This is a genomic window from Streptococcus sp. SCPM-O-B-15294 (M123) (genome assembly GCF_058200455.1).
Map to the genome: position 1 here is coordinate 113,194 of NZ_JBYQGU010000003.1, position 55,000 is coordinate 168,193.

The following is a 55,000-nucleotide window of genomic DNA, read 5'->3' on the forward strand; positions in this document are numbered from 1 at the left end:
TTTCACCATCTGAGAATTGACGTGAAGAAAGCTTTCCGAGTGGGATGCCAGCAACTTCCGAAATTTTTTGTGCAATTTCTTGGTTGGAGTTGAGTGCGAAGAGCTTCATATTGTTTTTTTCTGACATGTGTTTGATCCTCATTTAGATATTTTTGTCTAGTCTTATTTTAGCAAAAAAATTCAGTAATTTCAGCTATTTAGCAAACTTTGAGCCAATCTTGCTACTTTACTTTTGGCTGGCTTGTATTCAATTTGTTTTTCCTTGAGAAATTCGTGAAAATAAGTTTCATCTGAAGCGGCATCCACCTCCATTTCTAACTCATAGTCCTCGATAGAGTTATAGCGACTACGGTCAAAAGCTAATAATCCTTTAGGGATTCTTTTCTCCCGTCTCTCTGTTTCTAGACTTCCCCAGACATCTAAGGAAGTTAGAGGAATGTCTAAATCAGTGAGAAAGCTGGCAATCTCACCTTTAGGGAATTTCTTCTTGGAGAGAAAGGTTTCTACTTGTTCAAAAGTAAGGGCTTGATTGTATTCAAAATGTCCCTCATCTTGCGGTACTTTAAGGGTTAGCTCAGCCCGATCAGCTAAGGTACGAATTCGCAAGGCCATCCGATGATTCCGGATAGCATGGTCGGGCGTATCAATATAGTGATTGGTTTGTCGGATAGGTGGTTGGTCTTTGAAAAAGTCTTCTAGAGAATGGTACTCTTCCTTGGTTAGTAAGGTTTTAAATTCAATTTCTAAATGATTCATAGCTACGTCCTTTTCTTTCGTTTGCAAGCTCTTTATGATATAATAATAGATGTGTTTATTTTATACAAAAAACTTTGAGATGACAAGGTGATTCAATGGCGATTGATTGGGAAAATTTTTTAGATCCCTATATCCAAGCAGTTGGGGAGTTGAAGATTAAACTTCGTGGGATAAGAAAGCAGTATCGCAAACAACAAAAGCATTCCCCAATCGAGTTTGTGACCGGTCGTGTGAAGCCGATTGAGAGTATTCTCGAAAAGATGGAACGCAGAAGTATATCTGAAGAGAACCTGGCTAAAGATATGCAAGATATTGCTGGTCTGAGGATCATGGTTCAATTTGTAGATGACGTAGACGAAGTCCTAGAAGTCTTGCGGAAGCGTCAGGATATGCGCGTGGTTCAAGAACGAGACTATATTCGTCACAAGAAATCAAGTGGGTATCGAAGCTATCATGTAGTGGTAGAGTATCCAGTAGATACCATTAATGGCTATGAAACGATTTTGGCAGAGATTCAGATTCGTACTTTGTCTATGAATTTCTGGGCCACCATTGAACACTCATTAAATTACAAATATAAAGGAGATTTTCCAGACGAGATTAAGAAGCGTCTTGAAGTCACCGCGAATTTGGCTTATCAACTCGATGAGGAAATGGGTGCCATTCGTGATGCCATTCAGGAGGCGCAAGCTCTTTTTGATCCAATGCATCGTAAATTAAACGATGGCGTCGGAAATAGTGATGATACAGATGAGGACTACAGGTAAAAAGGTTTCGATTATTCGGAATCGAAAACGCCAGAGCGAAGAGGTTTTTCAACAACTTCGTTATAAATTAAAAAAGAATAATTTTATCTTAACTGAGAAGCATCCGGATATCGTGATCTCTATCGGTGGGGATGGTATGTTGCTCTCGGCTTTTCATAAGTACGAGAGTCAATTGGATCGGGTTCGTTTTGTTGGAGTGCATACGGGGCATCTTGGATTTTATACGGACTATTTAGATGATGAGATTGACAAGTTGGTAGAAAATCTCAAGTTCGATACAGGTGCCAAGGTATCTTACCCAATCCTTAATGTCAAAGTGACTTTTGATAATGGGGATACGAAGATTATGCGAGCCCTTAACGAAGCGACAATCAAACGTAGCGATCGAACTATGGTGGCTGATTTAACCATCAATGGCGTTCATTTTGAGCGATTCAGAGGGGATGGTATTACGGTTTCGACCCCTACAGGTAGCACAGCTTATAATAAATCTTTAGGAGGAGCTGTGCTTCACCCGACGATCGAAGCGCTTCAGATTGCTGAAATCGCTAGTCTGAATAATCGTGTCTATCGAACTTTGGGGTCATCGATTATTGTTCCCAAAAAAGATAAGATTGAAATCACTCCTAGCCGGCCAGGTTTTCACATTCTCTCTGTTGATAATTCAACCTATTCCTATCGAAATATCGCCCATATCGAGTACCAGATTGATAACCACAAGATCAATTTCGTAGCGAGCCCAAGCCATACCAGTTTCTGGAATCGGGTCAAGGATGCCTTTATCGGAGATATTGACGAATGAGGTTCGAATTTATTGCAGATGAACATGTCAAGGTTAAAACCTTTCTGAAGAAACATCAGGTTTCAAAAGGCTTATTGGCCAAGATCAAGTTTTCTGGAGGTCAGATTTTAGTCAATGGCGTCGAACAAAATGCCATTTATCTTCTGGATATCGGAGACAAGGTAACGATTGATATTCCCTCTGAGGAAGGTTATGAAGCCTTGGAAGCCATTGATCGTGATTTGGAAATCTTGTACGAAGACGATCATTTCTTGGTTATCAACAAACCAGCAGGAGTGGCATCCATTCCTAGCTCCCTTCATTCCAATACCATTGCGAACTTTGTCAAGGGTTACTATGTTCGCAATCAGTATGAAAATCAGCTCGTTCATATTGTCACCCGTTTAGACAAGGATACCAGTGGGATCATGCTTTTTGCCAAACATGGCTATGCCCATGCTCGCTTAGATAAACAACTTCAGGCTAAGACCATTCAAAAACGTTACTTTGCATTGGTAAAGGGTAAGGGGGAGTTGGAAAGTAAAGGGGATATCATTGCTCCCATTGCGCGTGATGAAGACTCCATTATTACCCGAAAAGTAGCAAAAGGTGGCAAGTATGCTCATACTAGCTACCAAGTTGTCCAGTCTTTTGGTGATATTCATCTAGTGGATATCCAGTTGCATACAGGCCGTACCCATCAGATTCGCGTTCATTTTTCTCATATTGGTTTTCCACTTTTGGGAGATGATCTCTATGGAGGTTCGTTAGAAGATGGAATTCTTCGACAAGCCTTGCATTGCCATTCCTTGGCTTTCTATCATCCTTTTTTGGAAGAGGAGCTCCGAATTGAAAGCTCTCTGCCAGATGATTTTAGCCAAGTCTTAAAACAGTTATCAAATATTTAATTTTTTTCAAAGGAGAAACTCATGGAAGTTTTTGAAAGTCTCAAAGCCAACCTTGTTGGTAAGAATGCTCGTATTGTGTTACCAGAAGGGGAAGAGCCTCGTATTCTGCAAGCAGTAAAACGGATTGTAAAAGAAACAGACGTAACCCCTGTCTTGCTTGGTAATCCAGATAAAATTCGTATTTACCTTGAAATTGAAGGAATTTTAGAAGGATACGAAGTTATCGATCCCCATTCTTACGCAGGCTTTGATGAGATGGTAGCTTCCTTGGTAGAACGTCGGAAGGGTAAAATGACAGAAGAAGAAGCGCGTCAAATTTTGCAAGACGATGTCAACTACTTTGGTGTTATGTTGGTACATCTGGGAATCGTTGATGGTATGGTATCAGGTGCCATTCACTCAACAGCTTCAACTGTTCGTCCAGCCCTTCAAATTATCAAAACTCGTCCAAATGTCAAACGCACTTCAGGTGCCTTCCTCATGGTTCGTGGTTCTGAACGTTACTTGTTTGGAGACTGTGCGATTAACATCAATCCAGATGCTGAAGGTTTGGCAGAAATTGCCATCAACTCTGCTATCACAGCCAAGATGTTTGGCATCGATCCGAAAATCGCCATGTTGAGCTATTCAACCAAAGGTTCTGGTTTCGGTGAAAGTGTTGATAAAGTTGTGGAAGCAACAAAAATCGCTCATGAACTTCGTCCAGACCTTGAAATTGATGGGGAATTGCAATTTGACGCTGCCTTTGTACCAGAAACAGCAGCATTGAAAGCTCCAGGAAGCAAGGTGGCAGGACAAGCTAATGTCTTTATCTTCCCAGGTATTGAGGCGGGTAACATTGGGTACAAGATGGCAGAACGTCTTGGTGGCTTTGCTGCAGTAGGACCAGTTTTGCAAGGGTTGAACAAACCAGTTAACGACCTTTCTCGCGGATGTAATGCAGATGACGTTTACAAATTGACCTTGATCACAGCAGCTCAAGCTGTGGAACAATAAGAATGATTGAAAGGTTTAGGGATTTCCTAGGCCTTTTTATGGTAGAGTCAGAATCTCTAAAGTAGAAGTCATTCTATGGTATACTAGGAATATGATGGATTTAAAAGATTACGGGATTATCATGTGGGAGGAGGAAAAAATTGCCTCTTTCCGAAAAAAGTTATTAGCCTGGTATGATGCCAATAAACGGGATCTCCCCTGGAGACGGACGCAGGATCCTTATAAAATATGGATCTCAGAGATTATGCTCCAGCAGACACGTGTCGATACGGTTATTCCTTATTATGAACGTTTTTTAGATTGGTTTCCGACCATTGCGGATTTAGCTCAGGCTCCAGAAGAAAAGCTCTTAAAAGCTTGGGAGGGCTTGGGCTATTACTCGAGGGTCCGCAACATGCAGAAAGCTGCTCAGCAAATCATGGAGGACCATGGGGGTGTTTTCCCATCAAGCTATGAGGCTATCTCAAAACTCAAGGGAATTGGACCTTATACAGCTGGTGCCATTGCCAGTATTGCTTTTGGCTTGCCAGAGCCAGCAGTGGATGGCAATGTCATGCGGGTTTTAGCTCGTTTGTTTGAGGTTGACTACGATATCGGAGTTCCGACTAATCGTAAGATTTTTCAAGCCATGATGGAAGTCTTGATCGATCCAGAGCGTCCGGGTGATTTCAATCAGGCTTTGATGGATTTGGGCTCAGATATCGAGTCCCCAGTCAACCCACGGCCGGAAGAGAGTCCTGTCAAGGAGTTTAGTGCGTCCTACCAACATGGGACCATGGATCGTTATCCCATCAAGGCTCCTAAGAAGAAACCAGTACCAGTCTATCTTACAGCCTTTATTATCAAGGATAGCCAAGGGCGCTACTTGCTGGAGAAAAATGAGCGAGAAGGACTCTTGTCAGGCTTCTGGCATTTTCCCTTGATTGAAGTGGATAGTCTATCTGAGAACCTGGGCCAATTATCTCTGCTGGACGAGAAAGAACAAGCAGAGAGCAATCTAGAGATTCTCTCCTTTGAACAGGACTATGACTTAGTCATTGATTGGCAAGAGAGAACTTATCCCATGGTCCAGCATATCTTTTCGCACCGCAAGTGGCAGGTTCAAATCCGGTACGGATTGGTAAAAGAAGGAGAACAAGCAACCAGTGAATCAATTATTTGGTTAAAACCGGAAGAATTTTCGGCCTATCCTTTTGCCAAACCCCAGCAGAAGATTTGGACGACTTTTACAGAAAATGAAAAATAGCTAGAGAATAATCTCTAGCTATTTTTTTTATAGATGAGCGAATGCTTTGATTTCTTCTTCTGACATGGATGAGTCGCAGCGAACTGTAACTTCACCGGCTTCGACATGTAAAAATCCTGGAACAGTAGGAATGCCATAGGTAGAGCGGAAGGCTTGCAAAGCATCAAGTTGACTTGGTTCTTCACTATTAATGAAGTAGATATGAGCTTCAGTTTCGGCTACTACAGTTGCTAATTTAGCAGCGAACTTTCGGCAATATGGGCAAGTCTTGCGTCCAATAAAGAAGGTTGCTGTTTCTTTTTGGTCGATGGCTTCTTGCGCACGCGCAACAGTGGTTACTTCAAGATCTTTAATATCTTCTAAAAATTGTTCCATGAGATTACCTCGCTTTCTTATAAATCTAGTATGCCATAAAGGGCGAAAAAATGCTGTATTTTGATACGAAAAAAAGATGAGATTGGTTGATCTCATCTTTTGTGGTTTCTTATTTTACAAAGGCATTGATTTCAGCTTCGATGTTAGCAATTTTAGCTTGAGAATCTTCGTTGCTTTCACCAACAACGGCAATGTAGAACTTAATTTTTGGTTCTGTACCTGAAGGGCGAACGGCAATCCAAGAACCATCAGCAAGTGTGTATTTCAATACATCACTTGGAGGAGTTGTCAAGGTTGTTACAGTGCCATCAGCAGCAGTAGATGTTTGTGCTTTGAAGTCTTCAGTGATTGAAACTTCTGTTGCGTTAAATTCTTTTGGCCCGTTTTCACGGAATTTCGCCATAATCGCTTTGATTTGCTCAGCACCGTCAACACCAGAAAGTGTAACAGAGATTGTCTTTTCAGCATAGTAGCCGTACTCTTTGTAGATTTCTTCGATACCGTCAGCAAGTGTCAAACCACGAGAGCGGTAGTAAGCAGCAAGCTCAGCAACGACAAGGACAGCTTGAATCGCATCTTTATCACGTACGAATGGTTTAATCAAGTAACCGAAGCTTTCTTCAAATCCCATCATGTAAGTGTGATTGTGTTTTTCTTCGAATTCTTGAATCTTTTCAGCGATGAATTTGAAACCAGTCAAGACGTTAAACATAGTTGCGCCGTAGCTTTCAGCAATCTTCGTTACCAAGTCAGTTGATACGATAGATTTGCAAAGGGCTGCATTTTCTGGAAGAGTGCCAGCATTTTTGTGAGCTTCCAAGATGTACTTAGCCATGATAGCACCGATTTGGTTCCCTGAAAGGTTAAGGTAGCTACCGTCTTTTTGAAGAACTTCAACACCAACACGGTCAGCGTCAGGGTCAGTTGCGACAAGAACATCAGCGCCTACTTGGCGACCAAGTTCTTCAGCAAGTGCAAAGGCTGCTTGGCTTTCTGGGTTTGGTGATTTTACAGTTGAGAAGTCTGGGTCTGGCGTTGCTTGAGCTTCCACGACTTGTACAGAGTCAAATCCTGCTTGAGCAAGAGCACGACGAGCCAACATTTCACCAGTACCATGAAGAGGAGTGTAGACAATCTTCATGTCTTTACCAAATTCTTCAATTAAAGCAGGGTTGATGTTAACATCTTTGACTTCTTTGAGGTATTCAGCATCAATAGCTTCACCGATGACTTCAATCAAACCAGATGCTTTTTCAGCTTCAACATCCGCAACTTCTACAGCGAATGGATTGTCGATGGCACGGATGTAGGTTGTCAAAGCGTCCGCGTCGTGTGGAGGCATTTGACCACCATCTTCACCGTAAACCTTGTATCCGTTAAACGGAGCAGGGTTGTGGCTAGCAGTAATCATGATCCCTGCGAAACAGTTTAGGTGACGAACAGCAAATGAAAGTTCTGGAGTTGGACGGAGACTTTCAAAGACATAGGATTTAATACCGTGTTTTGCAAGAACGGCTGCAGATTCAAAGGCGAATTCTGGAGAGAAGTGACGGCTATCGTAGGCGATGGCTACACCACGTTCTTTTTCATTTCCACCTTTAGATTCGATCAAACGAGCCAAACCTTCAGTTGCTTGGCGGACTACGTAGATGTTAATACGGTTAGTCCCAGCACCAATCAATCCGCGCATACCAGCAGTACCGAATTCAAGGTTTGTGTAGAAGGCATCTTCCTTCGTTTTTTCATCCATGCTTTCCAAATCACGACGAAGGTAATCTGGTAGGTCAGCGAAATCAGCCCATTTTTGGAAGTTTTCTTGATAAGTCATAGTGCAACTCCTTATTTCTATAAATTAATCGCTTACATTATAGCATTTTTTTTCTGAAAAAACTAGATTCAATAGCAATTGTTTTCAAATTTATATGCTGAGTGTCCACAAAAAAATCACACCTTCATTTGAAAAGTGTGATAAACGAAAATGACTTATAATGAATTCTTAACTTTTGAGAGAGGTGGGATGATCGCTAGTGTCAGAATGACTGTCGCTAGGACCTCAATCAATGAGTTGGTGGTTAAAACAGCACCGAGGAAGGCTTGGATACCACCTGGATAATTTTTTGAAAAGAATATGAAAATACCTGAAAGCACAAAGAAAGTGTTGGTGAAAGATCCAACCGCTGCAGCGATTGCCAGTCCGGATTTATTATGAATCAACTTGTACACAAAGTAAGGGGTGATCCCGATGAGGATACGGGGAACCAGTACGATAATCAGAGAGTAAATGTTTCCTTTTTCAACAAAGGGACTGAATAAATAACTACTTGGTAGCTGAACGATAGTGTTGATGGTGAGACTAAAGAGTCCCATCAAGAGTCCCAAGGTCCCACCAATACGTGGTCCATAAAGAATGGAGGCAATGACCACTGGAATATGGACGAAGGTCGGTGGAATTAGAAAGGGGAAGAATTGAAAGATCATGGTTGATGTAAAATGAATGGTCACCATGATAGCGAAGAAGATAGAAATTTGTGCAATGGATGAAGAAGATTTTCTCATGAGAGCGACTCCTGTATAGTAGTTAGAATGGTTTCGATGGAAGCTAAAGCGCCAGATCCCTGATCGCCACAAGCTAGTAAAGCTTCACGCGGTGGGATGATTTGGTAGCCGTAGCTTTTTAGGGTTTCAAGATTGTTTTGTGTAGCGGGGTGGTCCAACATCTTGGTATTCATAGCGGGTGCTAGGAATTTCTTCACCTCAGACGGGAGGGCCAAAGCAGTGCTTGTTACGATATTATCTGCAAAGCCGTGGGCTAATTTTGCAATGGTATTGGCACTAGCAGGAGCGACTAGAAAAAGATCAGCCTCTTTACCTAAGTCAATATGTTGGATTTGTTTTGGATCGTCTTCTGTCATGACCTCTACCAGGACAGCTTGTTTGGAGAGGACCTGAAGTGTTAGAGGGGTAATAAAAGCTGTAGCTGCAGGAGTCATCAGAACCTTTACCTGGTGACCGAGCTTGGTCAATTGACTGGTGAGGTCTGCTGCCTTGTAGGCAGAAATGCTCCCAGTTACAGCCAGTAGTATATTCGCCATAGGTTTTATCCTTTGTTTATAATGTGATGGTAGATTTTTTGAGCAATATCCAATTTCGTTTCTGCTATTTGAGTAGCATCTTTCGTAACTAAATAAGCCCGATGCTTTCCGTCTTGAATTTCGTTCAAATCATTGGCAACAATCATTTCTGCCTGATTCTTTTCGAGACTAGCACGAGCAACGGCTAGCAGTTGATCCTGTGCTACATCAACCAGCAGTTTAAAGCCGATTAAGCGAATGTCTGGATTCCAAGTTTTTACTAAGGAAATCAACTTAGGATTTTTCTTCAAAAAGAGAACTTGGTAATCTTCCTCTGAAGAAATTTTCGATTCCTGGTTGGTTTGATGAAGAAAATGCTCTAAATTGCTAGCTTCTTTGACAGCCTGGAAACCTGACATATAGACAGGGCTGTAGTCAGAGACAGCCATCGCGTGGATGAGCACCTGGTGAGTTGGAGTTTCTTTTTCAAGGACGGTTTGAAGTTCAGCGACATCTTTGATAAATATCCTTCTTAAATGAGGGTGTTCTTTAGGCTGAACCGCAGTTGGGGTTGTCACCAGAGTCACAGAAAAACCTGCCTCTAAAAAACGTTCGGAAATGATTTTTCCAAGTTGACCAGTGGAATGGTTGGTAATCGAACGAACCTGATCGATTTTTTCACTCGTACCACCGGAAGTAATCAAAATATTCATAGGCTTATTTTACAAGAATTTTATATTTTAGTAAAGCCAGGAACACGGCTCATACGATTGTTGGTCAAGGGGATTCAAAGGCGGTAGACTAGACAACGAAGGGACTCATAGTTATTTCATATAGAAGGGTATAAGAAATTGGAATAAAGGCTGAAAAAGCAGAATTACTAAGCAAAAACCGAACGAACGGGAAAAGTTTGAGATTTAAAATATATATCCTTGTGAAATTTCTGTATAATAGGATTATTAAATAGTGAGGAGATTCAGATGAAGACAGATATCGAGATTGCACAAAGTATTGAATTGAAACCAATCACAGATGTGGTAGAGAAATTGGGTATTCACTTCGATGACCTAGAACTCTATGGAAAGTATAAGGCGAAATTAACCTTTGACAAGATCCAAGCCGTTCAGAAAGAAGAACCAGGGAAACTCATCTTGGTAACAGCGATTAACCCGACTCCAGCAGGGGAAGGAAAGTCTACTATCACCATTGGTTTGGCAGATGCATTAAATAAAATTGGAAAACAAACCATGATTGCCATTCGCGAACCTTCTTTAGGTCCTGTTATGGGGATTAAAGGTGGTGCAGCTGGGGGAGGCTATGCTCAAGTACTCCCAATGGAGGATATCAACCTTCATTTCACGGGTGACATGCATGCCATTACAACAGCAAATAATGCTCTTTCAGCATTGATCGACAATCATTTGCATCAAGGAAATGAGCTAGGCATTGACCAACGTCGGATTATCTGGAAACGGGTAGTGGACTTGAATGACCGTGCTTTGCGACACGTATCGGTTGGTCTCGGTGGACCGCTCAATGGGATTCCTCGTGAAGACGGATTTGATATCACCGTTGCTTCTGAGATCATGGCTATCCTTTGCTTGGCGACAGATATTGAAGACTTGAAACGCCGTTTGGCTAATATTGTGATTGGTTACCGCTATGATCGTAGTCCAGTTTATGTCCGCGATTTAGAAGTAGAAGGGGCGCTTGCCTTGATCCTCAAAGATGCGATCAAGCCAAACTTGGTTCAAACCATCTATGGAACTCCAGCCTTTGTTCATGGTGGACCTTTTGCTAATATTGCCCATGGATGTAATTCTGTTTTAGCTACCTCAACCGCTCTTCGTTTAGCCGATTACGTAGTGACAGAAGCAGGTTTTGGGGCGGATTTGGGAGCTGAAAAATTCTTGGATATCAAAACACCAAATCTTCCTGTTAGCCCATCTGCAGTTGTGATTGTCGCAACGATTCGTGCTTTGAAGATGAATGGTGGAGTTGCCAAAGATGCTCTTTCTGAAGAAAATGTAGAAGCTGTTCGTTCAGGTTTTGCGAACTTGGAGCGCCACGTAGAAAATATGCGTAAATTCGGAGTTCCTGTAGTAGTGGCTATTAATGAATTTGTCACAGATACAGAAGCTGAAATTGCAGCTCTGAAAGAACTCTGTGCTTCTATTCAAGTTCCTGTTGAATTGGCGAGCGTTTGGGCTAATGGTGCTGATGGAGGGTTGGCCCTAGCAGAAACCGTAGTGGAGACACTTGAAACAAGTCCAGCCAACTACACTCGTCTTTATGATAATGACCTTTCTGTTGAAGAAAAGATCACTAAGATTGCCCAAGAAATTTACCGAGCCGACAATGTTGTCTTTGAGAAGAAAGCCAAAACTCAGATTGCTCAGATCGTGAAAAATGGCTGGGACAAGTTGCCAGTTTGTATGGCTAAGACCCAATATAGTTTCTCAGATGATCCAAGTCTCCTCGGGGCGCCGTCTGGTTTTGACATTACCATTCGCGAATTGGTACCTAAGACTGGTGCAGGCTTCATTGTTGCTTTGACAGGTGAAGTGATGACTATGCCTGGATTACCAAAACGTCCTGCTGCTTTGAACATGGATGTAGCAGAAGATGGTACTGCTTTAGGATTGTTCTAAAAAATTATATAGAGGTTGGCGGACAACCTCTATTTTTGTGCTTTTGGGGTATAATAGAGAAATAGAAAGCGAGAAGACCATGCTGAAGATTAGACCAGTCACACTTGAAGATGCTCCTGAACTTGTCAGGATTTATGCCCCTTATGTTGAGAAAACAGCCATCACTTTTGAATACCAGGTTCCGACGATTGAGGAATTTGAAGGGCGTATCGAAAAAATCCTTCAACGTTTTCCTTATTTAGTAGCTGAAGAAGACAGTCATGTCCTTGCTTATGCCTATGCCTCAACCTATTATGATCGATCAGCATATGATTGGGCAGTGGAAGTATCTGTCTATGTAGATCAAGACCATCGTGGGCAAGGATTGGGTTATCGTTTGAATGAGGCGTTAGAGTCGGAGTTGGAGGCGCGTGGTTATTTGCGGTTCTTAGCTTGCATCGCTCTGCCAAATCCAGCTAGCATTGCCCTCCATGAGAAACGAGGCTATGTGAAAGTTGCTCACTTTCCTAAAATTGGCTATAAATTTGATCAATGGCATGATATTGTCTGGATGCAAAAATCTATAGAAGGGCCTGTGAAATCTCTACTGTAAAAACCAGAAGGAGCTTAACTCAGCTCAAATTTTTTAAAGGAAGAATAGAACGAGCCTCTTGACAGCTCGTGTAATTACATGGTAGACTAGTCATATGCGATGAGTCGATTGGCTCTTAGGAGCCTTTTGCGCTGAGGAGGTCTACATTCAATTGTAACGCAGGAGCGGACCTTGAACAGTTGTGTGAACCGGCTGTTCTCATCGAAAGATGCCTCGATCCCTTACCGTTTGGTAGGGGATTTTTTATTTACTGAAGAATCCTTTATAAACTATAGCAATCGAATGTTGAATTGAATACAAATTGCTCTTTTCATTTACCGGGAAAAATAGTATAATAGATAAAATTCACAAATTTTTAGAAAATTCCGAAAGAGGTTTTATTATGGGATATACAGTTGCTGTTGTCGGTGCTACAGGTGCCGTTGGTGCACAAATGATCAAAATGTTGGAAGAATCAAGTCTTCCAATTGATAAGATTCGCTATCTTGCATCTGCACGTTCTGCAGGTAAGGTATTGCAATTCAAAGGGCAAGACGTGACCATTGAAGAAACAACTGAAGAGGCTTTTGCAGGAGTAGATATCGCTCTCTTCTCAGCTGGAGGATCAACTTCAGCTAAATATGCACCATATGCTGTTAAAGCTGGTGCGGTCGTAGTAGATAACACTTCTTACTTCCGTCAAAACCCAGATGTGCCATTGGTTGTTCCTGAAGTAAACGCCCATGCGCTTGATACCCATAACGGAATCATCTCTTGTCCAAACTGTTCAACTATTCAAATGATGGTTGCTCTTGAGCCTGTTCGTCAAAAATGGGGCTTAGATCGTATCATCGTTTCAACTTATCAAGCAGTTTCAGGTGCTGGTATGGGAGCCATTCTTGAAACCCAACGTGAATTGCGTGAAGTATTGAATGACGGAGTAAATCCACGTGATTTGCATGCTGAAATCTTGCCATCAGGTGGCGATAAGAAACATTACCCAATTGCCTTTAACGCCCTTCCTCAAATCGACGTCTTCACTGATAATGACTACACATATGAAGAAATGAAGATGACGAAGGAAACTAAGAAAATCATGGAAGACGATAGCATTGCCGTATCAGCAACCTGTGTACGTATTCCAGTCTTGTCAGCTCACTCAGAGTCTGTCTACATTGAAACCAAAGAAGTAGCACCGATTGATGAAGTAAAAGCAGCGATTGCAGCCTTCCCAGGTGCAGTGTTGGAAGATGATGTTGCTCATCAAGTATACCCACAAGCTATTAATGCGGTTGGTTCTCGCGATACCTTTGTTGGTCGTATCCGTAAAGACTTGGATGCAGAAAAAGGAATTCATATGTGGGTGGTTTCTGATAACCTTCTTAAAGGAGCTGCTTGGAACTCAGTTCAAATTGCAGAAACCCTTCATGAACGTGGACTCGTGCGCCCAACAGCTGAGTTGAAGTTTGAGTTGAAATGATTCATTAACTAAATAAAGTGTATAGGGGACAGCTATCAACTTTTGGTGCTGTCCCTCTTCCCTATGGTTGTCTCAAGAAGGAGTATGTATGTCTTATCAAGATTTAAAAAATTGTAGAATGATCACTGCCTTTATCACTCCCTTCCATGAAGATGGTTCGATTAATTTTGAGGCTATTCCTCCGCTTATTGAACATCTTTTGGCTCATCACACAGATGGGATTCTTTTAGCTGGTACCACAGCGGAAAGTCCAACTCTAACGCATGATGAAGAATTGGAACTTTTTGCAGCGGTGCAAAAGGTGGTCAATGAACGGGTTCCTTTGATTGCGGGTGTCGGAACCAATGAAACCCGAGATTCCATTGAGTTTGTAAAAGAAGTCGACCAATTTGGTGGCTTTGCTGCCGGATTAGCGATTGTTCCTTATTACAACAAACCTTCTCAAGAAGGTATGTACCAGCATTTTAAGGCTATTGCAGACGCTTCTAACTTGCCAATCATAATCTATAACATCCCTGGGCGCGTGGTTGTCGAAATGACACCCGAAACCATGCTTCGTTTGGCAGAACATCCAAATATCATTGGGGTGAAAGAGTGTACAACCCTTGCCAATATGGCTTACCTAATCGAGCACAAGCCAGAGGAGTTCCTCATTTATACAGGAGAGGATGGAGATGCTTTCCATGCCATGAACCTTGGGGCAGACGGGGTGATTTCAGTAGCATCTCATACCAATGGGGATGAAATGCACGAAATGTTCCAAGCCATTGAGAATAATGATATTAAAAAGGCAGCGGCTATCCAGCGCCAATTTATCCCGAAAGTCAATGCTCTCTTCTCTTATCCAAGTCCAGCTCCAGTTAAAGCAGTCTTGAACTATATGGGCTTTGAAGCAGGGCCAACTCGTTTGCCATTAGTGCCAGCTCCTGCTGAGGAAGCGAAGCGCATTATCAAGGTTGTAGTGGATGGGGATTACCACGCGACCAAAGAAATCATTACGGGAGTTCTTCGTCCGGATTATTGACGTTTTAGATTCTTGACAAATCCCCTATTTATTTAGATAATAGAAGTATATTGATGATCAAGGAGAATAAGATGGAAGTCATTAAACGTAGTGGTGAAGTTGTAGAATTTGATCCAGATAAAATCTATCAAGCTGTTTTGAAGGCAGCACAAACAGTCTATGTCTTGACCGATGATCTTCGCCAAAACTTGGCGCAAGTGACTAAAAAAGTTGTGATGGATTTGGAAGAAGCGAAAGTGGAACGTGCCACAATCAGCATGATCCAATCAATGGTTGAGCACCGTTTACTTGGTGCTGGTTATATTACCATTGCTGAACACTATATTTCTTATCGTTTGCAACGCGATTTGGAACGAAGTGGCTATGGAGACCACATCGCTGTTCACTTGCACTTTGAGCAAATTCGCTAAAATAAGAAACGAAGTTACGGGTGTAGCTTCGTTTTTTTAAGAAAAAATGGGGAGCAGTTTTAAAAGAAAATACTGTATTTCATGGTATAATAGATAAGATTGAATGTTGAAAGGATTTCATTTCATGGCGATTATTCAATGGTTTCCTGGACATATGTCCAAAGCTAGAAGACAAGTACAAGAAAATATTAAATTTGTGGATTTCGTGACAATTTTGGTGGACGCTCGTTTGCCTCTATCAAGTCAAAATCCTATGTTAACAAAAATTGTTGGTGATAAGCCTAAGCTGATGATTCTGAACAAGGTAGACTTGGCAGATCCTGTCGCTACAAAAGAATGGCAGGAGTATTTTGAGTCACAAGGGATCAAAACTTTGGCTATTAACTCTAAAGAGCAATCTACGGTTAAAAAGGTTACAGATGCTGCTAAGTCTTTGATGGCCGATAAAATTGCCCGTCAGAAGGAACGAGGGATTCAAATTGAAACCCTTCGGACCATGATTATCGGGATTCCCAATGCTGGTAAATCAACGCTGATGAACCGCTTAGCAGGGAAAAAGATTGCTGTTGTTGGAAATAAACCAGGGGTGACCAAGGGGCAACAGTGGTTGAAAACCAATAAGGACCTCGAAATCTTGGATACCCCAGGGATTCTTTGGCCAAAATTTGAAGATGAAGAAGTGGCCTTGAAGCTCGCCTTAACAGGAGCAATTAAGGACCAGTTGCTTCCAATGGATGAAGTGACCATTTTTGGCCTCAACTATTTTAAAGAGCACTACCCTAAAGAGTTACAAGAACGCTATAAGCAAATGAAATTAGATCAGGAAGCGCCTGAAATCATTATGGAGATGACTCAACGCTTAGGTTTCCGAGATGATTATGATCGCTTCTACAGTTTGTTTGTCAAGGATGTACGTGATGGTCGTTTGGGTCGCTATACCCTTGATCGTGTAGGTGAAGTAGATGCCAACGATTAAAGAAATCAAAGAGTGTTTGTCAACGATTGATAGGCTAGATCATCCCTTATTTGAAGAGTTGATCCTTGATGGTCGAGCGGGCGTTCAAGCGGCTATCAGCAAACGAAAACGCGAACTCCAAAAACAAGTAGACGAAGATTTGCGTTTGGAAAAAATGCTAGCCTATGAGAAAGAACTTTATGCTCAAGGGATTCATCTTATTGCAGGTGTTGATGAAGTAGGGCGAGGCCCTTTGGCTGGCCCTGTCGTCGCAGCAGCCGTCATTCTGCCTGAAAATTGTAAGATTCCAGGTTTAAACGATAGTAAGAGAATTCCAAAATCGAAGCACCATGCTATTTACCAAGCGGTTTTAGATCAGGCTCTCTCTGTCGGGATTGGGATAAAAGATAATCGGGTCATTGATCAGGTTAATATTTATGAAGCAACCAAATTAGCCATGCTTGAGGCTATTCAAGAATTGGACCCTCAACCTCAACACCTCTTGATTGATGCTATGAAATTGGACCTCCCTATTTCTCAGACATCCATCATCAAAGGAGATGCTAATTCTCTGTCTATCGCAGCTGCTTCTATTGTGGCGAAGGTGACACGAGATCAGATGATGGCAGCCTATGACCAAAAGTATCCAGGTTATGATTTTGCTCAGAATGCGGGGTATGGGACAAGCAATCATCTTGAGGGCTTGGAAAGACATGGGGTCACGCCTATCCATCGTCGAAGCTTCGAACCCATTAAGTCCATGACGGATCTTGACTAGGAGGGAAGGAAATGCTATTAGCCTTTGATATTGGAGGAACCTTTATTAAATATGCCTTAGTGGATGAAGCCTATCAGGTGAATGATTCCTCTAAAGTTCCGACACCAGCTACTATTGAGGAATTCTGGGAAGCTCTTGAGCGCGTGATTTGCTTGTTCCAGAATCGAATCACTGGGATCGCCATCTCTTGTCCGGGTGAAATCAATAGTCGACTGGGATTTGTCTTTAAAGGTGGCCTCGTTCCTTATTTAAGGAATATTCCTTTAGCTTCTCGTTTAAATAAGACTTTTCAAGTCCCTGTGACCGTCCTCAACGATGGGGATGCTGCAGGCTTGGCAGAAGCACGAATTGGAAACCTCCAGGATTGTGATTGTGGCGCAACCTTTGTGTTAGGAACTGGGGTAGGCTTAGCCTTGACTTCCAACGGTTCCTTAATTTCCACCTGGAATCTCAAGGATTATCTTCGTTGGCCAAGCTTAGGGGAGAAGCAAGTGACTCCTGAACAAAAGCAATATCAGACCGAGATTTTGCGACATGGGATTTCCAGTTTGGTTCAAAATTTAGGCTCTGCAGTCAATTTTGTGGCTAATGCTAGTCGACTCTTAGAATTGCCTGAAGAAGATGGAGTTCAAGTTTTTGAAGTCCTTGAAGCTGGTTATCATGAGGAATTGCAAGACTTATTTGCTTCTTATTGTCGAGAAATTGCGATCCTAATCTATAACCTTCAGTCTTTGGTTCGGCTTGAAAAAGTGACGATTGGTGGGGGAATTAGTAGTCAACCCCTTCTTTTAGAAGAGATTAACCATCAGTATAAAAGCCTGATGGAGGAAAGTGGGGAGCAACGATTTTCTTTAGTAGAGATTCAAGCAGCTCGTTACCACAACTCAAGTAATCTTTTGGGGGCAGTTTGTCATTTTAACATCTTAGAAAATCATTAAAAAGTTCTATTTTTAGAGCTTTTTTTGTTTTCTTTTACGAATATTATAAATAGATAGTAGAAAAAGAGGTTTACGAATGAAGAAATATGAACTTTATAAATTAAAGGTTGCTGGCCTGTCAAATCTACAGGTTTTTAACATTGTCAATTACTGGGAAATGAATGGGGAGTGGCCCTCTTTAGAATTAATGGCAAAAATTGCAGGTTGTCGTAATCAAACACTATTTATGGAACGGTATATCCGGATTGATGACAAGGTCTTGAGAGAAGAGTTTAAGGAGTTTGATTCGATTTCCATTATGGATCCGGAATATCCTGAAGAGCTTCTCTGGATGCATAACCCACCTGTTTTGTTGTTTTACTCAGGCAATATTGATCTTCTTAAACAGCCAAAGATTGCGGTCGTAGGAAGTCGATCCTGTAGTCGTAACGGGATTCAATCCGTCGAGAAAATCATTAACGAGTTAAATAATGAATTGATTGTGGTGAGCGGATTAGCCAAGGGAATTGATGCTGCAGCCCATTATGCCGCTATTCGAAATGGAGGAAAGACAATTGGAGTGATTGGTACTGGCTTAGATGTCTTCTATCCTAGATCCAATAAACAATTGCAGAAGTACATGAGTGGGAGTCATTTAGTGTTAACAGAATACGGTCCTGGACAAGGCCCTCAAAAACATCATTTTCCAGAACGCAATCGGATTATTGCTGGGCTTTCTAGAGCAGTGATTGTGGCGGAAGCGCGGATGCGATCTGGAAGTCTGATCACCTGCGAGCGTGCTATGGAAGAAGGGCGAGATGTCTTTGCTATTCCTGGTTCGATCTTGGATGGACGTTCAGATGGCTGTCACCACCTCATTCAAGAAGGTGCAAAGCTGGTCACCAGTGGAAAAGATGTCCTAGATGAGTTTGAATTTTAAAATGAGTTTTCCTATAGGAGAACTTCACGGTTGACATCCCGAAAAAAATAGTTTACACTCTATGAGGTTTATTACAAAATAGAGGTAAAAAAGTGGCTACTAAAACAAAAAAGAAAACCACAACAACTAAAAAGAATTTAGTCATCGTGGAGTCTCCTGCGAAAGCGAAGACGATTGAAAAGTATCTTGGTAGAAATTATAAGGTCATGGCCAGCGTGGGTCATATTCGTGACTTGAAAAAATCTACCATGTCTATTGATTTTGAGAACAATTACGAACCAGAGTACATCAATATTCGCGGAAAAGGTCCTTTGATTAATGATTTGAAAAAAGAGGCTAAAAAAGCCAAACAAGTCTTTCTCGCAAGTGACCCGGACCGTGAAGGAGAAGCTATTTCTTGGCATTTGGCGCATATTCTTCAGTTGGATAAGGAAGATAAGAACCGCGTTGTTTTCAACGAAATTACCAAGGATGCGGTAAAAAATGCCTTTCAAGAACCCCGTAAGATTGATATGGATCTGGTAGATGCTCAACAAGCGCGCCGTGTCTTGGACCGGATTGTTGGGTACTCCATCTCACCAATTCTATGGAAAAAGGTGAAGAAGGGACTTTCGGCTGGTCGGGTGCAATCCGTTGCGCTTAAGTTAATTATTGACCGGGAAGAAGAAATCAATGCCTTCCAACCAGAAGAATATTGGACAATTGATGGAACCTTTAAAAAGGGGACCAAGCAATTCCAAGCCAATTTCTATGGAATGAATGGCAAGAAGATGAAACTTCAAAACCAGGAGGATGTGAAAGCTGTACTTTCGCATCTAGATGGGAAAGAGTATATCGTTGAAAAGGTTGAGAAGAAAGAGCGCAAACGCAATGCGCCGCTTCCTTACACAACTTCTTCCATGCAGATGGATGCTGCCAATAAGATCAATTTCCGTACTCGTAAGACCATGATGGTAGCACAGCAATTATACGAAGGAATCAATATTGGATCAGGTGTTCAAGGTTTGATTACCTACATGCGTACGGATTCGACTCGGATTAGTCCAGTCGCTCAAAATGAAGCAGCTAGCTTTATCGTTGATCGATTTGGAGATAAGTATTCTAAGCATGGTAGCCGGGTTAAGAATGCTTCTGGTGCTCAAGATGCCCACGAAGCCATTCGTCCTTCTAGCGTCTACAATACGCCTGAGAAAATTGCCAAGTATTTGGACAAGGACCAGCTCAAGCTCTACACCTTGATCTGGAATCGTTTTGTGGCTAGTCAGATGACAGCAGCTATTTTTGATACCATGAATGTCCGTTTAGGGCAAAATGGAGTTCAATATACAGCAAATGGAAGTCAGGTGAAGTTTGACGGCTATTTGGCGATCTACAATGATTCGGACAAGAATAAGATGCTACCGGACATGGAAGAAGGTGACACCGTCACTCAGGTCAACAGCAAACCTGAACAGCACTTTACCCAACCACCAGCCCGTTATTCTGAAGCGACCTTGATTAAGACGCTAGAAGAAAACGGAGTAGGCCGTCCTTCAACTTACGCACCAACGATTGAGACCATTCAAAAACGCTATTACGTGAAGCTTGTAGCCAAACGTTTTGAACCAACCGAGTTAGGGGAAATCGTCAATAAACTAATTGTTGAATTCTTCCCAGATATCGTTAATGTGACCTTCACAGCGGAGATGGAAGGGAAACTCGATGATGTCGAACTCGGAAAAGAAGAGTGGCAAAAGGTCATTGATACCTTCTACAAACCATTCTCTAAAGAAGTCGCGAAGGCTGAAGAAGAGATGGAAAAAATCCAAATCAAAGACGAACCAGCTGGTTTTGATTGTGAAGTCTGTGGTAGCCCGATGGTGATTAAATTAGGACGTTTTGGTAAGTTCTATGCTTGTAGTAATTTTCCAGATTGTCGTCATACTCAAGCCATTGTCAAAGAAATCGGGGTGGAGTGTCCTAATTGTCATCAGGGACAAATCATCGAGCGTAAAACCAAGCGCAACCGTATTTTCTATGGCTGTAATCGTTACCCGGAGTGTGAATTCACTTCTTGGGACAAGCCGATTGGTCGGGACTGTCCAAAATGTAGTCACTACCTAGTTGAAAAGAAAGTTCGTGGTGGTGGGAAGCAGGTCGTATGTAGCAATGGCGACTACGAAGAAGAAAAAGTGAAATAAGATTTTAGAATGATTCGATGTCTATTATAACGGCAATTTTTTAGAATGTCTGTTATAATAGACATTTTTTTTTTTTTTCGTTATAATAGACACAAGGAGGTGGGCTTATGTTTCTTGCTTTGATTGCAGATGTCATTGATTCCAAAATGGTTCAAGAGCGTTTTGACCTGCAAAAACAGGTAGAAAAAACGCTTCAAAAGATGAACGAATTATTCGGGGATTACCTGGCATCCCGTTTTACTTTGACCTTGGGGGATGAGTTTCAGGCGCTTTTAGAAGTGGATGCTCCGGTTTTTCAAATCATAGATACCCTGCGTTCAGAACTAACCCCGACTCAACTTCGTTTTGGTATTGGACTTGGAGAGATTGTAACAACTATTGATCCCTTGCAAAGTATTGGAGCAGATGGGCCAGCCTATTGGAATGCACGCGCAGCCATCAATCTGGTTCATCAGAAAAATGACTACGGTAATACCCAGATTTATTTTTCAAGTGGGAAGGAAAACCAAGACTTTTTTGTGAACGCGCTCATTGCTTCAGGAGAAGCCATTCGTTCGGGTTGGCGTGGCAGTCAGGAAGAAATCCTGCTAGATCTTCTTAAGAGATGTGTATATAGTGAGAATTTTAGCCAGCAGGACTTAGCCCAATCGCTGGAGATAAACCCAAGTGCTCTCTCTAAACGGCTGAAAAGTAGTAGTATCCGTGTTTACTTACGGGGGCGAGCAGCAGCACTAGCGAGTATTCAAAGTTTAGCGAAAGGAGAGGCTTATGACAGGATTATCTAATATCGTAACAAATCCATACTTGCTTCTCTTGTTGAGTTGTCATTTGTTATCGGATTATTATTTTCAAAGCCAAAAGATGGCGGATCGCAAGGATCAGGATAGGAAAGTGTTAGGTCTTCACATTCTGTATGTAGCTCTGCCTCTGTTTGTCGTTTCCCTCTGTCATCTGGATTTGTGGTGGATTTGCTTGATTATTTTGCTGACTCATGCAGTGATTGATTACGGAAAATCTTGGGTGCAAAAGCAATTGAATTTATCAGCCGCATGGACTTTTGCGCTGGATCAAGTCTTGCATGTCGGTATCATTAGTTTCCTAGTCCTTTGGGGAGCAAAAAATGGCACGACTTATCTGCCTACTGATATCCTAAAGCTAATCTTTTATGTCCTCCTAGTGGGGAAACCGACCAATATCGTCTTTAAAATTCTCTTTGCCAAGTACCAGCCGACAATGGCAGATAAAATGGATACCATCACTGGGGCTGGTTCCATGATTGGCTTCTTAGAGCGGTTGGTTATCGGTGCCTGTCTTGTATACGGCCAATTTGCTTCTATCGGCCTAGTCTTTACGGCCAAATCCATCGCCCGCTACAATAAAATTTCGGAGAACCCAGCCTTTGCGGAGTATTACTTGATTGGGTCCTTATTCAGTATTCTATCGGCCCTCTTAGCAGCTTGGTTGTGTTTATAAGAAAACAACTAACAGACGAAAGTCCAGACAGGAAGGACTAGCCTCCCTGTCTTTTTGCTTGTCTTTTTGGTATAATGGACCGAGTATCAATTTAGAAAGATTTGTGGGTGGCCACCAATCCAGTGACTTGTTTTAATCTGGCCTTAGTTTTCACCCAAAGAGGTATTAGTGTCATGTCTCAATCTTATATCAATGTTATCGGTGCAGGCCTTGCTGGCTCGGAAGCGGCTTTCCAGATTGCCCAACAAGGAATCCCAGTGAAGCTTTATGAAATGCGTGGGGTCAAATCCACTCCGCAACACAAAACAGACAACTTTGCTGAGTTAGTCTGTTCCAACTCTCTTCGTGGGGATTCGTTAACCAATGCTGTCGGGCTCCTCAAAGAAGAAATGCGTCGCTTGGGTTCGGTCATCCTTGAAGCAGCAGAAGCGACTCGGGTACCGGCTGGTGGAGCGCTGGCAGTGGACCGCGAAGGCTTTGCTAGTCGGGTAACTGAGAAGGTGTCCCAACACCCACTGATTGAAGTGATTCGCGATGAAATCACTGAATTGCCGACGGATGCCATCACAGTGGTCGCAACAGGACCCCTAACCAGCGATGCCTTGGCGGAAAAGATCCACGCGCTCAATGGTGGAGATGGCTTCTATTTCTATGATGCAGCAGCTCCCATCATCGATGTCAATACCGTCGATATGAGTAAGGTTTATCTTAAGTCTCGCTATGATAAAGGCGAGGCAGCCTATCTCAACTGTCCCATGACCAAACAGGAATTTATGGATTTCCATGAGGCTTTGATCAATGCAGAAGAAGCCCCACTTAACTCTTTTGAAAAAGAAAAGTATTTCGAAGGTTGTATGCCAATTGAAGTCATGGCTAAACGAGGCATCAAAACCATGCTTTATGGTCCTATGAAACCAGTTGGACTCGAGTATCCGGATGACTACAAAGGGCCTCGTGATGGGGAGTTTAAGACGCCTTACGCAGTAGTCCAGCTTCGCCAAGACAATGCGGCAGGAAGTCTCTACAATATCGTCGGTTTCCAAACGCATCTCAAGTGGGGCGAGCAAAAACGGGTCTTCCAAATGATTCCAGGTTTAGAAAATGCGGAGTTTGTGAGATATGGAGTCATGCACCGCAACTCTTACATGGATTCTCCGAACCTGCTTGAACAAACCTACCGTTCGAAGAAACAAGCCAACCTCTTTTTTGCGGGGCAAATGACAGGGGTAGAAGGCTATGTCGAGTCAGCTGCTTCAGGTTTGGTGGCTGGGATCAATGCAGCTCGCCTCTTTAAAGGTGAAGAAGCAACTGTATTCCCTGAAACAACAGCTATCGGAAGCTTGGCTCACTATATCACCCATGCTGATAGCAAGCATTTCCAACCCATGAATGTCAACTTTGGGATTATTAAGGAGCTGGAAGGTCCACGCATTCGGGATAAAAAGGAACGTTATGAGAAAATTGCCGAACGTTCTTTACAAGATCTGGCAACATTTATTGGAAAATAAAGTCAATTAATGAAAAAGTTTGGAGAAATCCAGACTTTTTCTTATAAAAATGGTATAATGAATAAAAATTTAGAATATAGAGAGTTTTCTGACAATGAATAAATCCTATTTTTATTTAGAGATGAAGACACACGAGTTGAAAGTGCCTTATACCGGAAAACTCCGTCGTGTGCGGGTTTTATTACCCAAGAATTATGAAACAGATACTGATCGACGCTACCCCGTAGTTTATTTCCACGATGGGCAAAATGTCTTCTATAGCAAGGAAGCCTATGTAGGTCACTCTTGGAAAGTCATTCCAGCCATTAAGCGAAATCCTGACATTAGTCGCATGATTGTGGTTGCGATTGATAATGATGGCTTACAGCGGATGAACGAATACTCTGCTTGGAAGTATAAGGAGTCCAATATTCCTGGTATGCAATTTGGTGGCAAGGGTATCGAGTACGGAGAGTTCGTTATGGAAGTGGTTAAACCTTTCATTGATCAAGAATATCGAACGCTTGCTGATCGAGAATATACAGCCATGATTGGCTCTTCGCTTGGTGGAAATATTACCCAATTTTTGGGCCTAGAATACCAAGATCAAATCGGTTGTCTGGGAGTCTTCTCCTCTGCCAACTGGTTGCACCAAGAGGCTTTTGATCGCTATATCGAGCGTAAAAAATTATATGCAGATCAACGCATTTACATCTATGTGGGCACTGAAGAGGCAGATGATACAGATAAAACGCTGATGGCGGGGAATATCAAGCAAGCCTATATTGACTCATCTCTTCGTTACTATCATGATGTCATTCAACAAGGAGTAGCTTTAGAAAATATCGCCATTCGGATTCAATCTGGGGCTATCCACCATGAAGAAGCCTGGGCAGAGCATTTACCGGAATGTCTTCGTTTCTTAGCAGAGAAGTGGGACTAGAAGCTTTTAAATTTTTATCATAAAGAAAGAGGGAACCTATGAATATTGAACATTTAAGCCACTGGAGTGGCCAACTTAACCGCGAAATGTATCTGAACCGTTATGGCCATGCGGGGATTCCTATTGTGGTCTTCGCTTCATCTGGTGGAAGCCATAATGAGTACTATGACTTCGGTATGATTGATGCTTGTGCTCAGTTTATCGAAGAAGGACGGGTTCAATTTTTCACCCTTTCAAGTGTCGATAGTGAGAGCTGGCTTTGTGATTGGAAAAATCCTCACGATCGGGCAGAGATGCATCGGGCCTATGAACGATATGTGATTGAAGAGGCCATTCCTTTCATCAAGCACAAAACAGGTTGGTTTGACCCAATGATGACAACCGGCTGCTCTATGGGAGCTTACCACGCACTCAATTTCTTCTTGCAACACCCAGATGTCTTCAACAAAGTTATTGCCTTGAGTGGTGTTTACGACGCTCGTTTCTTTGTTGGTGAGTTTGGAGGAGATGAAGCCATTTACCAAAACTCTCCGTCTGATTATATTTGGCATCAAAATGACGGTTGGTTTATCGACCGTTACCGTCAGGCTGAAATTGTCATCTGTACCGGTCTTGGGGCTTGGGAGCAGGATGGACTTCCATCCTTCTATAAATTGAAGGAAGCCTTTGATCATAAAAACATTCCTGCTTGGTTTGCTGAGTGGGGCCACGATGTAGCCCATGATTGGGACTGGTGGCGGAAACAAATGCCCTATTTCTTAAGTCAGATGTATTTATAAGTCAAAAGGGAGGAGACCTTTATGAATTATCTTGTTATTTCACCTTATTATCCACAAAATTTCCAGCAATTCACCATTGAGTTGGCCAACAAAGGAATCACTGTATTAGGGATTGGCCAAGAGCCTTACGAGCAGTTAGACGAGCCATTGCGCAACAGTTTGACAGAGTATTTCCGTGTTGATAACATGGAAAACTTGGACGAAGTGAAACGTGCAGTAGCCTTTCTATTTTATAAGCATGGCCCAATCGATCGCATCGAGTCTCACAATGAATACTGGTTGGAATTGGACGCAGCGCTTCGTGAGCAATTCAATGTCTTTGGGGCTAAACCAAAAGATTTAAAGAAAACTAAGTTTAAATCAGAAATGAAGAAACTCTTCAAGAAAGCAGGAGTTCCTGTCGTTCCTGGTGCAGTAGTCAAAGCCGAAAAAGACATTGACAAGGCTGTGAAGAAGATTGGTTTGCCATTGATTGCCAAGCCTGATAACGGAGTAGGAGCGGCAGCGACCTTTAAAATTGAAACTCCAGAAGATGTGAATCATTTCAAAGCTGAATGGGATGGACATACAGAGTATTTCTTTGAAAAATTCGTTACTTCTAGCGAAATCTGTACCTTTGATGGTATAGTGGATCGAGATGGAAACATTGTCTTTTCAACTACTTTTGACTATGCTTATACACCACTTGACTTGATGCTCTACAAGATGGACAACTCTTATTATGTCCTCAAAGAGATGGATCCAAAATTGCGTCAGTACGGTGAAGCTATTGTCAAAGCTTTTGGTATGAAGGAGCGGTTCTTCCATATTGAGTTTTTCCGTGATGGGGATGACTATATTGCGATTGAGTACAATAACCGACCTGCAGGTGGATTTACGATCGATGTATACAATTATGCTCACTCCATCGACTTGTACCGTGGGTATGCAGCTATTGTAGCAGGAGAACCTTTCCCAGCTTCTGAATTTGAACCTCTTTATTGCTTGGCAACTTCACGTCGAGCTAATGTAAGCTATGCTCTCTCAGAAGAAGAAGTCTTGGCCAAATACCAGCATCAATTCCGAGTGAAGAAGATCATGCCTGCAGCCTTTGCGGAGCTTCAAGGGGACTATCTCTACATGTTAACAACTCCAAGTCGTGAGGAATTGGAACAAATGATTCGTGACTTTGGTCAACGAGCTGAATAAAAGCGAGCCGATAGGTCTTTTCCTATCGGTTTTTTTATTCCGAAGTATCAATATTTTCTCAATATATGACTTTGTGAATCTTTTATATAACAGTTGAAAAACTCTATTACACCAATGTTCTATAGAGTTTGATTTGTGAAGATAATTGAGCATTTTTTTTGACAGTGTTTTCAATTTTGGATAAAATGAAAGAGAATGAATAAATGCTAAGAAAGGCGAAATAATGGCAACATTAGATAAAAGTCTCTTATTGGAAATGTTCCGTAAAATGGAAGAAATCCGTCGCATGGACTTAAAAATTGCACAGTTAGTAAAAAAAGGGAAAGTGCCAGGAATGACGCACTTTTCTGTTGGTGAAGAAGCAGCCAACGTTGGAGCAATGCTAGCTTTGAACGAGGATGACATGCTCACTTCAAACCACCGTGGTCACGGACAAGCGATCGCTAAAGGGATCGACCTGAATGGAATGATGGCTGAAATCCTTGGCAAGTATACTGGTACTTGTAAAGGGAAGGGTGGCTCTATGCATATTGCCGACCTTGATGCCGGGAACCTCGGTGCCAACGGTATCGTCGGTGGCGGTATGGGAATTGCAGTAGGGGCTGCCCTTACTCAACAAATGCATAAAACTGGAAAAATTGTTGTCTGCTTCTTTGGTGATGGCGCAACCAACGAAGGTGTCTTCCACGAAGCGGTCAATATGGCTTCAATCTGGAATCTTCCCGTGATCTTCTACTGTATTAATAATGGTTATGGGATCTCTGCTGACATCAAGAAAATGACCAATGTGGAGCACATCCATGAGCGTAGTGCTGCTTACGGCATTCCTGGAATGTTTATTCCTGATGGAAACAACGTTATTGATGTCTATGAAGGATTCCAAAAAGCTGTTGAACATGTCCGTTCTGGTAAAGGTCCTGTCTTGATCGAAAGTGTCACCTATCGTTGGCTTGGACACTCTTCATCTGACCCTGGTAAATACCGGACCCGTGAAGAAGTCGAAGAGTGGAAGAAGAAAGATCCGATTGAAAACCTTCGCAAGTATCTCCTTGAAAATGAAATTGCGAGCGCAGAAGAATTGGATCAGATTCAAGAAGAAGTGAAAGAAGCAGTTGAAGCTTCAGTGAAATTTGCGGAAGAAAGCCCATTCCCTCCACTCGAATCAGCTTTCGAAGATATTTACGCAGACTAAGGGGGAGTAGAGAATTATGGAAACAAAATTAATGTCTTTCCGCGATACCATTATCCTTGCTATGTCTGAGGAAATGCGTCGCGACGAAAATGTATTGTTGATGGGGGAAGATGTCGGAGTTTTCGGTGGAGACTTCGGAACTTCCGTAGGAATGCTAGAGGAATTCGGTCCAGAACGTGTTCGTGATTGTCCGATTTCTGAAGCTGCTATCTCAGGTGCAGCTGCTGGTGCAGCCATGACCGGACTTCGTCCAATCGTTGATATGACCTTCATGGATTTCTCGGTGATTGCCATGGATGCTATCGTCAACCAAGCTGCTAAGACTCGCTACATGTTTGGTGGAAAAGGGCAAGTACCGATGACAGTCCGCTGTGCCGCTGGTAACGGAGTTGGATCTGCAGCTCAACACTCCCAATCTTTGGAATCATGGTTTACCCATATTCCTGGTTTGAAAGTTGTTGCTCCAGGAACTCCAGCTGATATGAAAGGACTTCTCAAGTCTTCTATCCGTGACAACAACCCAGTGATCATTCTTGAATACAAATCAGAATTCAACCAAAAAGGTGAAGTGCCTGTAGATCCCGACTATACCATTCCACTTGGTGTCGGAGAGATCAAACGAGAAGGAACTGATGTAACTGTCGTAACCTACGGAAAAATGCTTCGTCGCGTGATGCAAGCAGCTGAAGAATTAGCTGAAGAAGGCATTTCAGTAGAAGTAGTAGACCCACGTACTTTGGTTCCGCTTGATAAAGAAATCATCATTAACTCTGTCAAGAAAACAGGAAAAGTAGTCCTTGTCAATGACGCTCACAAAACAAGTGGTTATATCGGTGAAATCTCAGCTATTATTTCTGAATCAGAAGCATTTGATTACTTGGATGCACCTATCCGTCGTTGTGCGGGAGAAGATGTGCCAATGCCTTACGCACAAAACCTCGAAAATGCAATGATTCCAACAGTTGAAAGCATCAAAGATGCCATCCGAAAAACCTACAACAAAGAATAATACATAAAATAAATTATGTAACCAGTAATAATTCAGACCAAGAAGCTTTGTATCTAATGATGCAAAGTTCTCTGCGTCCTTAATATCTTAGATTAGAGCACGGGCTAAAAGCTCGGAAAAAAGATAAATCTCCTTGACTTCATCGAAGTCTGCGTTGATTTCCTATTTTTCAGTCGCTTTTAAACGCCCTTTGCATCATAAATAGAATAGGAGAGGTCATGGCTGATGATAAGCTAAGAGCGACTCCTGCAGCTAGAAAATTAGCGGATGATTTAGGAATTAATCTCTACGATATTTCTGGCTCAGGCGCAAACGGTCGTGTCCACAAAGAAGACGTGGAAACATTTAAAGACACTAATGTGGTTCGCATTTCACCACTTGCAAAACGAATTGCCCTTGAACATAACATTGCATGGCAGGAAATCCAAGGAACTGGTCATCGTGGTAAGATTATGAAGAAGGATGTTTTAGCTTTCCTTCCTGAAAATATCGAAAACGATACGATCAAGTCACCTTCTCAAATCGAGAAAGTGGAAGAAGCTCCAGATAACGTAACACCTTATGGTGAAATCGAGCGTATTCCAATGACACCGATGCGTAAGGTTATTGCTCAACGTATGGTTGAGTCATACTTGACTGCACCAACCTTCACGCTTAACTATGATGTTGATATGTCTCAAATGTTGGCCCTTCGTAAGAAGGTATTGGATCCAATCATGGAAGCAACTGGCAAGAAAGTCACTGTAACAGATTTGCTTTCTCTAGCAGTTGTTAAGACCTTGATGAAACACCCCTACATCAACGCTTCATTGACGGAGGATGGCAAAACCATCATCACTCACAACTATGTCAACTTGGCTATGGCGGTTGGGATGGACAATGGCTTGATGACACCGGTTGTCTATAACGCAGAAAAGATGACCTTGTCAGAATTGGTGGTAGCCTTTAAGGATGTTATCGGACGTACTTTGGACGGTAAGTTAGCTCCAAGTGAATTGCAAAATTCAACCTTTACCATCAGTAACTTGGGAATGTTTGGTGTTCAATCATTTGGACCGATTATCAACCAACCAAACTCAGCCATCCTTGGTGTTAGCGCAACTGTTGAAAAACCAGTTGTTGTGAATGGTGAAATCGTCATTCGTCCAATCATGAGCTTGGGATTGACCATTGACCACCGCGTTGTCGATGGTATGGCTGGTGCCAAATTCATGAAAGACTTGAAAGCCTTGATTGAAGACCCGATTTCAATGTTGGTCTAATCAACGAAAGAGAATAGAAACAAGAAAAAGAGGGAAATAAAATGGCCTTAGAAGTAATTATGCCAAAAGCCGGCGTAGATATGACCGAAGGACAAATCGTTCAGTGGAATAAAAAAGTCGGCGAATTTGTAAAAGAAGGAGAAGTTCTCCTTGAAATCATGACAGATAAAGTCAGCATGGAATTGGAAGCTGAAGAAGATGGCTACTTGATTGCTATCTTGAAAGGAGACGGCGAGACTGTTCCTGTAACAGAAGTAATCGGATACCTTGGTAAAGAAGGAGAAAACATCCCAACAGCTGGAGCAGCACCAGAAGCGAGTCCAGCACCAGCCGCAGCAAGTGCTTCAAACGATGACAATAAGAGCGATGATGCTTATGATATCGTAGTAATCGGTGGTGGTCCTGCTGGTTACGTATCTGCTATCAAGGCAGCTCAATTGGGTGGTAAGGTTGCTCTTGTTGAGAAATCTGAACTTGGTGGAACTTGCTTGAACCGCGGATGTATCCCAACTAAGACTTACCTTCACAACGCTGAAATTATCGAAAATATCGGCCATGCTGCAAATCGTGGTATCGTAATTGAAAACCCTAACTTCACAGTGGATATGGACAAGGTTCTTGAAACCAAGAACAAGGTCGTCAATACCTTGGTTGGTGGTGTTGCAGGACTTCTTCGTAGCTATGGCGTAACAGTTCACAAAGGTATCGGTACGATTACGAAAGATAAGAATGTCTTGGTCAATGGATCAGAATTGCTTGAAACTAAGAAGATCATCCTTGCTGGTGGTTCAAAAGTCAGCAAGATTAACGTTCCTGGTATGGAGTCTTCTCTTGTAATGACCAGTGATGACATCTTAGATATGAACGAAGTTCCAGAAAGTCTCGTGATCATCGGTGGCGGGGTTGTCGGTATCGAACTTGGTCAAGCCTTTATGACCTTTGGTTCAAAAGTAACGGTCATCGAAATGATGGACCGCATTGTTCCAGCTATGGATGCGGAAGTATCTAAGAACCTTCGCTTGATCCTTGAACGCAAGGGAATGACCATCTTGACTGATACCAAACTGCAAGAAATCATTGAAGAAGATGGCAAACTCCGCATCAAGGTTGAAGGTAAAGACGATATCATCGCGAATAAAGCTCTTCTTTCAATCGGTCGTGTTCCAGATCTTGAAGGAATTGGTGAAGTTGAGTTTGAATTGGATCGTGGTCGTATCAAGGTTAACGAGTACATGGAAACTTCTGTTCCTGGTATTTATGCACCAGGTGACATCAACGGAACCAAGATGTTGGCTCACGCAGCCTTCCGTATGGGTGAAGTTGCCGCTGAAAATGCTCTTAAAGGGAACCACGCTGTTGCCAAATTGAACTTGACTCCTGCAGCCATCTACACACTTCCAGAAGTAGCAGCAGTTGGTTTGACTGAAGAACAAGCTCGTGAAAAATACGATGTTCAAATTGGTAAATTCAACTTTGCAGCTAACGGTCGTGCTATTGCATCGGATGCAGCTCAAGGTTTTGTTAAGGTCATTGCAGACAAGAAATACGGTGAAGTTCTTGGGGTTCACATCATTGGTCCAGCAGCAGCTGAATTGATCAACGAAGCTTCTACTATCATTGAGATGGAAATCACTGTAGAAGAAATGCTCAAGACTATCCATGGTCACCCAACCTTCTCAGAAGTGATGTACGAAGCTTTTGCGGATGTACTTGGCTTGGCAGTTCACTCACCTAAGAAGAAATAATCATATTCTTTCAACTAAATTTTCTTAAAGTAGCACGGACGGCAGCGACCTCTTTAAGAGTTCCATGCCTAAAAATTGAGCCTTTTGTCTCAATTTTTCCGAGAAATGTAACGATAACTCGTTACATTTCTTTTTACTACTTCAGAAAATTCAAGTGAAATTCAACTATTTCTGTCTAGCACTCATCATACTATGAGTAGAATTTATAAAACGAATTTTTGGAATTACTATGAAATACATTATTAATTATTCAAATGATACTGCTTTTAATATTGCTTTAGAAGAGTATGCCTTTAAGCATCTATTGGATGAGGATCAAATCTTCCTTCTCTGGATTAACAAACCATCAATCATCGTTGGGCGCCACCAAAATACCATCGAAGAAATCAACCGTGACTATGTTCGGGAGCATGGAATTGAGGTCGTTCGTCGGATCAGTGGTGGTGGGGCTGTTTACCATGATTTGAACAACCTCAACTACACCATTATTTCGAAAGAAGATGAAAATAAGGCCTTTGACTTCAAGAGCTTCTCAACTCCTGTGATCAATACCTTGGCTCAGCTTGGTGTCAAGGCTGAATTCACGGGTCGTAACGACTTGGAGATCGACGGTAAGAAATTCTGTGGGAATGCCCAAGCTTATATCAATGGCCGGATCATGCACCATGGTTGCCTTCTCTTTGACGTTGATTTGTCTGTCCTTGCCAATGCTCTCAAGGTGTCTAAAGACAAGTTTGAGTCTAAGGGGGTTAAATCCGTTCGTGCTCGTGTGACCAATATCATCGATGAGTTGCCAGAAAAAATCACGGTTGAAGAGTTCCGTGACCTGCTTCTGGACTACATGAAGAAAGAATATCCTGAAATGACAGAATATGTCTTCTCAGATGAAGAATTGGCGGAGATCAATCGAATTAAGGAAACCAAGTTCGGTACCTGGGATTGGAACTATGGGAAGTCCCCTGAATATAATGTCCGTCGTGGCACTAAATTCCCTAGCGGTAAGGTTGAAATCTTCGCTAATGTCATTGAATCCAAAATCCAAGACATCAAGATTTATGGTGACTTCTTTGGTATCGAAGACGTAGCAGCTGTAGAAGAGCTTCTTCGCGGAGTTAAATACGAACGCGAAGACGTCCTCAAAGCCCTTCAAACCATTAACCTAGGTCGTTACTTCGCAGGAATCACTGCAGAAGAAATTGCTGAAGCTGTGGTGGAATAAAGTCATAAGAGATTCGCAGAAGCGGATCTCTTTTTTGAAACTAGTTTCACATAGAAATTATTGTTTTACTAAGGATTTTGTAGTATAGTAAAGGTGGAAAAGTGTATTCGTTTACAAAAAATGTAACTGTTAGTTATAAAACTCAGTAATTACTAAGTAACGAAAATGATTGACTAGCTAGATATTACTTCCCTTTTTACTTTAGAAAGTGTGATGATATGAAACGTGTCTTTATTATTTTATCAAACCTTTTCATCTCTAGCTTTTTGATTTGGATTGCCTTTATTTCTCCAAATACGGTTATCCATCGCAGCCTTCCGGTAGTGGGGGTGGTGAGACAAGAAAAGAGCGTCACATATGAAGAGTTATCTTCCAGTTTAGACCGCTTGGCAATGGAAAATCATAGTATAATTGCCCGTCAGATACAAAGAACAGATTCTAAAGGGCAGGTTGTTTTCACCTATGATATCTACGGAGAGGGAAAACTTCCTCTTGGGATTAAAAGAGAGAAGAAAGAACTGGCTGCCAATGAAAGCCTGCTAAAGAATTATTATATATTAACAGGTGAATTGGAAACTGAAAAGCTGGATCAAACGCTTCATACTCTTGGTTTCTCACAAACTTTTATTGAGAAACCAAATCTTCTGCAGACCTTTATTGCCTTTTTTGGCTCAGGTTCACAATCACTTGCCTTAGTCATTTTTATCATTAGTTTTAGCTCTTTTACGATTATTCAAAAAACACAAGAAATGAGAAGTGCTGGGATTCGATATATTTCAGGAATGAGACGCTTGCAACTTTTCGGACATTCTCTAAAAGATGATAGTATAGAGTTGCTTTTGGGATGTATTGGCGCAAGTATAATGGGTGCTGTTCTGATTTATTGCTTTCAATTGACACCTTTTTCCTATTCCCTCGTCATTTCCAGTAGTATTATTTACAATGGGATTTTACTAATTTTGTCTGTTTTCTTATCCTTCCTCTTTGCATATAGTATTCAAACGATTCATTTAGTCCCCCTTTTAAAAGGGAAGGTTCCATTGAAGCGCATATTGGTTTTCCTCTTTATTTGTCAATTTCTCGCTGTGGCATTAATTGGCCTTGCGATTCATCGAATCAGTATTTATGGATCAGTCTGGCAAACTCACCAAGAGGGAAGTGAGGCTTGGTTAAAACAGTCGAATTGGGTCCAAATTAGTACAAGTCGGGAGGATTTTTCACAGAAAACAAACAAAGAGACGCAAATTGAGAACAGAGCAAAATGGTCTAAGCTCATCGAGTCTGGAATCGAAAATGGTGGTCTTTTAGCTTATCATAATCTCGTATCTTTTAGTTCAAAAGGAGTTATGACGGATCCTAGTACAGGTAAAGAGTTTTCAATCACAGATTACGATCCACTTGCCAATAGCCTGTATGTCACTCCAAATTATCTTGATATCCAAGGTGTTCCAGTTTCTCCTGAAGAAAAAGATCACTTAAATCACTTACAAGCAGGAGAATTTGGTCTCTTACTTCCGGAAAATTAAAAGGTCGAGAAGAGGAGATGATCAAGCGATATGAAGATTATCTATCTCCTCGAGATGATCAAGGAAATATCACCTTATCAATGAAGGCGAAGGTAACGTATATTCCGAATCATCAAAAACGCTTTATCTACAACAACACACCAATTAGCTATAAGCAATTCTTTACCGATCCGGTTTTAGTGGTTATTCAACCTGAAAGTTTTGGAGGCTATGTGAATCCATATTTCACCGATCTAAATCCCTACCTTTATTTTAATGGACTTCAGAATAGTAAGAAGCTAATCGCTGAGTATAATCTTGAAAAAAGTGTTAGTCAGTACGACTATGCAGTGGACGTTTACCAGCAAATGGCCCAAAACATACAAATAGAAAATCTCATGGCGATTGCAGGAGGAGTCTTTGGTATAGCAACCTCTGTTCTTCTTTTTAACACTATGAATTTCCTATATTTTGAAGAGTTTAGAAAACAAATCTTCTTGAAGAAGATTGCAGGTCTGGGATTTGTAAACATTCACCAAATGATTTTGCTCTCAGAAAGTAGCCTCTTGCTATTAGGAAGCCTCTTGGTATTCATTCTCACTTCGGAATGGTGGATTGCTCTTGTCACTCTCTTGCTATTTATTACTAATGCTTGGTTTATTCTCCTGTACCGGTCTCATAAAGAAGACCACTTGTTAGCCACTGTACTGAAAGGAGCCTAATATGATTAGCATAGAACATTTAACCAAATCATTTGGCCAACGAACGGTCTTTCAAGATTTGAGCTTGCAATTTACAGAAGGTAAGGTCTATGCTCTGATCGGAAATAGTGGGTGTGGTAAAACAACCTTGCTTAATATCTTGGCGAAGATAGAACCTTATGAAAAGGGAAGTATCAGTTATCAAGGGCAAGAATTGAAACAAATCAAACAGCATCACTTCTTTAAGCATGAATTAGGCTATCTCTTTCAAAACTTTGGCCTACTTGAAAACGAGACTATCGCTACAAATTTAGATTTGGGATTGATTGGGCAAAAATTAACGAAAAAAGAGAAGAAGCAGCAAGAAGAAGAAGTGCTCAAAAAAGTAGGATTAGCTTACCTTGCTCTGGATCAAAAGATTTATGAATTATCGGGGGGAGAGGCGCAACGTGTCGCATTAGCTAAAGTTATTTTAAAAGATCCACCTTTAATTTTGGCGGATGAACTAACTGCAGCACTGGATCCAGAAACCTCACAAGAGGTGATGGACTTGCTCTTAATGTTAAAGAATCAAGAGCGTATAATCATTATTGCAACCCATAATCCAGTGATTTGGGAAAAAGCTGACGAAGTGGTAAAGCTCAACTAGTCCATGGCTGAAGAATGGTAGGATCTTCTATATTATCTTTTATAACTAGCTATTCATGAGGTATAGGCTGATGAAGTAAAAAGATCATGTCAAACCAAAATTTTAAGGAGAAAAATCATGAAAAAGTTTATCTATTCATTGTATTTCTGACTTTTCTTTGTTTATCTGGCTATATAGAGACACAAAAAGAAAGCCAAATAATTTTTTCCATCTCTCGTAAAGTAACTTTCTCTTCATCAACAACAGTCATTGTAAAAACAAAGGAGTGTACGGAATACCGAACCAATGACAGCAGAAGTGCTGAGTGATTCAAAATAAAGAAGGGAATACGAAATGGCACTATTACAAATTATTGGTCTAAATAAATCGTATAACAAAAAGAAAGTCATTGAAGATTTGTCATTTGAGTTGCAGAGTGGCGAAATAATGGGACTCATTGGACAAAATGGTTCTGGGAAAACTACAATATTCAAGACAATTTTAGGTTTAGTAAAAAAAGAATCTGGTGAAATTAAAATCAATGGGAAACTAATTGAAGGGAAATCAAAAGACTATTTGAATACTATTGGTACGATTATTGAATATCCTACATTTTATGAATCTTTAACAGCTAGACAGAATTTAATGCTTATTTCTAGTCTTTATAATGAAGTAAACTTATCAAAAGAAGATCTTTTAAACTATCTGCATTTAGTAGGTTTAGACAATAGTGTGGATTGTAAAGTATCTAGTTTTTCATTAGGTATGAAACAACGTTTGGGACTTGCTCAAGCCTTAATCCATCAGCCAACTATCTTATTATTAGATGAACCATTCAATGGATTAGATCCCATAGGAATAAAAGAGTTTAGAGATTTGCTCATTGAATTGTCTAAAAAAGGAGTTGGGATTGTAATTTCGAGTCATTCATTGGAAGAATTAAGTAAGTTAGTGGATGCAGTTACAATTATCAATCAAGGGAAAGTAATTTTCCAAGGGGAAAAGGCAGAGTTTTTATCACTTGGATCTATTAAGAATATTTGGTTGTTGAAAACTGATAACTTAGAACTTACAAAGTCTATCTTAAATAACTTAAACATTGTTTTTTCTGAGGGAATAGAGCAACTAGAGTTATCTTTAGATATAGAATCAATGAAAGAGGTAAAGGAGAAACTACTCACAGAGTTATTACGTCAGGATATCTCCATCATAAATTTTTCTGAGAAACAAAATAATTTTGAAGATATTTTCATCAAAATGCAGAGAGATATGGAGGATTGATATGCTTAAATTAATAAAGATTGAGTTGTTCAAATTATTTGCTTCAAAAAAGATTTTCTATGTTTTTGGAGGATTTATTTGTGTCATTTCTCTCTTGATACTGTATCTAAGAATGGTTGCACCAGAATCTTCATTTGGGAATGTTTTTAAAACCTCTAGCGATACATTTTCGATATTTGCTATGATAGTAGGAGTTATAGTAGCATTAGTACCTTTTTATCAAGAAATCCAGCAAAAAACAATTAAATCATTGTTAGTCACGCCAGTTAAACGAGTAGAAATCTTGTTTTCTAAATTGTTTGCATCTATTTTTGTCTCATTCATAATTTTAGCTGTTTTATTTCTAACATCTTTTATAACGACAACATTATTATTTGGATTTTTTACAATAGGAGCTTACTCTTCATCTGCAGATACTATGCTTACTTTTACAGCCGGATTCATTCAAATTATTACAACGTTTTTTACAACTATTTTTTATAGCACAACAATTATTTGTTTATTTTTGATAACAAATTCTTTATCGGGTGCCCTAGTTGGAGTTGTTTTGTTAAAAGGTTTAGGAGAAGTGATTTCAAGAAGTTTATTAAACAAAAATAACTTATTATTATCCTTTAGCCCATTAGGAGTATTGAATATTTTAAACCCTATTACAAGGAATGTTTCGATAATTAGCTACACCATTCAACTACTTTTAACTGTTATTTATTCAATCGTAATTTTTTATATTGCTATTAAACTGTTTGAAAACAAAGAATTCTAAAGATTGCTTCAAAATCAAATTCATGAATAATTGGAAAAATGATTTTACAATTGGAGTAAGAAATCATACAAATAAATGAAGTTAAAGAAAATAAATAATTAAAGAGCGTAAGATTCTATCAAAGATCTACGCTCTTTTTCTAACACTAAACATATTACATAATTTATATTATGTATCTCATAAACTATCCAAGGCATTTTTCTGTTCGTCATTTACGATATGCGTATACAAGTCCGTTACCTGAGTGCTGGCATGTCCTAGCTGATGGCTGACTAAAACTTGGGATTTGGTTGCATCATAGAGACGGGTAGCAAGAGTATGTCTTAGTTTGTGGGGGGTCACACGGACTTTGAAGTCTTCTGAATATTTGGCCACCATCTTTTCAACACTAGAAGCATCAATCCGGTTCGGAACACCTCGATATAAGGTTAAGAAGAGGGCTGTATCGGTTTTTTCTGTCTTATAACGTTTGTCTCGAATAGCGAGATATTGCTCTAAATAAGGCTTAGCAAAGGCAGCGACATTGACCGAGTCACGTTTTCCCCCTTTTCGAGTAACGTCAATCACCATCATCTTAAGATTGAGATCTCGAAGATCCAGGTTAACTGCTTCAGAGAGACGGACACCTGAGGCAAGAAGGAGTGCGATAATGGCTAAATCACGCTCTTTATTCTTATTAAAGGAAGATAAGGCGCGATTTGAAAGTGTTTTAGGGTATTCCTGGTCGATATAGTTCAAGAAACCTTCTGTCTCATCACCTAAAAAGAGCTTTTGCTTGATATTTTCAGCTCGAGCAGCTAAGGTTTCTTTCTTTTTCTTGGTTGCAACCTTCTTCATGACATTACGGTAGAAATAAGGTTCCCCTTGCTCATTTTCAACTTCCTCAGTCAAATACTTATAAAGACTAGAAAGTGCAGAAAGGGTACGGTTAATGGTTGTTTGAGAAACCCCATTTTTAGTCGTATTGGCATTGAGCAGAGGACGCTCACGCAAGTAAAGAATAAAGGATTCCATGTCTTTCTTGGTCATGTGCTCTAGAACCTCTAAAGGGATATTGGCCATGGTGTCAGCATCTGATATACCAGATTCCAAGACCCAGGTGAAAAATCGATCGTATTCTTTTAAGTATTCGTACAAGGTCGTAAAACTGTATGGAACGGCCAGTTTCGATTGATAATATTCTAATACATACCAAGGCATGATTTGTTTGAGTTTATCAATACGTTCTAATAAGATCTCACGTTTCATGTTTTTCTCCAAATCTTTCTATACTAGTAGTATAGCATAGTTAGATATATTTTTCAAGAAAATTATAGTTTTTCGGAAAGATGTTATAGGGTTTATATAGAACTGTTTTGTATCCTTTCTATAACCAAAAAAATTTTTTAAGCCAATTATACTCAATTATGTACTTTATTTAAGTGAACACTGGAAATTTTTTACTACTCTCAATTCAGTTGAAAATGTACTTTATTTAAGTGAAAACTAAAAAATTTTCAAATGTACATTTTGACAATAAAAAAACACTCTAATATCAATTTAATGAAATTTAGAGTGTTTTTATTTATCTATATTTTTTCAAACTGTACAAAGTGTTCTTGCTTTCTTCTGTGGCCTTTGCAAATGGAACACGACCTTTTATTGCGTTTTTTGTATGCCATTCTTTCTTTTACTTGAATTTTGTAACGGTGATTAAGATTTTCTTGACATATCCACCATACAGGCAGAATACTCAACTCTGTAATTTCAGTTGGACTTACTATCAAGGAGTTATTTAGATAATCCCACTCATTCATTAGACTTTGTTGCGTTGTTGCTAAATCGTTAAATCCTTTTAATACTTTTTGATTTCTACAGTATGGACAAGAATTTTCTCTGTAAAATTTTTCTTTAATAACTTTCTGATATTCTCCAGTACATACAGGGCATTTCCACCATGCATTATATGTTGAATTTGCCCTTACTGAAGACATTTCTTGTTTATTTAATGATGACCATTCTTTAATTAACCAAGGATGTGTTGTTTCAAGATCATTATAACCTTTTGCAGTCTTCTTAAAAGAACAATATGGACAACATTGGTCGTTTTTGTGGCGATCAGAAATTTTTGCTTTAAAACTTCTGTGACATTTTCGACAAATCCAATTGGTTAAAGCATTTGAATCATAAAAGAAGGTATCAATATCACCATTCAGTTCTTTTACCCATTCATTGTTTAAGTACGGTTTAACATAGCTTAGTGTTTCATTTGGTTTAGGAATTTTTTTATTACAGTAAGGACATATAGAATTGAGACTATTAGAATTATTGTTTGTAAACACACCTAGAACAATCCCTAATCTCTCCTGAAATTCTAAATCACAACAATCACAAATCCAATTAAATATTTTATTCTCGGTTTCTGACGATTTCGTCACCTCATCAGGTTTTTCTACATTCTTGCTACTCCAAAGGTCACACAACTCAGGATAAGTATCTGCAATTGTATTATAACCTTTTAATGCTTGTTCATCATTACAATATGGACAGCTATCTATTACTTCTTTTCTTATTGGAATTGAACAAAGGTATTCACCTTGACAAACAGAACACTTCCACCAATATTTTTTTGTTTCAATGTGGCTCAATGCTAAATGAACAGGCAATCCATTTTTATCGCTCCATTCTTCCTGTAATTTTGGGAAATTATAGAGTATATCATTGTTAAAAACAAGTGTATCCCAATCACAACGATTAGGACAAGTTTGAAAATTACTATTCTCTAAGTCGGTTCTTAAAATCATTTCAATTGGACTACAATAAAAACTGACTTTGCAGCAAGGGCATTTCCAATTTATGCATTTAGAAGACTTATACCAGTATTCAGAAATAGGTTTATCATTACTTTTATCCCAAAATTTCTCTAAATAAGGATGAGTTTCTTGTAAAGTATTATATCCTTTTAACATCAATTTATTATCACAATAAGGGCAGCCTTCAAGATGCCTTTTGACAACACTACATTCATATTGACCATGACATTTAAAACACTGCCATCTTACTAAGATGTTGGATAAACTATCAATCATATTACTTTTTACATGAGTTGGAATAAATTGCTTAAAAAGATTTCTATCTGTATGTAATAGGGGGTTCGCTTTCACTTTAATTGAGGTATCGAATGTAGCTTTACAGTTAGTACAATAGAAACTATATCTTTTGATTCTTGAAATTAGCTGATCAATAGACAACTTAAAGATATGGTCACATTTGTCGCATTTCCAATTTCTAGGGATTGTAACATTGTCACTTAACTTCAGATCATTAAACTCTACATCGTTTTGCTCCCCTGGAAGATAAATTTTCCGAAGATTAGGGTATGCTTTAGTGTAAGGTACAAAATGTGTACTTTCATTACATCCGACATGAACAAGCTCTTGATTATGTTTATTGATTAATTTAGAAGTGTTTGCTACATCTTTCCAACCAACATGACAGGTAGGACATTTGAAGTGAAATAACCTCTTTGAAGAAAAAGATAAATTATCAATCTCTTCCTGAATGGTTTCTATATTTTCATAATGAAAGTTTATGTACCTTAGAAAGTTAGGAATCCTTGCAGATATAGAGTTTTCCCCTTTTATGAACACTTTTCCAAGCTCACATACAGGACAGATTTTTGAATGATTTTGAATATTCTTATAAGATTTTGATGTACTTGCTTTCCATTCATAAGAACAGGTAGGACATTTCCAGTTAATGTGTTTTTTACTGGTAATTGTTATTTTTTCTACATCTATTTTGATATTCTTGTCAAAGTCCCAATAGTTCAATAAGGCTGGAAAATCAGTGATTAAGTCTGACATTTTCTCCTCCTAATACTTAGTCTTGTTATCCAGTAAGTCTTTTATTTCCAAAATCTTACTTTTGCTTGTTTGCTTTTCAGTATGAGTATGTTTTTCAAAAGATATTTTTGTGTCTGAAGTAATAACATTCTCACTAAGATACTTCTTAGTTACTAGTTGCTGATCAGATTTTAACAAGCCCTCTTCTTTTAACAATTCATTCGCAATATCAGGATACAAACTAGTTTTAAGAAGATTCCTTAACTTTTTGTTTTCCTCTAATAATTCTTTGTTTAACGCTGTCTGCTCCTTTATTTCAGCATTCTTTTCATTAAGTTGTGCTACCTCATTTTTCAACTCTGAAACTCTTGTTTTGAGCTTACTGGCTTCTTCCTTATATTCTATTGCTGCATCAACAACTCTTTTATAATAATTGTTAAGTTCCATCAATGCTGATTTGATTGCTTTAGGGGTTCTATTGGTCATTAAGAAACGTTCTACATCTAGAGTTTTATACGTTATAACTGTTTGATAAGTGTCGTCTTCAAATAGTTCCAATCTATCATTAAGGGCTTGTCTAAATTCTTTGTTTCTTCTAATCGTTGTGTCTGCAACCTGCGGAAATCCGTTGCTTCTAAGGTAATTTCCAAACTGTGGAATTTTGAATAGTCTAGGATTATTCGAACAATGTTCCAGTAAATAATGTTCAAATAATAATAGCAATTCTTGATTATCAATATACTTCTTTCTAGCCATTTGAGAACTCCTGTAAGGATAAATGTTTTTCAGTTAGATATTCTTGATAAGAATGACTAACTGTTTTAAGTTTTAATAATGCCTCACCAATATCTTCTATATTCCCCTTTCCTTGTCGAACTCTTTTTATAGCCTCATCTACAATTAAAGCTTCCTCGTCGATTGATTTCTTAAAGGATTTATCCATAGAGAAATAATCTTTTCCAGCTTTTCTGTAAAATGGACAACTAGTACAAGCACCAAGCTCTGCATGTGAGCTAATGACTTTAAGACAGTCTGAATAATCACCTTCCGCAAATCGAGGTGAATAACATCTGCCCTTATTATCAAGAGGAACATAGTTTTTATTAATGGTGTATTTATGTTGAGTTTTACTTATAGCGTAAGACGTTTGAGAGTTTGTTAATTTACGATAAAGCTGATAGCTCCTACATTCAATAAACTGACTCAGATTTGAAAAATAATGTGAAGATGTTGTGATACTATCATGTCCAGCTAAGAGCATTGCTGTTACTGGACTAGCTCCTTCTGCTATCAAATTGATCATTGCAATGTGTCTAGTATCTCCAATATGAATGAAATTAATCTCATGATCGTCTAATTGATTTGGGGAATTGATATGATGGACAAAATACCCATACTGTTGAGATACAATCTCATTAAAGAAATATTTTAAAATTGTATTTAAGTTACTGTACGTCAAGAAACGGTTTTTAGTACTAGCAATACGTTTCCATTTCCGATAATGAGAGTCTGTCACAAATAGGGTATCTAACTGTGTAGATGATAAGTCTTTGGTTAGCTCTAAATAATTTAAAATCTCACTCGCAAGCTTAAATGGTACTTCGTAAGTTGTTAAATAATAATCCTCTGAAATTTTATGGGATACTCCCTTGTCTTTTCCTTTTAAGTTATTTCGTCTGAGAGTTAAGTAATATTTTCCGTCTTTTTCTGTGAGACAATTTCTCTGAGTGAGCAAAAACTCCCTTGGTCTAAGTGGTACTACTGCTGTTATTTGCCACCATAAGTAAAGAGGGTAGTAAAACAATCTTTCCTCATCTAATAATGATTTAACCCAATAGTCGTTTAAAATATCATTAAATAAAAAATAGGATTGAAATTGGGCTAACTTTCGCTGTTTTTTAGTGTTCAGTTGATAACTAACATTTAAAAGTTCATCTAGTTGCTCAATCAGTTGGGTTAATTCGTTACTCTCTAAACATGGTAGTGTAGAAAGAAAATCTATACATACTGAGGGGTTGGAAATCTTCATATTTGCTAATGAGAAGGCTTCGTTCACTTTTAGTTCTCTGACTAATTTCTTTATATCTCTTAAAAAGGCTTGGAGAGTGATTAAAACATGATGTTCCATAGATAGCACTATAAAACTCTTTAAGTAGGTAACAAAATCATCAAAAGATAATTGAAATACTTGTTCATAAAACCTTTTATATTGGAATTTATTCAAGTTAAAAATGAAGCTAACGTTAGAATATTCATTAGTCGTTTCCCATTTATTTTCTTCAAAATTGGTGGTTAGAATAATCCCTTTTTCAACATAGTCTTGAAAACATTCTTTTGCGCTCTCAATCATATTGTCATCAAACAGGATAATTTCATTTACTTTACGAAATAATTTTGATTGATTATTCAACTGACTAACTCCTTAATAATATCCTCATAATCAGACAATACAGCTTCGCCATACTGTTCTGATAAAGCTTGCAACATTTCTGTAAGACATGGTTTAATCTGCTTCTCAAGAATGGCTCGAACCTTTCCTCGTTCAAGTTCATTCTTTAATTTTTGATATTGTTTATTGAGTCGATTAAACTCACCAATTAACAAAAGCAAGGTAGATTTTGTTTGTAATTCATACTGACAGCCGACGCAATGCTGACGGTCATCATAGGAACATAGTTTCCCTAGTGCAGATAAAAGACACATACTCTCTTCTTGCTTAGAAAAAGCTTCTCCGTTACCAATTCGATGACAGATCGTCAGTAATTGTTCAGGATCAACATTATTTTCAACTAGAGTTTTTAATGCTTGTTGCGAACGTGAATCAGCCCTAATACTCAATTCCAACGTTTTTTCAATTTCAATTGGCGTTAAATCTAAACTTTTAATCATTTGAGTTTGTTGGCTTGGACTTAATTTTTTATACTTTCCTCTAGTTACAATGGTCAAGAGCATAGACGGAATCATGGATAATACGCCTCGTTCAAATAGCTCTTTTGCAACCATTTCAGGTTTTAGTTGTCCGAGTTGGGCATCTTTTAGATACGTTGTTGTAGTTTGTGCAAATTCATTAAAATCCCCTTTATGGCTACGAGCTAATGCTGCTAGAAAATAACCTTTAATATTCAGTTCTGACTTTTCTTCAAGAACATCATCTGCTAACATTGCGACAGATTGTAAGTAGGACTTGTTTGCAGAACGACTACTAAAGTTACGCTCTAAAAATAAATTTCCGATTTCCTCCCCCATATAACTAGTAATCTTTTCATAAGTTTTAATTTGTCTGATCAATGGATTTTCTGCATTGTATGGTATTTGAAGTTGGAAATGTGCCTCACAGATAGCCAATAACGTTCCAATAAGAACCTGACAACTTTCTGGGACATGAAACTTTAACTGAGCAACATTAGAAGCGTTTTTGGTTTTATTAGGTGTTAAGTTTAAATAAGTCAATCTTGTTGTAATACTTAGTAAAGTCCTTCTAGCTTCACTACTACTCCAAGTTCCATCTACTACTGCTTCTAAAACTTCTAATGGTTCTCTTGTTAATTTAGGATGTCCTAATCTTTCTAAGTCTGTTGATCTTAGTGCGCAAATAAAATGTAACCCTAGATACAACCATGTATCTGCATAGTTTTTTGAATTTGCTGCTTTACACAACATATCATTTTTTATGATGTAGTTTTCGTTGAATAGGTAGTACATTAATCCAAGGTATTCATCTAATTCATACGCTCCATTTGCACTCTCAATCGTGTAACGCTTTGTCATTTCAAAACTTACTCGATAACGAGTAACGCCTTTATTGAGTAGCCATTTAATAAATTGAATGAGGATATTGCCTTGTGACTTCGTAAGAACTTCTGTTGCTACTTCTACTAAGGTCTCTACTTCAGCATCACTATATAGAAACAAATCTTTTGTTAAGTAGTATGCTAAAAAATCAAGTAGATAGAAACGATTTGTTTCACTCAGCTTTTCTTCTTCAGCAAATTGTACGAATAACTCACTTGTAGAAGGAAATTTTTTTGAAAAGATTCCTTCCATACTCTTAATTCCAGGAGGTGTTGTTAGATAGTCTTTGATGTGATTTTTAAGAACTTCAGCATCTTTTTCAGAAATAGTATAATCATCAAGATTTATAGACACACCAAACCATTCATTGTCTAGTAAGAATCCACTGACTTTCTCACGGTGTTTTATTGTAGCAGCACCTAACTCGACTAATATTCTTTCAAGATAATTTTTTAAATCTACTACCAATAGCTACTCCTTTTAATCTTCTCCAAACAATTTTTCTGCTTGCCAGTTCATATATTCAAAAACACCATTATTAACCTGACCATATTGTTTTGCAATTTCTCCTTTATTTTGTAAATAAACCCAAGCACTTTCTGGTGAATTGTCCCCTCTAGCAGACATCAGTTCACTAACTTCATTAACACCTGACAAAACCAATTGTGTGGTGTACCAGTGCCTAAAGATATGGGGTGAAATATTATTTTCTTGCAAGAGTTGACCAAAAAAGACAACCTCTGGGTCATCAGATTTAAGAAATATTGGAATCATTTCTTCGCGAATAATCTTACGAAATCGTTGATAGTACACATCGTATGACAATGCTTTCCCTTGCTTGTTAAGGCTTAATGGACCATAATCTCTCTCATACCTTTTACCTTCTAGGTAGCTCATATAGTCATTGTAGGTGTCTAAAAAGACCTCTAAGAAGATATAAGGTACAGCTTGAAGTCTTTCCTTTTTAATTCGTCCAGTTGGCTTTAAATCGCTTCTAAGGGGCATTTCTTTTCGCAGATCAATCTCAATTTTAAATACTTGATTATCACTTTGGTGAAATATGATACCTGCCCCCAAAGGGCTATCTTCACGCCTTACATTACAAGCTTCTGATGGTCTTAAACCAACAAATGCTCCCAAAGCAACAACCATAAGTAAATCCTTGTGATATTGAGCAATGTGAGCAAAAAGCATTTCAAAGGCGCTGTTTGGCATATCCCTAAAAATTGACTTCTGTGTGTTGCTTCCATCAACAAATACCTCAAAATTCAACTCATTTCTTTTGATGACTCTGCCTCGTCTATTGGTAAACGTATTGATAGAATAAAGGTCTTTTGGCTTCAATTTAACCTTTCCTTTTCGTTCATTCAAGTATAGAGTTAAAAAATCAAGAACTGCATTTACACATTTTTCGACTGTACTTTTCTTTCTATTTTTTCTATCTTCTGGAAGTTGTCCTAAACCATAAAGCATAAAAAACTCCTTGACCATTTCTAAAGTTAGTTGATCAAGATTGTTAACCCCAACTGTTCCGTATATAAAATTCAAAAACTTAACAACGTATGAAAATCGTTTGTTTCCATCGTCTGAAATAGATTTAATCTTTGTGGCAGATTTTACATATCTATGAAAATCAGTGAATTGTAATGTACCATCATCATGTTTGAGTGCAATCAATTGCTTTGTAACGATATTATTATCGCCTAGAATTAGCGAATGTTTATATACAACAAATCTCATGTTATCTCCTTGTTTATTATGACTGAAGGTTCTGACTGTGTTTTATGATGTCAATACACAAAAAAACGATCAAATCAGTACCATTTTCCTTTGTGCTCTAAACTGCATAAAGGGAATATCGATGAGTACTTTCATTGATCGTTATTATTATTTAAATTAATTCAATAATAAAAGTAACTTCATCTAAGTAATAAGAGCAATTAATTAGCTCAGCAACAACGATAACCACAGCAACTCCTTCTAAACAATGAAAGGAATATCCACCGTGGCTATCTATTTACTTTTTTTCTTTTACTTTGGTAAGTTACTTTTGTTATTTTTACTTTTTCTGTATTATATCATATTTTGATTAAATTGTCATCTGAGATAGTGATTTTAAAAAAGCTGGAAATTTTTTCAATTGTATATTTTGACAATAAAAAACACTTTAATATCAATTTAATGATTTTAGAGCGTTTTTAGCTTATTTGATTTTAAAGTTGTCGTCTATTCCTCAGAATTACTTGAAGAACAGGAAAAATTCGACAACAAAGTAAGTCGATCTATTCAGTTATAAAACCTATGAAGGTCTTTCTGCTGGAACTAGCCACTCCTACTTTGGAGATGTAGATTATACTCTTACTTATTCAACTGATAATATCCCTCATGATTTCTCCTCATGATGCGTCTGTGGGACTCAAAAGTTTTGGGAAACCTTTTGAGGATTAATTTCGTTTCACTAACAAACTCACACACTCCACATGTAGTGTTAGCTTTTTTCTATACTAATAGACGAAAGAGAAAAAAAGTGATTTTAGAATTATACTGTAGAAATAAATATTAACTTTGGTAATGACTAACTTTCTAAAATATCTTCAATAAGCGGTTCTATCCTCTGGATAATAAATCAGAAATTCTAAACTGCATGTAAACTCTATACAATTCAAGGTACTTCAGAAATCAAACATCTTCAACACTATTTTCAACTTATCTAAATAAATAAAATAAGGAGGAAAGTTTATTAACCTTCCCCCTTATGACTTTTTGAAAACCTCTTTCAAGGATTTCACGCCGTCGTGGCACTAAAATATAACTATATTATTCTATCATAACCAGCAACTTTTTGCAACACTTACTTGCCAATTCTATTAAAAAAATTTTTATTAATATCAAACTTCAATAGTAACATATTTTTTAAATAATATGATTGAATAGCTCGATCAATCCTTTTAAGAGAGAATCTATTAAAAGAATTTAAAATTTTTAAACCTTGATAAAACTTTAAAACTCTATTATTCCTTTTAGGAGTAAGTAACAAATCAGAGATAAAAAGTCTATTGATTAGAATACTATTTCCCGTCCTATATCTGGTTATGAGACCAAAGTGTGCCAATTGGTTTCTCAACTCACGCAGTATTTCACAAGCGTTAATGAATTTTTCTCGACTCCCACTAATAGAGGAATCAAATCCCATCTCACTCATAATTTTATTTTGTATAGCAATGTCTAATCCTTGGAATAAAACCAGCAAGTCATTCAACATTAGTGTATCAATAATAACCCAAAGCGGAGGATTTTTATAGCTAGAAATATATGGATATTTAATTTTACAGAAGTCTGAATAAGATAATTCAAAAAATCTTCCCTCTATGTTATTAATTTGAATCGTCACATTCATAGAACCGTTTAATGAAGAAATATTACTAGGAGTATTAGAAGCTTTTATTGAAAATCTCCCTCGATATTGATTTATTTTAAGGTCATCAACTATTCCATCAAAATCACCTTCTAGGTTGTAATATACATCTCCGTTACGAGTATGAGAGGTACTAATTTTACCTGTAAACATTACATCTTTAATCTTGGCAGAAATAGTATGCACTCTAAAAAAAGAATGCGTTTTTTTATTATCTCCATGAGTATAAAAATACTCTGTAAAAGAATTTCGATTGTGTGCTATCGGTAGCACATAACAATTGATATCTAAATACTTTAAGTTAGAAGCAATACCATTATTGCAATGAACTTTTGAAAATTCGTATGCAATTCTCGACTTCAGTTCAACCTCAATCTTTTCGATTTCTTGAAATAGGTACTTAGCTATATTTCTATCTAATGTGTATATTCTCTCAAAATCTTTAAAAGAGACTCTTTTCATATATTTTTTAGGGTTAGAGGTCTCCAAAAAAATAGTTTCAAAACCATTTATAGAATTAAAATAATTTTTCTGCTGAATAAAACTTACCATCCCTGGCTCATCGGTAATCTTCAAATTCCTGCCCCGTTGAATCAAAATCTGCTCTTCAATAGTTTTAAACGCTTTTTCTCTAGTCATATTTTATTATCCATCTGCAATATCTTTGATTATATTATATTTTCGAAAATATAACTATCAAATATAAAAGCCTTAATAGTTATTTTTCTTGTTTACTTTCAAAGTCATTCAACAATTTCAGTATACCACAAAAACGCAAATTAGGCTGTAACGAAAATGTTTTCCAGCTGTTATTACAGCCTTTCTTTTTCTATAACTGTACCTCAGTTCCCTCTGTGAAGGGTACTCTAATTTTCCTATCCTCTTAAATGCTGATGTGGTCTAGAAGTTGATTCATCATAACTCATTCAAATTTATCTAAATCTAGTATCTGATACATCTGCTTAGCATAGTCCTTATGAAGAAGATTTGTTGCTTGCTCTAGCAAAATAAAAATTACTTGATACCTCTAATCACGTACCTCTCATCATAGATTTTATAAATTACAAATAATCGTAATCCACCTACTTGTCGTCACGATGCAAACCGCTATATATTATCAGCTACTGATCCTTTTTAAACGTTGGATAGAATTTGTTTATATAGGAGGTGAAAGTTTTGACATCAATGCTACAGCCCCGTTATAATGCATCTGTGGGACTCAAAAGGTTTGGGAGTTCAAAGCTCCACTGGAGCTTTGAAATAAAAAAGCGAGAGATTTAGCTACGTTTCACTAACAAACTTACACACTCAACATGTGCTGAGAGCTTTCTTCTATACTAATAGACGAAAGGGTGTGAAAATGATTTTTAAATGATACTGTGGAACGGAACAGTAGCCCTAGTATTGACTACTGTCGTTTCTATTCATATTGGCTATTCTAGGACTGAGATGAAAAAATCTATAAATGCTCAGAATAAAATTGAACCCGCAAATCTCCCCAAAACAATGGTGAGTCATGTACTTGTATTATTCCGAAAAAATACACCTCTGGTGCAGTGAGACAAATTGGTGTATCTTATAGTGGCTTCGTAGATGAAAGCTATACTCTACTATCACTCTTTGATGATGTAGAACAAATTGAAAAAGATAATAGACTTCAGACAGCTATTGATGTTGTCAGAGAACAGTTTGGTTTTTTAGCCATACAAAAAGGAACCGTCCTAACTGAAGGTTCCAGAAATATTGAACGCAGTAAACTTATCGGTGGTCATTCCGCGGGTGGATTGGAGGGATTAAAATGAAACAAGAAAAAAATACAGTACAATTTTCAGAAATCCGTAGCAAAGGATGTAATGATATTGAAATGCTTGAAAGATTTTTACATGGAATCGTTGAAACAGCAACTTCAAAACTTCGTCAGAGAAAACTCAAAACAACTGAAATATCGATACGACTAGTACATGCTAAATCTGAAAACCGATTACCATTGGAATTTACATTTAGCATTAAGCCAACAAGCTCATCTGTGATAATCTATACTGAGGTAATCAATCGCTTTAAAGAATGTTACACAGGTGGGGGAATTCAAGGTTTTACGATTCAATTTGATAAAAATACCCTTGCCTCTGCATAGAAAGGATTTGATATGATTGACCGTTCATATTTACCATTTCAATCAGCAAGAGAGTACCAGGATACAAAGATGCAAAAATGGATGGGCTTTTTCCTATCTGAACATGCATCAGCACTCTCTGATGATACAAACAAAGTAACGTACATGTCTGACTTATCACTAGAGAAGAAATTATTACTCCTCAGTCAAGTATACGCCGGGCAGCTACGCACACGCATTCAAGTGATTGAAAAAAACAAGCGTGTTTCCTACACTGGAACAATACCAAGTCTGACCAAAGATTTCATTTTGATAAAAACTACAACAGGTCACATCAATTTGAAATTAAAAGACATTATTAGTATTGAACTTGTCGAGGAGGTGCTCTATGAATCAGCTTGAGTTTCAGCGTAATCACCTACAAATGGACTATTATAGCGAGAGCTACCAAGATTTTGAACGTGACTTCTACCGCTACTCTAACATGAATATTCCATTGACCTTCCTAACTGATGATATCCTAAAAACAATGGCGACTTCACGTAAGAATTACTTTGTCCTCAATAAGGAAAAGTCCAGAGATAACCGCGATCACTTCTTCATATTTGAAGTAAGTACCGTAGATGAGAATCCGCTAATCTATCATTATACATATAAGAAAACTACAATATATTTAGCAGAAAAATAGGAGCAGTTCAATTGACTGTTCCTATTTTTAATATTCATAAAATCTAAAGTCTTTATACTCTTTAACAATGGAGTCGCCAACCAGAACAGACTATACTGACCAGCGACTACCTTAAATTTAATGTTTCAGATTTATTTTCTTATCTCTAATTTCATAAACTACATCTGCTACATTTTCGAGTAATCGTTTATCGTGGGTGATAAACACGATAGTTCCGGTGTACTCCTTCATTAGTATTTCCAAAGCCTCTAAACTTGGTATGTCAAGGAAGTTACTGGGTTCATCCATTATTAGGATGTTATATCTACCCATGAGCATTTTAGCAAGCAACAATTTTATAATTTCTCCACCGCTTAAAACAGATAAACTTTTTCCAATATCGTTCTGTTTGAACCCCATAGATGCTAGCACTGAACGAATTTCTGATATATTGTAGTCACAATCCTTCTGCATAAACTCCATAACATTCTGATTACTGTTGTACTTGTAACCATTCTGTGCAAAGTAACCTATTTTTGCCTTAGGCGAAATAGAAATTCCTTCTTCATGGTTTAAGATCATTTGGATTAAAGTTGTTTTTCCGATTCCATTACCACCAGTTAACGCCACTTTTGCTCCTAACGGAATTTGAAAAGATGCATTTTCAAACAGAGCCTTATCCCCAAATACTTTATTAATTTCTGCACCGACTATAGGGTATGGATTATGGAGCTCCAATGCTTTACTTTGCCTGAAACGAATTCTGCGAATGCCTTCCGGAGCTTCTACTTTTCCTAAGGCCGCAATCCTGTGCTCTAGGGTTTTAGCAGCATTATACATCTTTTTTTCCTTACTTCCTATTGATTTTTGATGAGCTAAACGCCCTCCGTCTTCAGTACTTTTTTTCTTTGAAGAACCTTTTGCCTTCTGTTCTATTTTACGAGCCTGTTTTCGCTTTTCCTCCGCAGCCCTTTCCAATCGGGCACGTTCCGCAATAAATTGTTCGTATTCTGCAGCTTGGCTCTTACGTTCTTCCTCTTTCTGACGAAGATAATCAGAATAGTTTCCCCAATACTCAGTGATTTTGCCATCTTTCAGTTCCCATATTTTATCTACTATTTCATCAAGAAAATAGCGGTCATGGCTAATAACTAACAGTGCACCTGTAAAATATTTTAGCTGTCCTATTAGAAAATCAATTCCTTCACGGTCTAAATGGCTCGTAGGTTCATCCGCTAAAATACCATGAACCTGTGCCGATAAGGCCTGTGCTATTTTAAGCCTTGTTTCTTCACCACCGCTCATAGTCTGTATATTTAATTGCTCAACACCTAGCTTGCCTACAAGTGCAAAATCTTTTTCCTCCTGCAGAGTTACTTCGTCCAACTGGGGAATATAGGCAAGTTCACCCAGACGATTCATTTTACATCCTGGGGGAGTTAATTCTCCTAAAAGTACCCTGAGTAAAGTGCTTTTTCCAGCACCATTTGCTCCTACTAAACCAATACGGTCATAATCATATACTTCTAATTCATTTATATCTAAAACATCGCGTCCTTTGAATTCCACACGAATGTCTTTTGCTTTTAATATTAATTCCATAACATTTCCTCCTGTCTATAATCGCATGCTTTCATTTGCTTGTATGCAGGGAAAACCCTGCGATTTTAGCAGGAAGAGTTACATGAAAATAAGATACATAAATATTCCTCCAATATTGTTTATTTTAAATCTAATTTTCTAACCTCAGTTATCATTTGGCAAACTATAGCAATGCCAATAATTAAAATACCTGATAGTAAAAACCAATGATTTACACCGATTTTATCAGCAAAGAATCCAGAAAGAATTAACCCAATTGGCATAGCAAGTGACATGATACTTCCGATCAAAGAAAATACACGTCCTAAATATTCAGGCTTAATTTTCTCCTGAAAAAGAGCTGTTTGCACACCGCTATAAAATGGCACCGAAAGCCCCATTATTGCACAGCAAACTACGAATATTACAAATCCATTTGGAGGAAGTATTCCCGAAACGGCTAAACTGGTCCCCATTATAAAAAATGAACTTGTTATTAGTAATACATGCTTTTCGAAGCCCCCTAATCTTCCTAATAATAAGCCTCCTGCTAGCATCCCAAATGCAAAGGAAATTTCCGTAATAGAAATATGCACAGGCGTTCCATTAAAGTGTTCCATGCTTATTAAAGGAAATAGTGCATTGATTGGCATATAAACAAAAGTATATAGTGTTCCTAAGAGTAATAAGGCAAACAATCCTTTGTTTTGTCTCAGAACCACAACTCCTTCTTTCATCTCCCTTATGAAATTTGGTTCTAAACTTTGCACTTGATTACCCAGCTTAGGTATACGTACAATTGCTACCGTAATAGATGCAATCACAGCACCCAATACGTCGATGGCAATAATAGCATTTAAATCCCAAACGGAGTATAAGAGTGCTGCAACTGCCGGACTAACAATATAGCTTATAGACTGCAAAGACTGACTATAGCCTGCGCATTTCGTTAGCTGTTCTTCTGGTACTAAAAGTGGTGTAACCGCATTGAGTGCTGGGGTATGAAAAGCTGTTCCAATGCTACGGATAAACAATACTATCATAATCATCCAGACAGGTAGCTCCATACAGAATGCAACAATAGCAAGCACTGCACCAGCTGCTGCGATAATTAAATCGGCACCAATCATTATCTTCTTCCTATCATGACGATCCACTAGCACACCAATGGCAGGTCCCAAAATCGCATAGGGTAAAAAACCTACTAATGAAGCCATAGACAAGACCATCGCAGATCCTGTTTTTTCTGTAAGGTAAAAAATAATCGCCATTTGCAGGATGGCACTAGTGATTAATGATACTGCTTGCCCTGCCCATATTGCATAAAATTTTCGTTTCCAATTGTTGTATTTTTCCATTTATATTATCTCCTGCATATTATTTTGCTTGAATTTCTATTTTGAATAGCATTCTAGGCAATAAAAAATGCAGGCCAAACCCCACAATGTGGCTTTTGGTCTGCATACATACAATTTGGAAACATTCATATTAAAGACATAGTTAAATAAAGGTATAGTTAAATAACCAATATCCTCACCGTAACTAATGAATGCTCAATATCGTATAAATAAGCACAACAAAAAAGCCTATCATCGGGTATAGATTCTGCTTTTTTTATTGCCAGCTT

General features: G+C 38.8%; 49 protein-coding genes and 1 pseudogene (1 of these 50 cut by a window edge). 34 read left to right on the forward strand and 16 right to left on the reverse strand.

Features of this window, described 5'->3' with window-relative positions; genetic code table 11:
* Both AC3E8G_RS03510 and AC3E8G_RS03515 read right to left on the reverse strand, forming a co-directional pair.
* On the reverse strand, positions 1–127 hold the 5' end (the start) of the coding sequence (locus AC3E8G_RS03510; protein ID WP_490677041.1) for a ribose-phosphate diphosphokinase. The gene continues 830 nt to the left of window position 1, outside the view; only the first 127 of its 957 coding nucleotides appear in the window; its start codon is at positions 125–127; its stop codon lies off the left edge, out of view.
* A 62-nt stretch (positions 128–189) separates the two neighbouring features.
* A complete protein-coding gene (locus tag AC3E8G_RS03515) occupies positions 190–756 on the reverse strand; it encodes a CYTH domain-containing protein (protein WP_490677042.1) in 567 nt (188 codons plus the stop codon).
* Positions 757–851: 95 nt separating this feature from the next.
* On the opposite strand from AC3E8G_RS03515, the gene yjbM reads away from it, so the two are divergent.
* From yjbM to mutY, 5 genes are all read left to right on the forward strand, one after another.
* Positions 852–1,523, forward strand: coding sequence for a GTP diphosphokinase (gene yjbM, locus AC3E8G_RS03520; RefSeq protein WP_490677043.1), 672 nt, complete (start codon positions 852–854; stop codon positions 1,521–1,523).
* A complete protein-coding gene (locus AC3E8G_RS03525) occupies positions 1,507–2,325 on the forward strand; it encodes an NAD kinase (RefSeq protein WP_281281320.1) in 819 nt (272 codons plus the stop codon). Before yjbM ends, AC3E8G_RS03525 begins: the two co-directional genes overlap by 17 nt.
* A complete protein-coding gene (locus tag AC3E8G_RS03530) occupies positions 2,322–3,212 on the forward strand; it encodes an RluA family pseudouridine synthase (RefSeq protein WP_195323993.1) in 891 nt (296 codons plus the stop codon). Before AC3E8G_RS03525 ends, AC3E8G_RS03530 begins: the two co-directional genes overlap by 4 nt.
* A 21-nt stretch (positions 3,213–3,233) precedes the next feature.
* On the forward strand, positions 3,234–4,208 hold the full coding sequence (gene pta / locus AC3E8G_RS03535) for a phosphate acetyltransferase (protein WP_490677044.1): 975 nt from the start codon (positions 3,234–3,236) through the stop codon (positions 4,206–4,208).
* A 91-nt stretch (positions 4,209–4,299) separates the two neighbouring features.
* A complete protein-coding gene (gene mutY / locus AC3E8G_RS03540; RefSeq protein ID WP_490677045.1) occupies positions 4,300–5,454 on the forward strand; it encodes an A/G-specific adenine glycosylase in 1,155 nt (384 codons plus the stop codon).
* 27 nt (positions 5,455–5,481) lie between these two features.
* Here mutY and AC3E8G_RS03545 read toward each other — a convergent pair whose 3' ends face one another.
* From AC3E8G_RS03545 to AC3E8G_RS03565, 5 genes are all read right to left on the reverse strand, one after another.
* Positions 5,482–5,829 (reverse strand): DUF6568 family protein, encoded by a 348-nt coding sequence (locus tag AC3E8G_RS03545; RefSeq protein ID WP_414279328.1) that lies wholly within the window; start codon positions 5,827–5,829, stop codon positions 5,482–5,484.
* A 109-nt stretch (positions 5,830–5,938) separates the two neighbouring features.
* Positions 5,939–7,657, reverse strand: a complete 1,719-nt coding sequence (locus tag AC3E8G_RS03550; RefSeq protein ID WP_490677046.1) for a phospho-sugar mutase — start codon at positions 7,655–7,657, stop codon at positions 5,939–5,941.
* Between the two features lie 155 nt (positions 7,658–7,812).
* Entirely contained in the window at positions 7,813–8,385 is a 573-nt protein-coding gene (locus AC3E8G_RS03555) for an ECF transporter S component (RefSeq protein WP_125329433.1), read from the reverse strand.
* Positions 8,382–8,921, reverse strand: a complete 540-nt coding sequence (gene coaC, locus AC3E8G_RS03560) for a phosphopantothenoylcysteine decarboxylase (RefSeq protein WP_490677047.1) — start codon at positions 8,919–8,921, stop codon at positions 8,382–8,384. Before coaC ends, AC3E8G_RS03555 begins: the two co-directional genes overlap by 4 nt.
* A 5-nt stretch (positions 8,922–8,926) precedes the next feature.
* Positions 8,927–9,613, reverse strand: a complete 687-nt coding sequence (locus AC3E8G_RS03565) for a phosphopantothenate--cysteine ligase (RefSeq protein WP_490677048.1) — start codon at positions 9,611–9,613, stop codon at positions 8,927–8,929.
* Between the two features lie 267 nt (positions 9,614–9,880).
* Here AC3E8G_RS03565 and AC3E8G_RS03570 point away from each other — a divergent pair, with 267 nt between their 5' ends.
* The 25 genes and pseudogenes from AC3E8G_RS03570 to AC3E8G_RS03690 all read left to right on the forward strand — a co-directional run bounded on the left by AC3E8G_RS03570 (position 9,881) and on the right by AC3E8G_RS03690 (position 37,981).
* Positions 9,881–11,551 (forward strand): formate--tetrahydrofolate ligase, encoded by a 1,671-nt coding sequence (locus tag AC3E8G_RS03570; protein ID WP_414285986.1) that lies wholly within the window; start codon positions 9,881–9,883, stop codon positions 11,549–11,551.
* Positions 11,552–11,630: 79 nt separating this feature from the next.
* Positions 11,631–12,143, forward strand: coding sequence for a GNAT family N-acetyltransferase (locus AC3E8G_RS03575; protein WP_490677049.1), 513 nt, complete (start codon positions 11,631–11,633; stop codon positions 12,141–12,143).
* Between the two features lie 382 nt (positions 12,144–12,525).
* Positions 12,526–13,602, forward strand: coding sequence for an aspartate-semialdehyde dehydrogenase (locus AC3E8G_RS03580; RefSeq protein WP_490677050.1), 1,077 nt, complete (start codon positions 12,526–12,528; stop codon positions 13,600–13,602).
* 88 nt (positions 13,603–13,690) lie between these two features.
* Positions 13,691–14,626: a 4-hydroxy-tetrahydrodipicolinate synthase gene (gene dapA / locus AC3E8G_RS03585; RefSeq protein WP_490677051.1), complete on the forward strand. Its 936-nt coding sequence runs from the start codon at positions 13,691–13,693 to the stop codon at positions 14,624–14,626.
* A gap of 71 nt (positions 14,627–14,697) precedes the next feature.
* Complete coding sequence (locus AC3E8G_RS03590; protein ID WP_006597242.1) at positions 14,698–15,036, forward strand: ATP cone domain-containing protein; 339 nt, start codon at positions 14,698–14,700, stop codon at positions 15,034–15,036.
* 124 nt (positions 15,037–15,160) lie between these two features.
* Positions 15,161–16,012 (forward strand): ribosome biogenesis GTPase YlqF, encoded by an 852-nt coding sequence (ylqF, locus tag AC3E8G_RS03595; RefSeq protein WP_048715962.1) that lies wholly within the window; start codon positions 15,161–15,163, stop codon positions 16,010–16,012.
* Positions 15,999–16,769: a ribonuclease HII gene (rnhB, locus tag AC3E8G_RS03600; protein WP_129822075.1), complete on the forward strand. Its 771-nt coding sequence runs from the start codon at positions 15,999–16,001 to the stop codon at positions 16,767–16,769. Before ylqF ends, rnhB begins: the two co-directional genes overlap by 14 nt.
* Positions 16,770–16,780: 11 nt before the next feature.
* Entirely contained in the window at positions 16,781–17,707 is a 927-nt protein-coding gene (locus tag AC3E8G_RS03605; protein ID WP_048715966.1) for an ROK family protein, read from the forward strand.
* Positions 17,708–17,783: 76 nt separating this feature from the next.
* Positions 17,784–18,626: a DNA-processing protein DprA gene (dprA, locus tag AC3E8G_RS03610; protein ID WP_048715968.1), complete on the forward strand. Its 843-nt coding sequence runs from the start codon at positions 17,784–17,786 to the stop codon at positions 18,624–18,626.
* A gap of 92 nt (positions 18,627–18,718) precedes the next feature.
* Positions 18,719–20,806 (forward strand): type I DNA topoisomerase, encoded by a 2,088-nt coding sequence (gene topA, locus AC3E8G_RS03615; RefSeq protein ID WP_490677052.1) that lies wholly within the window; start codon positions 18,719–18,721, stop codon positions 20,804–20,806.
* A gap of 107 nt (positions 20,807–20,913) precedes the next feature.
* Positions 20,914–21,591, forward strand: coding sequence for a SatD family protein (locus AC3E8G_RS03620; protein ID WP_490677053.1), 678 nt, complete (start codon positions 20,914–20,916; stop codon positions 21,589–21,591).
* Positions 21,575–22,279 carry a DUF3307 domain-containing protein gene (locus AC3E8G_RS03625; protein WP_490677054.1) on the forward strand — a complete coding sequence of 235 codons (705 nt, stop codon included), beginning with the start codon at positions 21,575–21,577 and terminating at the stop codon, positions 22,277–22,279. Before AC3E8G_RS03620 ends, AC3E8G_RS03625 begins: the two co-directional genes overlap by 17 nt.
* 173 nt (positions 22,280–22,452) lie before the next feature.
* A complete protein-coding gene (gene trmFO / locus AC3E8G_RS03630) occupies positions 22,453–23,787 on the forward strand; it encodes a methylenetetrahydrofolate--tRNA-(uracil(54)-C(5))-methyltransferase (FADH(2)-oxidizing) TrmFO (RefSeq protein ID WP_490677055.1) in 1,335 nt (444 codons plus the stop codon).
* Between the two features lie 94 nt (positions 23,788–23,881).
* A complete protein-coding gene (locus AC3E8G_RS03635; protein ID WP_314369799.1) occupies positions 23,882–24,709 on the forward strand; it encodes an alpha/beta hydrolase in 828 nt (275 codons plus the stop codon).
* A gap of 38 nt (positions 24,710–24,747) precedes the next feature.
* Complete coding sequence (locus tag AC3E8G_RS03640) at positions 24,748–25,488, forward strand: esterase family protein (protein ID WP_490677056.1); 741 nt, start codon at positions 24,748–24,750, stop codon at positions 25,486–25,488.
* A gap of 21 nt (positions 25,489–25,509) precedes the next feature.
* Complete coding sequence (locus tag AC3E8G_RS03645; RefSeq protein ID WP_490677057.1) at positions 25,510–26,676, forward strand: ATP-grasp domain-containing protein; 1,167 nt, start codon at positions 25,510–25,512, stop codon at positions 26,674–26,676.
* A 223-nt stretch (positions 26,677–26,899) separates the two neighbouring features.
* A complete protein-coding gene (locus AC3E8G_RS03650) occupies positions 26,900–27,868 on the forward strand; it encodes a thiamine pyrophosphate-dependent dehydrogenase E1 component subunit alpha (protein ID WP_490677058.1) in 969 nt (322 codons plus the stop codon).
* Positions 27,869–27,884: 16 nt separating this feature from the next.
* Positions 27,885–28,877: an alpha-ketoacid dehydrogenase subunit beta gene (locus AC3E8G_RS03655; RefSeq protein ID WP_023026810.1), complete on the forward strand. Its 993-nt coding sequence runs from the start codon at positions 27,885–27,887 to the stop codon at positions 28,875–28,877.
* A 218-nt stretch (positions 28,878–29,095) separates the two neighbouring features.
* A complete protein-coding gene (locus AC3E8G_RS03660; protein WP_490677059.1) occupies positions 29,096–30,139 on the forward strand; it encodes a dihydrolipoamide acetyltransferase in 1,044 nt (347 codons plus the stop codon).
* A 41-nt stretch (positions 30,140–30,180) separates the two neighbouring features.
* On the forward strand, positions 30,181–31,884 hold the full coding sequence (lpdA, locus tag AC3E8G_RS03665) for a dihydrolipoyl dehydrogenase (protein WP_490677060.1): 1,704 nt from the start codon (positions 30,181–30,183) through the stop codon (positions 31,882–31,884).
* Between the two features lie 229 nt (positions 31,885–32,113).
* A complete protein-coding gene (gene lplA / locus AC3E8G_RS03670; protein ID WP_120701952.1) occupies positions 32,114–33,103 on the forward strand; it encodes a lipoate--protein ligase in 990 nt (329 codons plus the stop codon).
* A 218-nt stretch (positions 33,104–33,321) separates the two neighbouring features.
* Positions 33,322–35,330: pseudogene (locus AC3E8G_RS03675) on the forward strand (DUF1430 domain-containing protein).
* A gap of 1 nt (position 35,331) precedes the next feature.
* Positions 35,332–35,958, forward strand: a complete 627-nt coding sequence (locus AC3E8G_RS03680; RefSeq protein WP_490677061.1) for a putative bacteriocin export ABC transporter — start codon at positions 35,332–35,334, stop codon at positions 35,956–35,958.
* A gap of 333 nt (positions 35,959–36,291) precedes the next feature.
* Positions 36,292–37,218 carry an ABC transporter ATP-binding protein gene (locus AC3E8G_RS03685; RefSeq protein WP_490677062.1) on the forward strand — a complete coding sequence of 309 codons (927 nt, stop codon included), beginning with the start codon at positions 36,292–36,294 and terminating at the stop codon, positions 37,216–37,218.
* A 1-nt stretch (position 37,219) separates the two neighbouring features.
* Complete coding sequence (locus AC3E8G_RS03690; protein ID WP_490677063.1) at positions 37,220–37,981, forward strand: ABC transporter permease; 762 nt, start codon at positions 37,220–37,222, stop codon at positions 37,979–37,981.
* A gap of 177 nt (positions 37,982–38,158) precedes the next feature.
* Here the strand turns inward: AC3E8G_RS03690 and xerS are convergent, their stop codons facing one another.
* The 7 genes from xerS to AC3E8G_RS03725 form a co-directional block, all read right to left on the reverse strand.
* Complete coding sequence (gene xerS / locus AC3E8G_RS03695; protein WP_490677064.1) at positions 38,159–39,229, reverse strand: tyrosine recombinase XerS; 1,071 nt, start codon at positions 39,227–39,229, stop codon at positions 38,159–38,161.
* 320 nt (positions 39,230–39,549) lie between these two features.
* A complete protein-coding gene (locus AC3E8G_RS03700; protein WP_004252854.1) occupies positions 39,550–41,826 on the reverse strand; it encodes a zinc-ribbon domain-containing protein in 2,277 nt (758 codons plus the stop codon).
* A gap of 9 nt (positions 41,827–41,835) precedes the next feature.
* Positions 41,836–42,561 carry an MreC domain-containing protein gene (locus AC3E8G_RS03705; RefSeq protein ID WP_003007349.1) on the reverse strand — a complete coding sequence of 242 codons (726 nt, stop codon included), beginning with the start codon at positions 42,559–42,561 and terminating at the stop codon, positions 41,836–41,838.
* Entirely contained in the window at positions 42,554–44,215 is a 1,662-nt protein-coding gene (locus tag AC3E8G_RS03710) for a hypothetical protein (RefSeq protein ID WP_004252853.1), read from the reverse strand. Before AC3E8G_RS03710 ends, AC3E8G_RS03705 begins: the two co-directional genes overlap by 8 nt.
* Positions 44,212–46,065, reverse strand: a complete 1,854-nt coding sequence (locus AC3E8G_RS03715; RefSeq protein ID WP_490677065.1) for a hypothetical protein — start codon at positions 46,063–46,065, stop codon at positions 44,212–44,214. The genes AC3E8G_RS03710 and AC3E8G_RS03715 overlap by 4 nt, the downstream gene beginning before the upstream one ends.
* Positions 46,066–46,077: 12 nt before the next feature.
* Positions 46,078–47,337, reverse strand: a complete 1,260-nt coding sequence (locus AC3E8G_RS03720; RefSeq protein ID WP_064520782.1) for a site-specific integrase — start codon at positions 47,335–47,337, stop codon at positions 46,078–46,080.
* Between the two features lie 1,111 nt (positions 47,338–48,448).
* Positions 48,449–49,651 (reverse strand): Abi family protein, encoded by a 1,203-nt coding sequence (locus tag AC3E8G_RS03725; RefSeq protein WP_003007328.1) that lies wholly within the window; start codon positions 49,649–49,651, stop codon positions 48,449–48,451.
* A gap of 917 nt (positions 49,652–50,568) precedes the next feature.
* Here AC3E8G_RS03725 and AC3E8G_RS03730 point away from each other — a divergent pair.
* From AC3E8G_RS03730 to AC3E8G_RS03745, 4 genes are read left to right on the forward strand one after another with little or no spacing between them, the layout of a single operon-like run.
* Positions 50,569–50,814 (forward strand): hypothetical protein, encoded by a 246-nt coding sequence (locus AC3E8G_RS03730; RefSeq protein ID WP_001813542.1) that lies wholly within the window; start codon positions 50,569–50,571, stop codon positions 50,812–50,814.
* Complete coding sequence (locus AC3E8G_RS03735) at positions 50,811–51,146, forward strand: DinB/UmuC family translesion DNA polymerase (protein WP_000806926.1); 336 nt, start codon at positions 50,811–50,813, stop codon at positions 51,144–51,146. The genes AC3E8G_RS03730 and AC3E8G_RS03735 overlap by 4 nt, the downstream gene beginning before the upstream one ends.
* Before the next feature lie 12 nt (positions 51,147–51,158).
* Positions 51,159–51,527, forward strand: coding sequence for a hypothetical protein (locus AC3E8G_RS03740; protein WP_000567222.1), 369 nt, complete (start codon positions 51,159–51,161; stop codon positions 51,525–51,527).
* The gene (locus AC3E8G_RS03745) at positions 51,514–51,813 is read left to right on the forward strand and encodes a DUF5960 family protein (protein WP_001072467.1); all 300 of its coding nucleotides are present in this window, start codon (positions 51,514–51,516) and stop codon (positions 51,811–51,813) included. Before AC3E8G_RS03740 ends, AC3E8G_RS03745 begins: the two co-directional genes overlap by 14 nt.
* Positions 51,814–51,930: 117 nt before the next feature.
* On the opposite strand, the gene msr(D) is transcribed toward AC3E8G_RS03745, so the two are convergent.
* Both msr(D) and mef(A) read right to left on the reverse strand, forming a co-directional pair.
* On the reverse strand, positions 51,931–53,394 hold the full coding sequence (msr(D), locus tag AC3E8G_RS03750; protein ID WP_000420313.1) for an ABC-F type ribosomal protection protein Msr(D): 1,464 nt from the start codon (positions 53,392–53,394) through the stop codon (positions 51,931–51,933).
* Between the two features lie 119 nt (positions 53,395–53,513).
* Complete coding sequence (mef(A), locus tag AC3E8G_RS03755; protein WP_000417519.1) at positions 53,514–54,731, reverse strand: macrolide efflux MFS transporter Mef(A); 1,218 nt, start codon at positions 54,729–54,731, stop codon at positions 53,514–53,516.
* Positions 54,732–55,000 lie beyond the last annotated feature (269 nt).

Bases quoted from the DNA above. Each gene is read 5' to 3' on its own strand.
- mutY (WP_490677045.1), top strand. From the start codon at position 4,300: ATGATGGATTTAAAAGATTACGGGATTATCATGTGGGAGGAGGAAAAA.
- AC3E8G_RS03575 (WP_490677049.1), top strand. From the start codon at position 11,631: ATGCTGAAGATTAGACCAGTCACACTTGAAGATGCTCCTGAACTTGTC.
- lpdA (WP_490677060.1), top strand. From the start codon at position 30,181: ATGGCCTTAGAAGTAATTATGCCAAAAGCCGGCGTAGATATGACCGAA.
- AC3E8G_RS03690 (WP_490677063.1), top strand. From the start codon at position 37,220: ATGCTTAAATTAATAAAGATTGAGTTGTTCAAATTATTTGCTTCAAAA.
- trmFO (WP_490677055.1), top strand. From the start codon at position 22,453: ATGTCTCAATCTTATATCAATGTTATCGGTGCAGGCCTTGCTGGCTCG.
- AC3E8G_RS03640 (WP_490677056.1), top strand. From the start codon at position 24,748: ATGAATATTGAACATTTAAGCCACTGGAGTGGCCAACTTAACCGCGAA.
- AC3E8G_RS03685 (WP_490677062.1), top strand. From the start codon at position 36,292: ATGGCACTATTACAAATTATTGGTCTAAATAAATCGTATAACAAAAAG.
- AC3E8G_RS03515 (WP_490677042.1), bottom strand. From the start codon at position 756: ATGAATCATTTAGAAATTGAATTTAAAACCTTACTAACCAAGGAAGAG.
- AC3E8G_RS03700 (WP_004252854.1), bottom strand. From the start codon at position 41,826: ATGTCAGACTTAATCACTGATTTTCCAGCCTTATTGAACTATTGGGAC.
- coaC (WP_490677047.1), bottom strand. From the start codon at position 8,921: ATGGCGAATATACTACTGGCTGTAACTGGGAGCATTTCTGCCTACAAG.
- AC3E8G_RS03590 (WP_006597242.1), top strand. From the start codon at position 14,698: ATGGAAGTCATTAAACGTAGTGGTGAAGTTGTAGAATTTGATCCAGAT.
- AC3E8G_RS03650 (WP_490677058.1), top strand. From the start codon at position 26,900: ATGGCAACATTAGATAAAAGTCTCTTATTGGAAATGTTCCGTAAAATG.
- AC3E8G_RS03525 (WP_281281320.1), top strand. From the start codon at position 1,507: ATGAGGACTACAGGTAAAAAGGTTTCGATTATTCGGAATCGAAAACGC.
- AC3E8G_RS03725 (WP_003007328.1), bottom strand. From the start codon at position 49,651: ATGACTAGAGAAAAAGCGTTTAAAACTATTGAAGAGCAGATTTTGATT.
- rnhB (WP_129822075.1), top strand. From the start codon at position 15,999: ATGCCAACGATTAAAGAAATCAAAGAGTGTTTGTCAACGATTGATAGG.
- AC3E8G_RS03620 (WP_490677053.1), top strand. From the start codon at position 20,914: ATGTTTCTTGCTTTGATTGCAGATGTCATTGATTCCAAAATGGTTCAA.
- AC3E8G_RS03555 (WP_125329433.1), bottom strand. From the start codon at position 8,385: ATGAGAAAATCTTCTTCATCCATTGCACAAATTTCTATCTTCTTCGCT.
- AC3E8G_RS03530 (WP_195323993.1), top strand. From the start codon at position 2,322: ATGAGGTTCGAATTTATTGCAGATGAACATGTCAAGGTTAAAACCTTT.
- ylqF (WP_048715962.1), top strand. From the start codon at position 15,161: ATGGCGATTATTCAATGGTTTCCTGGACATATGTCCAAAGCTAGAAGA.
- AC3E8G_RS03745 (WP_001072467.1), top strand. From the start codon at position 51,514: ATGAATCAGCTTGAGTTTCAGCGTAATCACCTACAAATGGACTATTAT.
- AC3E8G_RS03660 (WP_490677059.1), top strand. From the start codon at position 29,096: ATGGCTGATGATAAGCTAAGAGCGACTCCTGCAGCTAGAAAATTAGCG.
- AC3E8G_RS03545 (WP_414279328.1), bottom strand. From the start codon at position 5,829: ATGGAACAATTTTTAGAAGATATTAAAGATCTTGAAGTAACCACTGTT.
- AC3E8G_RS03740 (WP_000567222.1), top strand. From the start codon at position 51,159: ATGATTGACCGTTCATATTTACCATTTCAATCAGCAAGAGAGTACCAG.
- AC3E8G_RS03565 (WP_490677048.1), bottom strand. From the start codon at position 9,613: ATGAATATTTTGATTACTTCCGGTGGTACGAGTGAAAAAATCGATCAG.
- AC3E8G_RS03625 (WP_490677054.1), top strand. From the start codon at position 21,575: ATGACAGGATTATCTAATATCGTAACAAATCCATACTTGCTTCTCTTG.
- AC3E8G_RS03720 (WP_064520782.1), bottom strand. From the start codon at position 47,337: ATGAGATTTGTTGTATATAAACATTCGCTAATTCTAGGCGATAATAAT.
- AC3E8G_RS03580 (WP_490677050.1), top strand. From the start codon at position 12,526: ATGGGATATACAGTTGCTGTTGTCGGTGCTACAGGTGCCGTTGGTGCA.
- AC3E8G_RS03680 (WP_490677061.1), top strand. From the start codon at position 35,332: ATGATTAGCATAGAACATTTAACCAAATCATTTGGCCAACGAACGGTC.
- AC3E8G_RS03655 (WP_023026810.1), top strand. From the start codon at position 27,885: ATGGAAACAAAATTAATGTCTTTCCGCGATACCATTATCCTTGCTATG.
- pta (WP_490677044.1), top strand. From the start codon at position 3,234: ATGGAAGTTTTTGAAAGTCTCAAAGCCAACCTTGTTGGTAAGAATGCT.
- yjbM (WP_490677043.1), top strand. From the start codon at position 852: ATGGCGATTGATTGGGAAAATTTTTTAGATCCCTATATCCAAGCAGTT.
- AC3E8G_RS03705 (WP_003007349.1), bottom strand. From the start codon at position 42,561: ATGGCTAGAAAGAAGTATATTGATAATCAAGAATTGCTATTATTATTT.
- AC3E8G_RS03550 (WP_490677046.1), bottom strand. From the start codon at position 7,657: ATGACTTATCAAGAAAACTTCCAAAAATGGGCTGATTTCGCTGACCTA.
- AC3E8G_RS03570 (WP_414285986.1), top strand. From the start codon at position 9,881: ATGAAGACAGATATCGAGATTGCACAAAGTATTGAATTGAAACCAATC.
- AC3E8G_RS03605 (WP_048715966.1), top strand. From the start codon at position 16,781: ATGCTATTAGCCTTTGATATTGGAGGAACCTTTATTAAATATGCCTTA.
- xerS (WP_490677064.1), bottom strand. From the start codon at position 39,229: ATGAAACGTGAGATCTTATTAGAACGTATTGATAAACTCAAACAAATC.
- AC3E8G_RS03735 (WP_000806926.1), top strand. From the start codon at position 50,811: ATGAAACAAGAAAAAAATACAGTACAATTTTCAGAAATCCGTAGCAAA.
- AC3E8G_RS03645 (WP_490677057.1), top strand. From the start codon at position 25,510: ATGAATTATCTTGTTATTTCACCTTATTATCCACAAAATTTCCAGCAA.
- dprA (WP_048715968.1), top strand. From the start codon at position 17,784: ATGAAGAAATATGAACTTTATAAATTAAAGGTTGCTGGCCTGTCAAAT.
- dapA (WP_490677051.1), top strand. From the start codon at position 13,691: ATGTCTTATCAAGATTTAAAAAATTGTAGAATGATCACTGCCTTTATC.
- AC3E8G_RS03635 (WP_314369799.1), top strand. From the start codon at position 23,882: ATGAATAAATCCTATTTTTATTTAGAGATGAAGACACACGAGTTGAAA.
- lplA (WP_120701952.1), top strand. From the start codon at position 32,114: ATGAAATACATTATTAATTATTCAAATGATACTGCTTTTAATATTGCT.